This is a genomic window from Pseudoxanthomonas koreensis (assembly GCF_041890415.1).
Lineage (GTDB): Bacteria > Pseudomonadota > Gammaproteobacteria > Xanthomonadales > Xanthomonadaceae > Pseudoxanthomonas > Pseudoxanthomonas koreensis_A.
Genome location: NZ_CP169056.1, coordinates 2,529,780 through 2,586,765 on the forward strand (window position 1 = coordinate 2,529,780; position 56,986 = coordinate 2,586,765).

47 protein-coding genes and 2 pseudogenes (2 of these 49 only partly in view) are annotated in these 56,986 nt (G+C 69.3%); 15 read left to right on the top strand and 34 right to left on the bottom strand.

All coding sequences use genetic code 11. The annotated features are described in order from the left end of the window. From ACEJ41_RS11550 to ACEJ41_RS11565, 4 genes and pseudogenes are all read right to left on the bottom strand, one after another. Positions 1-358, bottom strand: the 5' end (the start) of a protein-coding gene (locus ACEJ41_RS11550) for an S-(hydroxymethyl)glutathione dehydrogenase/class III alcohol dehydrogenase (RefSeq protein ID WP_374012415.1). Its footprint begins 752 nt before the window's first position; only the first 358 of its 1,110 coding nucleotides appear in the window; its start codon is at positions 356-358; the stop codon falls past the left edge of the window. A 60-nt stretch (positions 359-418) separates the two neighbouring features. Continuing rightward, a complete protein-coding gene (gene frmR, locus ACEJ41_RS11555) occupies positions 419-694 on the bottom strand; it encodes a formaldehyde-responsive transcriptional repressor FrmR (protein ID WP_374012416.1) in 276 nt (91 codons plus the stop codon). Between the two features lie 300 nt (positions 695-994). Next, positions 995-4,159 carry a type ISP restriction/modification enzyme gene (locus ACEJ41_RS11560; RefSeq protein WP_374012417.1) on the bottom strand — a complete coding sequence of 1,055 codons (3,165 nt, stop codon included), beginning with the start codon at positions 4,157-4,159 and terminating at the stop codon, positions 995-997. 59 nt (positions 4,160-4,218) lie between these two features. Then, positions 4,219-4,559, bottom strand: a pseudogene (locus ACEJ41_RS11565) (transposase); the annotation flags it as partial. A 314-nt stretch (positions 4,560-4,873) separates the two neighbouring features. Here ACEJ41_RS11565 and ACEJ41_RS11570 point away from each other — a divergent pair. The 5 genes from ACEJ41_RS11570 to ACEJ41_RS11590 all read left to right on the top strand — a co-directional run bounded on the left by ACEJ41_RS11570 (position 4,874) and on the right by ACEJ41_RS11590 (position 9,270). Next, positions 4,874-5,542: a hypothetical protein gene (locus ACEJ41_RS11570; protein WP_374012418.1), complete on the top strand. Its 669-nt coding sequence runs from the start codon at positions 4,874-4,876 to the stop codon at positions 5,540-5,542. Next, on the top strand, positions 5,539-6,852 hold the full coding sequence (locus ACEJ41_RS11575; protein WP_374012419.1) for a hypothetical protein: 1,314 nt from the start codon (positions 5,539-5,541) through the stop codon (positions 6,850-6,852). The genes ACEJ41_RS11570 and ACEJ41_RS11575 overlap by 4 nt, the downstream gene beginning before the upstream one ends. Before the next feature lie 23 nt (positions 6,853-6,875). After that, entirely contained in the window at positions 6,876-7,361 is a 486-nt protein-coding gene (locus ACEJ41_RS11580) for a hypothetical protein (RefSeq protein WP_374012420.1), read from the top strand. Positions 7,362-7,501: 140 nt separating this feature from the next. After that, entirely contained in the window at positions 7,502-8,725 is a 1,224-nt protein-coding gene (locus ACEJ41_RS11585) for an HD-GYP domain-containing protein (RefSeq protein ID WP_374012421.1), read from the top strand. 77 nt (positions 8,726-8,802) lie between these two features. Further along, positions 8,803-9,270: a hypothetical protein gene (locus tag ACEJ41_RS11590; RefSeq protein WP_374012422.1), complete on the top strand. Its 468-nt coding sequence runs from the start codon at positions 8,803-8,805 to the stop codon at positions 9,268-9,270. A 114-nt stretch (positions 9,271-9,384) separates the two neighbouring features. Here ACEJ41_RS11590 and ACEJ41_RS11595 read toward each other — a convergent pair whose 3' ends face one another. From ACEJ41_RS11595 to yihA, 3 genes are all read right to left on the bottom strand, one after another. Next, positions 9,385-10,776: a glutamate--cysteine ligase gene (locus ACEJ41_RS11595; protein ID WP_374012423.1), complete on the bottom strand. Its 1,392-nt coding sequence runs from the start codon at positions 10,774-10,776 to the stop codon at positions 9,385-9,387. A gap of 180 nt (positions 10,777-10,956) precedes the next feature. Then, positions 10,957-13,446, bottom strand: coding sequence for a cation-translocating P-type ATPase (locus tag ACEJ41_RS11600; RefSeq protein WP_374012424.1), 2,490 nt, complete (start codon positions 13,444-13,446; stop codon positions 10,957-10,959). A 130-nt stretch (positions 13,447-13,576) separates the two neighbouring features. Further along, positions 13,577-14,206: a ribosome biogenesis GTP-binding protein YihA/YsxC gene (gene yihA, locus ACEJ41_RS11605; protein WP_374012425.1), complete on the bottom strand. Its 630-nt coding sequence runs from the start codon at positions 14,204-14,206 to the stop codon at positions 13,577-13,579. 159 nt (positions 14,207-14,365) lie between these two features. On the opposite strand from yihA, the gene ACEJ41_RS11610 reads away from it, so the two are divergent. The 4 genes from ACEJ41_RS11610 (at position 14,366) to ACEJ41_RS11625 (ending at position 17,667) form a co-directional block, all read left to right on the top strand. Next, positions 14,366-15,154: a cytochrome c gene (locus ACEJ41_RS11610; RefSeq protein ID WP_374012426.1), complete on the top strand. Its 789-nt coding sequence runs from the start codon at positions 14,366-14,368 to the stop codon at positions 15,152-15,154. A 137-nt stretch (positions 15,155-15,291) separates the two neighbouring features. Beyond that, a complete protein-coding gene (locus ACEJ41_RS11615; RefSeq protein ID WP_374014134.1) occupies positions 15,292-15,933 on the top strand; it encodes a thiol:disulfide interchange protein DsbA/DsbL in 642 nt (213 codons plus the stop codon). A gap of 43 nt (positions 15,934-15,976) precedes the next feature. Beyond that, positions 15,977-16,819 carry a thiol:disulfide interchange protein DsbA/DsbL gene (locus ACEJ41_RS11620; protein WP_374012427.1) on the top strand — a complete coding sequence of 281 codons (843 nt, stop codon included), beginning with the start codon at positions 15,977-15,979 and terminating at the stop codon, positions 16,817-16,819. A gap of 92 nt (positions 16,820-16,911) precedes the next feature. Beyond that, positions 16,912-17,667, top strand: a complete 756-nt coding sequence (locus tag ACEJ41_RS11625) for an endonuclease/exonuclease/phosphatase family protein (protein WP_374014135.1) — start codon at positions 16,912-16,914, stop codon at positions 17,665-17,667. A 359-nt stretch (positions 17,668-18,026) separates the two neighbouring features. Here ACEJ41_RS11625 and ACEJ41_RS11630 read toward each other — a convergent pair whose 3' ends face one another. Then, the gene (locus ACEJ41_RS11630; RefSeq protein WP_374012428.1) at positions 18,027-18,803 is read right to left on the bottom strand and encodes an SDR family oxidoreductase; all 777 of its coding nucleotides are present in this window, start codon (positions 18,801-18,803) and stop codon (positions 18,027-18,029) included. Positions 18,804-18,845: 42 nt separating this feature from the next. On the opposite strand from ACEJ41_RS11630, the gene ACEJ41_RS11635 reads away from it, so the two are divergent. Next, entirely contained in the window at positions 18,846-19,076 is a 231-nt protein-coding gene (locus ACEJ41_RS11635) for a hypothetical protein (RefSeq protein WP_374012429.1), read from the top strand. A gap of 95 nt (positions 19,077-19,171) precedes the next feature. Here the strand turns inward: ACEJ41_RS11635 and sppA are convergent, their stop codons facing one another. From sppA to ACEJ41_RS11650, 3 genes are all read right to left on the bottom strand, one after another. Continuing rightward, a complete protein-coding gene (gene sppA, locus ACEJ41_RS11640) occupies positions 19,172-21,076 on the bottom strand; it encodes a signal peptide peptidase SppA (RefSeq protein WP_374012430.1) in 1,905 nt (634 codons plus the stop codon). A gap of 67 nt (positions 21,077-21,143) precedes the next feature. Next, the gene (locus ACEJ41_RS11645; RefSeq protein WP_374012431.1) at positions 21,144-22,541 is read right to left on the bottom strand and encodes an MATE family efflux transporter; all 1,398 of its coding nucleotides are present in this window, start codon (positions 22,539-22,541) and stop codon (positions 21,144-21,146) included. A 107-nt stretch (positions 22,542-22,648) separates the two neighbouring features. Then, on the bottom strand, positions 22,649-24,034 hold the full coding sequence (locus ACEJ41_RS11650) for a hypothetical protein (protein ID WP_374012432.1): 1,386 nt from the start codon (positions 24,032-24,034) through the stop codon (positions 22,649-22,651). A 456-nt stretch (positions 24,035-24,490) separates the two neighbouring features. On the opposite strand from ACEJ41_RS11650, the gene ACEJ41_RS11655 reads away from it, so the two are divergent. Then, positions 24,491-26,713, top strand: a complete 2,223-nt coding sequence (locus ACEJ41_RS11655; RefSeq protein WP_374012433.1) for a primosomal protein N' — start codon at positions 24,491-24,493, stop codon at positions 26,711-26,713. Positions 26,714-26,777: 64 nt separating this feature from the next. On the opposite strand, the gene ACEJ41_RS11660 is transcribed toward ACEJ41_RS11655, so the two are convergent. Further along, on the bottom strand, positions 26,778-27,530 hold the full coding sequence (locus tag ACEJ41_RS11660; RefSeq protein WP_374012434.1) for an NYN domain-containing protein: 753 nt from the start codon (positions 27,528-27,530) through the stop codon (positions 26,778-26,780). Between the two features lie 90 nt (positions 27,531-27,620). On the opposite strand from ACEJ41_RS11660, the gene ACEJ41_RS11665 reads away from it, so the two are divergent. Both ACEJ41_RS11665 and ACEJ41_RS11670 read left to right on the top strand, forming a co-directional pair. After that, the gene (locus ACEJ41_RS11665; RefSeq protein ID WP_374012435.1) at positions 27,621-28,901 is read left to right on the top strand and encodes an NAD(P)/FAD-dependent oxidoreductase; all 1,281 of its coding nucleotides are present in this window, start codon (positions 27,621-27,623) and stop codon (positions 28,899-28,901) included. Between the two features lie 178 nt (positions 28,902-29,079). Continuing rightward, a complete protein-coding gene (locus ACEJ41_RS11670) occupies positions 29,080-29,703 on the top strand; it encodes a trimeric intracellular cation channel family protein (protein ID WP_374012436.1) in 624 nt (207 codons plus the stop codon). Between the two features lie 336 nt (positions 29,704-30,039). On the opposite strand, the gene alr is transcribed toward ACEJ41_RS11670, so the two are convergent. From alr to ACEJ41_RS11730, 12 genes are all read right to left on the bottom strand, one after another. Continuing rightward, positions 30,040-31,110 carry an alanine racemase gene (gene alr, locus ACEJ41_RS11675; RefSeq protein WP_374012437.1) on the bottom strand — a complete coding sequence of 357 codons (1,071 nt, stop codon included), beginning with the start codon at positions 31,108-31,110 and terminating at the stop codon, positions 30,040-30,042. A 91-nt stretch (positions 31,111-31,201) separates the two neighbouring features. After that, positions 31,202-32,524, bottom strand: a complete 1,323-nt coding sequence (locus ACEJ41_RS11680; protein WP_374012438.1) for a D-amino acid dehydrogenase — start codon at positions 32,522-32,524, stop codon at positions 31,202-31,204. Between the two features lie 103 nt (positions 32,525-32,627). Then, positions 32,628-34,808, bottom strand: coding sequence for a carboxy terminal-processing peptidase (locus ACEJ41_RS11685; RefSeq protein ID WP_374012439.1), 2,181 nt, complete (start codon positions 34,806-34,808; stop codon positions 32,628-32,630). Positions 34,809-34,973: 165 nt separating this feature from the next. Then, a complete protein-coding gene (locus ACEJ41_RS11690) occupies positions 34,974-35,585 on the bottom strand; it encodes a hypothetical protein (RefSeq protein ID WP_374012440.1) in 612 nt (203 codons plus the stop codon). Positions 35,586-35,599: 14 nt separating this feature from the next. Beyond that, entirely contained in the window at positions 35,600-38,104 is a 2,505-nt protein-coding gene (locus ACEJ41_RS11695; RefSeq protein WP_374012441.1) for a hypothetical protein, read from the bottom strand. 53 nt (positions 38,105-38,157) lie between these two features. Then, entirely contained in the window at positions 38,158-38,811 is a 654-nt protein-coding gene (locus ACEJ41_RS11700) for a DUF1629 domain-containing protein (RefSeq protein ID WP_374012442.1), read from the bottom strand. 105 nt (positions 38,812-38,916) lie between these two features. Continuing rightward, positions 38,917-39,561, bottom strand: a complete 645-nt coding sequence (locus ACEJ41_RS11705; RefSeq protein ID WP_374012443.1) for an imm11 family protein — start codon at positions 39,559-39,561, stop codon at positions 38,917-38,919. 94 nt (positions 39,562-39,655) lie between these two features. Then, positions 39,656-40,297, bottom strand: a complete 642-nt coding sequence (locus ACEJ41_RS11710) for an imm11 family protein (protein ID WP_374012444.1) — start codon at positions 40,295-40,297, stop codon at positions 39,656-39,658. Positions 40,298-40,405: 108 nt separating this feature from the next. Beyond that, entirely contained in the window at positions 40,406-41,044 is a 639-nt protein-coding gene (locus ACEJ41_RS11715) for an imm11 family protein (protein ID WP_374012445.1), read from the bottom strand. Positions 41,045-41,102: 58 nt separating this feature from the next. Continuing rightward, entirely contained in the window at positions 41,103-42,113 is a 1,011-nt protein-coding gene (gene lipA, locus ACEJ41_RS11720) for a lipoyl synthase (RefSeq protein WP_374012446.1), read from the bottom strand. Positions 42,114-42,192: 79 nt separating this feature from the next. Next, positions 42,193-42,861 (bottom strand): lipoyl(octanoyl) transferase LipB, encoded by a 669-nt coding sequence (gene lipB / locus ACEJ41_RS11725; RefSeq protein ID WP_374012447.1) that lies wholly within the window; start codon positions 42,859-42,861, stop codon positions 42,193-42,195. Beyond that, entirely contained in the window at positions 42,849-43,127 is a 279-nt protein-coding gene (locus ACEJ41_RS11730) for a DUF493 family protein (RefSeq protein WP_374012448.1), read from the bottom strand. The genes lipB and ACEJ41_RS11730 overlap by 13 nt, the downstream gene beginning before the upstream one ends. A gap of 108 nt (positions 43,128-43,235) precedes the next feature. Between ACEJ41_RS11730 and ACEJ41_RS11735 the strand changes: the two genes are divergently transcribed. Continuing rightward, positions 43,236-44,294, top strand: coding sequence for a lipid A deacylase LpxR family protein (locus ACEJ41_RS11735; RefSeq protein ID WP_374012449.1), 1,059 nt, complete (start codon positions 43,236-43,238; stop codon positions 44,292-44,294). A gap of 70 nt (positions 44,295-44,364) precedes the next feature. Here the strand turns inward: ACEJ41_RS11735 and ACEJ41_RS11740 are convergent, their stop codons facing one another. The 9 genes and pseudogenes from ACEJ41_RS11740 to ACEJ41_RS11780 all read right to left on the bottom strand — a co-directional run bounded on the left by ACEJ41_RS11740 (position 44,365) and on the right by ACEJ41_RS11780 (position 54,873). Further along, on the bottom strand, positions 44,365-45,285 hold the full coding sequence (locus tag ACEJ41_RS11740; protein ID WP_374012450.1) for a CsgG/HfaB family protein: 921 nt from the start codon (positions 45,283-45,285) through the stop codon (positions 44,365-44,367). Between the two features lie 207 nt (positions 45,286-45,492). Then, entirely contained in the window at positions 45,493-46,713 is a 1,221-nt protein-coding gene (locus ACEJ41_RS11745) for a D-alanyl-D-alanine carboxypeptidase family protein (protein WP_374012451.1), read from the bottom strand. A gap of 108 nt (positions 46,714-46,821) precedes the next feature. Next, the gene (locus ACEJ41_RS11750) at positions 46,822-47,961 is read right to left on the bottom strand and encodes a septal ring lytic transglycosylase RlpA family protein (protein ID WP_374012452.1); all 1,140 of its coding nucleotides are present in this window, start codon (positions 47,959-47,961) and stop codon (positions 46,822-46,824) included. Beyond that, entirely contained in the window at positions 47,958-49,082 is a 1,125-nt protein-coding gene (gene mltB, locus ACEJ41_RS11755) for a lytic murein transglycosylase B (protein ID WP_374012453.1), read from the bottom strand. Before mltB ends, ACEJ41_RS11750 begins: the two co-directional genes overlap by 4 nt. A gap of 70 nt (positions 49,083-49,152) precedes the next feature. After that, a complete protein-coding gene (rodA, locus tag ACEJ41_RS11760) occupies positions 49,153-50,274 on the bottom strand; it encodes a rod shape-determining protein RodA (RefSeq protein WP_374012454.1) in 1,122 nt (373 codons plus the stop codon). Beyond that, entirely contained in the window at positions 50,271-52,238 is a 1,968-nt protein-coding gene (gene mrdA, locus ACEJ41_RS11765; protein ID WP_374012455.1) for a penicillin-binding protein 2, read from the bottom strand. Before mrdA ends, rodA begins: the two co-directional genes overlap by 4 nt. 13 nt (positions 52,239-52,251) lie before the next feature. Next, positions 52,252-52,734, bottom strand: coding sequence for a rod shape-determining protein MreD (gene mreD, locus ACEJ41_RS11770; protein ID WP_374012456.1), 483 nt, complete (start codon positions 52,732-52,734; stop codon positions 52,252-52,254). A 2-nt stretch (positions 52,735-52,736) separates the two neighbouring features. Beyond that, positions 52,737-53,675 (bottom strand): annotated as a pseudogene (gene mreC, locus ACEJ41_RS11775) (rod shape-determining protein MreC); the annotation flags it as partial. Positions 53,676-53,826: 151 nt separating this feature from the next. Continuing rightward, positions 53,827-54,873, bottom strand: coding sequence for a rod shape-determining protein (locus ACEJ41_RS11780; RefSeq protein WP_374012458.1), 1,047 nt, complete (start codon positions 54,871-54,873; stop codon positions 53,827-53,829). A 289-nt stretch (positions 54,874-55,162) separates the two neighbouring features. Here ACEJ41_RS11780 and ACEJ41_RS11785 point away from each other — a divergent pair, with 289 nt between their 5' ends. Further along, positions 55,163-56,098 (top strand): carbohydrate kinase family protein, encoded by a 936-nt coding sequence (locus ACEJ41_RS11785; RefSeq protein ID WP_374012459.1) that lies wholly within the window; start codon positions 55,163-55,165, stop codon positions 56,096-56,098. A 249-nt stretch (positions 56,099-56,347) separates the two neighbouring features. On the opposite strand, the gene ACEJ41_RS11790 is transcribed toward ACEJ41_RS11785, so the two are convergent. Then, positions 56,348-56,986 carry the 3' portion of a hypothetical protein gene (locus tag ACEJ41_RS11790; RefSeq protein ID WP_374012460.1) on the bottom strand. The gene runs 96 nt beyond the window's last position, so only the last 639 of its 735 coding nucleotides appear in the window; the start codon falls outside the window, past its right edge; it ends in the stop codon at positions 56,348-56,350.

Here is a 56,986-nt window from a genome sequence, read left to right on the forward strand (position 1 = left end):
CGGGCATCACGCCCTTGCCCTGGGTGGCGCGCACGGCCACGCACAGGTTGGTCTTGCCGCTCTTGCAGAACAGGCACTGCCCGCACTCGGCGGTGTACAGCGGAATCACGTGGTCGCCCGGCTTCACGCTGGTCACGCCCTCGCCCACTTCCATCACGATGCCGGCGCCCTCATGGCCCAGCACCGCCGGGAACACGCCTTCGGGATCCTCGCCCGACAGGGTGAACGCATCGGTATGGCACAGCGCGGTGTGGGTGATCTTCACCAGCACCTCGCCGCGCTTCGGGCCTTCGAGGTCGAGCTCGACGATCTGCAGCGGCTTTCCGGCTTCGAACGCGACGGCAGCACGGGTCTTCATGGTGTGGCTCCTGCAATGCGGTGGGGCCCGCGCCGGATGCACGGGCAGGTCAGGGTGCGGCTATTTCAGGTACGAGCGGATCAGCCCGGTCATCTCGGCCACGCGCTCGGCGCGTTCGGCATCGCTGTGCGCGGCATGCCCGAACTCCTCGCGCAGGTGCGATTCCAGCACCTCGCTCATCAGCCCGTTGACCGCACCGCGGATGGCAGCGATCTGCTGCAGCACGGGGCCGCAATCGGCGCCGGATTCGAGCGCGCGTTCAAGGCCCTCGCACTGGCCGCGGATGCGTCGGATGCGGGCCAGGACCTTCTTTTTCTCTTCAGGCGAATGGGGCATGGCCGCCGCATCGTCCCATAGTGGGGGGGAGTATAGCAGGGCGGCCCGGAACGGACCACGTGGCCGCCCACGGGGCGCAACGGCAAAGTTTGTGTCCGATGTACAAACTTTGGTCAACTAAGCCGGTACAGACTTTGGTGACGGCCGAAATGGGTCTCAATGCGAGCCAATGCCTTGGGCAAGGCGCCTTAACCCCACTTGGGTTATGTGGGGCAGATGCCCGGACTCAGGGATTCCCGACATCCGCTTCGACGGGCTCCGGCCAGAAGCGGTAATTGCGCTTGCGACCATACAGCCCTGTTAGTTGACTTCGCGCAATGGCCAACCTCCGTGCTTGTCTACCAGGGCATCGAGTTCCGCCTGAAGCTCTAGCGTGCGAGCAAGGGCAGCAACAACCTCGTGGTAGTGCATGACGTCCTCGAAACTTAGCCGGCGACCTTTGCGGTCCTTCAGCCACTTCTCGGCCACGCGGTAGCCGCCGATGTGGGTATCCCACACGCACTGCGGCACGCCGTCGAAGTGCTGAGCTTCGTTGATGTATACGCGACCCCGGCCGTCATTGCCGGGAGCCCAGCGCACCTTGACGACCTCGTTGCTGCCGGTGACGTCGAAGCGGCTGACGCGTGTCTGCTTCTGTTCCATGGTGTGCAGCGCCATCAGCTCGTGACCGATGGTGACGAATCGGTCGAACAGGTCGCGCCCTGTAGGGAGCGGGATACGCGGGAAGTCGCGGCGCAGAAAGTCGGCGTATCGGCTGCGGTACGAGGGGGCGTAGAGGACCGCGTAGATCCAGGCGAACGTGTCTTCGGGGATCGGCGTACCACCGACGACGATAGAAAGTTCATCAATGAACTTCCCCGCCAGATTAGGCCTCTTTCCGTCGGAAGTCTGATCCAGAAGATCGGTTGATGCGTTCGCATAGAGCCACAGGGGGCTGGCGGCCATGATTCCGCGATTGCTGTACTGGGCACGGTTATCAGCAATTGCGTCAATAGCTAGAATATGTGTATAGCCTTGATCGACAGATGCTTGCCGCATCATCGCTAGACCTATGTTCTTTCGGCCAATGAAATGATCGAACGCACGTTCCCGTCGATGAACGGAAACGTTGCGGTCATACACCGTCCAGCGGACATCAAACGGCCGATACAGGATCGGCACGACCCTGTCGCGCCACTCCCCGCCTGCGAGTTCTTGCTTCGCACGTGCGTATCGCCACTGATCTTGGGAGCACAGCGTGAACAACTCACGCGCCTCGGCTTCCGTCATCGTTGCCAACAGGCGTTCCACCTTATCCACGGCTTCCTCGGCGGTCCACGAGATCGCGAAGTCGTCATGCGTGGTGACGATGCCGGGCGCCGGATCACCGTTTGGCGCGAACACATCGCGCAGGGACCAGCCCGTTTGGTACTCCGCCAGCAGTTGGGCATCCTGCGGCACGAACAGATAGGCGGGGGCGGCCGGCTTCAGTTCCTTCCACGTGCTTGAACGCAGGTCCGTCGCATCCAAGGAGTCGTACTTAGACGAACGAAGGCCGAACAAGTCCGCTCGGAACACCCTACCAAGGTGTTCCGAATCCCGCTGTATGCTCTCCCGGCGCACAAAAATTCCGATCGCCACCCCCTGCTGAATGTCAAACACATTCTCGTCCTTGCTCCCGTCCAGCGCCTTCTCCTTCTTCTTGCTGTTGCCGTGCAGGTCAAGTAGATAGAGTTCGTCAAAGCTGCGCAGCAAGCTACGCCGCATGTCCATGAAGGTTGGGTTATCGAGGTAGCCATGATTCGTGACGAACGCCAGAATGCCGTGTCCGGTCTGCTCGATGCGCCACTGGGCAAAGCGGATGAACTTCACGTAGTCATCGGAAAGCCACTTGGCCTGGGCCGGCTTCTTCAATTCTGGGCTTTGCTTGTATCCGGTCATCAGTTCTTCGATCCACTCGCCCTTGTTGATCGAATGCCCTGAATACGGTGGATTGCCCAGCACCACCATCACCGGCGCGTCGCGCTTGACGTTTGCCGCGGCACGCGATTCCTCGGCCAGCCACTGGGTAAACAGCGGCAAGCCGGTCAGTTCGTGCGCCTCCTCTAGTGAGTTGGTCAGAAACACGCCCAGGCGCTGGTCGCTGGAGAAGTCGTATCCGGACTGCTCCAGTTCCAGTCCCAGCTTCATATGCGCCACGGCGTAGGGCGCCATCAGCAGTTCGAAACCGAACAGGCGCGGCAGCAAGTGTTCGGCCACGTAGCCCGGCCACGCTCCCGCATTCCCGTCGAAGTGCTCGCGAATCTTCGCGATCACTGCGTACAGGAAGGTGCCCGTACCGGTGGCCGGGTCGAGGATCTGCAACCGATGCGTGTCATAGGTTTCCTCGCCCTTACCCTGCACTTTCGGACGCTTGAGCTTTATCTTCTTAGCATGGGCCAAGCCTTCTTTCATGCCGAAGTCGCGCTTTAGCAAGGCATCGACGCTGCGCACGATGTAGCCAACCACGGGCTCAGGCGTGTAGTAAACGCCGCGTGCCTCGCGCATTTTTGGGTCGTAGGCAGCTAGGAACGTCTCATAGAAGTGCACTACCGGGTCTTCCTGGCGGGTGCGCTTTCCGAAGTCGGCCAGGATCGCGGCCATGTCGGCGCGCGCCAGTAGCTCGGCCAGCTGATCTACCGCCCAAGCGATGCGCTCGTCCAAGTCTGGCCCGGCGATGGAGTTGAACAGCTTGCGCAGAAACGGATTAGTTCTTGGCAGTGCGCTGGCGGCGATCTGGCGGGTGAACCCTTTGGCGGGTGCATTGCAGCGCGCCGCGAACAGGCCGTAGCACAGCGTCTGCGCGTACATATCGGCGAACTGCTCGATGGTCAGCGAATCGATCAGCACTTTTCGGAAGGCCTGCAACTGTCCGTGCAGCTCACCTTGCTCACCCTCGGCCTTGAAGGTCTGCTCGATCAGGCTGCGGATCAGCTTGGCTAAACCCGCCATGCGGGTAGCAAGGTCCTGCGGCGTGGACTTGAGCGGGATGTCAGCCAACAAGAACTGGTCCAGCAACTGCATGGTGGCGGACGCCGCGTCGTCGCTCCAGCGGATTCGGCCATTGGCGGCAGGGCGCGGCAGGTCGGCCGTCAGGCGTAGTTCGCCGTCCAAGTACCAGCGGAAGGAAAGGTAATCTGTAAGGACCAGGTTGCTGAGCGATTCGCGATAGCGGGTTAGCTGCTCGCCGCGCTCAAGTTTGGCTAGATCCAGCCCAACGTCCTTGGCTTCTACGTGGCCCAGCGGCACCGTGCCGCGGACGATGATGAAGTCTGGAGCACCGCACTTGATCTGGCGCGGCTCGTTGATGGCGTCCACTGCCGGCCCGCCGAGGGCTTCAAGCAGCGCTTCGAGCGCCGGGCGGTGGGTGTGTTCGCTGGCCTGGCCGGTCTTAAGGGCCTGCTCCATCGAGGCCAAGTAGGTGCGCATCGCTTCGAGCTTGGTCATCCGTCATCCCTTCAGCCGATGCCAATAGAGTACGTGAAGACTACGAACTCCCGGCAGGGGCACATCACGACCAGCCTGAACTCGCCGATATGCGCGCGCATGAACGCGTACTTCGCCCTTACCCCCTGGCAAAGTACGCGGCGGCTTTTTTTAGAATGTCGCGCTCCTCGGTCACGCGCCGAAGCTCGGCCCTGAGGCGGCGCACCTCCGCCGAGTCGGTCCCCGACGGCACGGAGCCGGCGGCCGGCTTGCCGGCCCTCTTCGCCTTCTGCACCCAGCCGTAGAGCGTGTGCTTGGGGATCCCGATGCGCGCGGCCACGTCCACCACCGTGAAGCCGCGCTCGAGCACCTGCTTGACCGCCTCGGCCCTGAACTCATCCGTGTACTGCTTGCTGCTCATGAACACCTCTGCTGTAACCATGAATTATGGCCTGCGGGTGTCTACGAAAGGCTGGGCGGTCCAGAATTAACAATCGCGCCCACCTCAACCCATCGGCGCACAAACTACACCGGTGGCGGCGCACTTACTTTGGGCTTGGGTCCACCACGGCAAACAGGCAGCGCAACAGCGGCGGCCCGGACTGCTCACCAGTGATTCGGCGCGCGTGGCGCAATGAACGCATGATATTGACCCTGCGTTAGGCTACGACAAACAGTGATCGGCGCCAGGACGAGATACACGCGGCCCCGGCCGCCAAGGAAGGGAAATCGGACATGCACCTGAACACGATCGCGTTGCTGCTGGCCGGATGCCTGCTGCTGGCCGGATGCAACGCACCCTCCGTGGCGCCCGCCACGGCAGAGCCTTCCGCACGCCAACCCGAGGAGCCTGCCGTGGAGCCGACAGCTTCCGAACCGGAGCCGCCCCTGCCCAAGGGCCCGGTGCTGACGCCTGAACAGGTGTGGGACAAGCTGCTGGCCATGATCGATGCGATCGGCCAGCGCGAAGACCTCAACCAGCAGCACATCGAACAGGCGATCGGGCTGACGCTCCACCAGCCCCCCGGCGAGCCGCACGCCAAGCGTGCCCATGGTGATACCACCGCAGGCTGGGGCTATCTGTTCAGCCTGAGCCAGTTCACGGAAGAGGACATACGCATGTCGTTCCTTCCTTACCACCCGGACGCGGATGGGCAGGGCAACTCCCCCACCTGCACCTGGCGGACCGAGGAACTGCGGGCCGCGCTGCGTGAACGCGGATTTGACGAACAGGACATGACGGTCCAGGGGGCACTCTATTTCAACTGGCAGTATGTCCGCGGCCCCATGGTGGTGGGCGTGCGCTACTACTTCAATGAGCAGAGGTTCGACTTCAGCAATACCTGTGTCCACCATGTCCGGGTCTCCTTCGTGATCCCGGAGTTCTACCGGGGGGCGGAGTGAGCGACCGGGACTCGCCCTTCCAGGGCTTCGCACGAGCCGGCGGGAGCAAGCAACAGCTGGAGATGCTGGCCGCGGCGCTTCGGCAGTCGCCGAAGTTGAACGCCATGGCGTCACGCGCAATGGCCGGGGGTGATTTCCAGAGGCTTTCGCAGTTCGAATCGGAAACGCGGCTGGGCCAGTATTCGACTCGTTATCGCGAGATCGCGATTGAATCCGGCTTGCTCAAGGGGCCGATGAATCGGGAGAACCTTGATCGACTCACCAACACCTTTGCGCACGAGCTCTCGCATGCGGCCAATCGCCAGGAGATGTTTGAGTTCAGCATCCGGGTCGAGCACGACGCCTTTGGCCTTGCGGAACAACCTGGTCCTCGCGACGGCACGGACCTGGTGCGGGAGTACATCGACAAGGGACGCGAGCAGGAGACGCTGGCCGAGCTCGCCGGCATCAATGCCCTGGCCGACCGGATGCGCAACGAGGGGCGTGGGGATGTGACCGAGGCGGAACTGGCAGAGCGGCTGCATGCGGCCGGTGGCCACGACCTCGTTGATCAATCCGGGTCCGAGTTTCGCTTCAAACCGGGCATCACCTTCGACCCCGTCAGCCAGAGCGTGCCGGCCACGCCGGAGAACATCGAGACAGTGGCACAGCTCTTCTTCGACGTGGACCGGGGAGACCGGGGCTACCGTGAGTTCTATGCCGCTGCCGCGATCAGCGCGCTGGCGCGTGGCGAGGCGGCTTATCGGTACCACAATCCCTGGGCCAGGGTGGGACAAACCCGGATCGACCTGGCCGCACTGGGCGTGGATCCGGATGTGCTGCGCAAGCAGGAGTTCGACTTCGGCGAGCCTCCGGTCGGGCCGTACCACTTCGTCGACAGCAGTCACGGCGGCAGCCGCTACGTGGACGTGGCACATACCGGCCCCAGACGATCAGGGGCCCCATCGGCTGCGCCCGAGCCGGGCACCCGGATGCACGCTGATCATCCGCCGCCGAGGCAGGAAGAGACTGCGGCGACCGCCCGTCCTGGAGCGGCGGTTGCCCAGCCGGATGTGGAGCGCTTCTTTCGCGCACTGGAGGCCGGGGATGAAGCGACGGCGCGAGAGGCAGCGATGGCGTTTGCAAACTCCGCCGCCGGGCGGACGTTGGCCGAGGAGGTGGAAGGCCAGGTGCTCGCCGGATACAGGAGGCAGGCCCGCTCACATCCGCTTGAACACAGCCTGGACCAGTTGGCGGCAGACGCCCGCCTGCAGGAGGCGGCGACAGCCGCGCGTGAGCAGCAGGCGCCAGCCATGGCCCTGGACCGGTAACCGACCATCAGGAAGGGGGCACGATGCAGGACCCGGACGCGATCCTCAACAGGATGGTGCTGGCGGCAGGCCGGATTGATGCGTTGCTTGAACTGCTGCACAGGCAGGCGCGGGAAAGCCAGTCCGCGATCGAGGCGACGCGGGAGGCACAGGAAGCCCGGTTCCAGCACACCCTGGCCCGGGCGCTGGAACAGCACCAAGCGCAGATTGACGCGGCGCTCCAGCCGAAGGTCGCCTGGGCCTGGAAGGTGCTGATCACCACGACCGTCGGCATCGCCCTGCTGTTGGGCGCAGGTGCGATGCTGCTCCGGCACTCGCACCAGCGGCTGCAGGCCGCAGAGGCCAGGGCGGCGGCGGCCGAGGTCGATGCCGAGGTGATGCAGGCACTGGGCCGTGTCCGGATCACGTCATGCGGTGGCCGACCCTGCGTGTTGATGGACCGCAACCTGCCCACGTGGAAGGCGGCGCAGGGTGAGTTCGTATTGCTCGGCGACAACCCCGCACCCTGAGCCACTGCCCGCGACATGCACTGCGGCGAGCCAGCGCGCCAGCAGATTGAACGCTGGCGCCGGCTAAAGTCGCACCCCCACCAGCCGATACCGTCGCGCCGGCCCCGCGCATCCGGGTGCCAGACGGATGCTCGTGAAACATGCGCAAGACGATTCGGGTGGGCCAGCTTCGACCGGGAATGTACGTGCAGCGCGTGCACGGACCATGGCTGCAACATCCGTACTGGCGTGCGTCGTTCACCGCCAGCGAGCGCGACGTGGAACGCCTGCTTGGCAGCGATGTGGAGGCGTTGGATATCGACACCAGCCGCGGCGCCGACGTGGATGCCGCGCCGGTACGCGGTATCGACCCGGCCGTGGACGCTGCGCCGGACGTCGCCACCGGAGGCGTGGAGCCCGCGAGCGCCGGCCCGCGCGCTCCCACCCCGGCGCCGGACCTGGCAACCGAACTGAGCCGCGCCCGGCGCATCTGCCAGGCCGGCCGCGAGGCGGTGGAGGCGATGTTCCGCGAGGTCCGCCTGGGCCGCACCATCGATCCGGAAGCGGCCATGCCGCTGGCCCGGGAGATCGCCGCCTCGGTCGACCGCCACCCGGGTGCCCTGATCGGGATCGCCCGGCTCAAGACGGCCGATGATTACACCTACCTGCACTCGGTCGCGGTCAGCGCGCTGATGGGCTCGCTGGCGCGACAGATGGGCCTGCCCGACGAGGAGTGCCAGCAGGCCGCGCTGGGCGGATTGCTGCACGACATGGGCAAGGCGCGGATGCCGCAGGACATCCTCAACAAGCCCTCCAGCCTGACCGACGCCGAGTTCGCGGTGATGCGCACCCACCCCGAGGAGGGCGAGCGCCTGCTGCGCGACAGCGGCGTGGAGAACGGCGCGGTGCTGCACATGGTGCGCCACCACCATGAACGCTTCGACGGCGCGGGCTATCCGCTGCGCCTGCCCGGCGGCGAGATTCCGCTGCTGACCCGGATGAGCACGGTATGCGACGTGTACGACGCGGTCACCTCCAACCGCCCGTACAAGGAGGGCTGGGACCCGGGCGAGGCGCTGCGGCGCATGGCCACCTGGAAGGGCCAGTTCGACCCGGCGGTGCTCAAGGCCTTCATCGCCACGGTGGGCATCTACCCGATCGGGACCCTGGTGCGGCTGTCCAGCGACCGGTTGGCGGTGGTGATCGAGCAGAACCCGGCGCTGTCGACGCCGAAAGTGCGCGTCTTCCACTCCGCGCGCACGCGCAGCCACTTGCTGGTGCACGACCTGGACCTGGCCGCAGCCGACTGCGCCGACCACATCACCGGGCTTGAATCGCCGCGCCAATGGGGCTTTCGCGACCTGGACAAGCTGTGGGCACCCTGACGCCCGTCGACGGATGCTGGACACCGGCAGCCTCCGGCCCGGACAATCGCGGACCCATCCAAGCCAGGGACCGGTCCATGAACCGCCTTCGTTGCGTCCACATCCCCTTCCTCCTGAGCCTGATCGTGGCCACTGCGCTGGCCGCCGGCTGCACCGCCAGCGAGGGCCCGGCCGGGTCCGCGCCGGCAGCCGAGCAGGCTACCCGCACGCTCGCCACCGCCGCCCTGGATCCGCTGCTGGCGCAGCCCAAGGTCGGCGACCTGTGGGCTTCGGAACTGTCGCATTTCTCGGTTGGCGAGTTCTCCGACAGCGGCCGCGAGCACGACACCGTGTTCGGCCTGATGAAGGTGGTCGACACGTCCGACGAGAACATCGTGCTGATCACCGAGACCGGCGCCTGGCCGAAGAAGCAGGGCGCCATCAACGACCTGCGCGGCGACCTGGCCGACATCGAGTGGGACGAGAAGGAGCGCATCACGGTGCGCCGCTCGGAGCTCGCCGAGCTGGTCGGTGCCGGCCGCATCATCGAGACGCGTCGCCTCTGACCTGGCCGCCGCCGGCCCACGCGGCCGCGCGCAACCACCAGGCGTAATCCCCAGCAGCCGCGGCCATGCGCCGCGGCGTACCGTTGCGGCGTGTCGTTGCGGCGGGCCAGTGCGTCAGTACGCGAAGTCGGCGAACACCCGGTCGATATCGCCCTGCCACGGGCCGTGGAACAGCTCCAGCTTGCGCTCGGCCGCGGTCTGCCCGGCTTCGACCATTTCGATCAGCGGATCCAGGAAGCCGCACTCGTCCACGCCATCGGCATTGAGTGCGGCGCGGCGGCGCAGCCCGGCGCTGGAAATCTTCAGCGCCTCGGCCGCCAGCTCGCGCACCGTGGCCGTGCCCCGGCCCATGCGCACCGGCAACTTCATTGCCTGCCGGGGCACGCCGTCGCGCAGTGCATGGCGCTCGGCGGCGGTGTAATCGCGCACCAGCTCCCATGCCGCGTCCAGCGCCGCATCGTCGTACAGCAGCCCCACCCAGAACGCGGACAGCGCGCACAGCCGGTTCCACGAGCCGGCGTCGGCGCCGCGCATCTCCAGGAATTTCTTCAGCCGCACCTCGGGGAAGGCGGTGGTCATGTGGTCGGACCAGTCGCGCAGGGTCGGCAGCTGGCCGGGCAGCACGTCCAGGCGGCCGGCCAGGAAGTCGCGGAACGACTTGCCCGAGGCATCGACGTAGGCGCCATCGCGGTAGCTGAAATACATCGGCACATCGAGCACGTAATCGATGTAGCGCTCGTAGCCGAAGCCGTCCTCGAACACGAAGTCGAGCATGCCGGTGCGGTCGCGGTCGGTATCGGTCCAGATGTGCGAGCGGTAACTGAGGAAGCCGTTGGGCCGCCCTTCGGTGAACGGCGAATCGGCGAACAGCGCGGTGGCCACAGGCTGCAGCGCCAGCGAGGTGCGGAACTTCTTCACCATGTCCGCTTCGCTGGCGTAGTCCAGGTTGACCTGCACCGTGCAGGTGCGGGTCATCATGTCCAGGCCCAGGGTGCCGACCTTGGGCATGTAGTCGCGCATGATCCGGTAGCGGCCCTTGGGCATCCATGGCATGTCCTGGCGCCGCCACTTGGGCTGGAAGCCCATGCCCAGGAAGCCGATGCCGAGCGGGTCGGCCACCTGCCGCACCTCGTCCAGGTGGGTGCCCACCTCCACGCAGGTCTGGTGGATGGACTCCAGTGGCGCACCTGACAGTTCCAGCTGGCCGGCCGGCTCCAGGCTGACCGAGGCGGCGTCGCGCAGCAACGCGATGGTGCGCGGCGGCTGCCCGTCCACGCTCTCGCGCACCGGCTCCCAGCCGAATCGGGTCATGCCCTCCAGCAGGGCCTGGATGCCGCGTTCGCCCTCGAACGCCGGCGGCCGCAGGTCATCGAGGCGGAAACCGAACTTCTCGTGCTCGGTGCCGATGCGCCAGTCGGCCCTGGGCTTTTCGCCGGAAGCGACGTACTCCAGCAACTGCATGCGTTCGGTGATCGGGGTATCGGCGGTGTGGCTGGGGCTCGACATGCGGATCGCTCTGGCTGGGGACGCGCGCCCGACCTGGCCGGCGCGCGCGAACGGCATTATGGATCGCCACGCACCGGCATGGCATTCCGGCGCTGGAACACTGGCGCGACGCCGGTGGGCACGGTGGGCGGGTGCATGCGGTGGCTGGCGTGGCGGGCCGGCGACTGAAATGCACCACGCTCACACAGACCGCGGTACCGACTGGTTGCGGCGCCTGCCGCGCCCCGCCCGCGCAGTGAACAGCAGTGCCACGCAGCCGGTGGCGATGCCGGCGGCCGACACCAGCATCCAGTCGCGCAGGCCCAGCGGCCGCAGGTGCACCCAGTCGGCCAGCGCCGGCACCTGCACCAGCAGCACCAGCGAGGCCAGCGACCCCAGCGCGACCACCCACGCCGTGCGCGAGGCCAGGCGCGACAGGACCGCGGTGATCGTGACGCTGGCCAACACCAGCGTGGCCATCGTCAGGGTGCGTGCATGCGTCGCATCTCCTGCCGCCATGCCGCTGCGATAGACCAGCAGCATCGCAGCGGTCACCGCCAGGCCGGTGAGCACGATCGCGGCCCAGGCCCGGCGCCCGAAGAAGGAGGCGCGCCCGCCGCGATCGGCCGGGGCCATGCGCCCGGGGGGCGGCGGGTCCTGGAACACCAGCAGCGCGGTGGGATGGATCAGCAACTCCACCCAGACGATATGGATCGGCAGGTATAGCAGCGGCTGGCCCGCCAGCGGCACGAGCGCGGCGGTGAGCACCAGCGGCAGGTGGACCATCAGCAGGTAGGCGAAGCTCGACTGCAGGTTGCGGAACAGCTGCCGGCCCTCGGCGATCGCGCCGACGATGGTGCGGAAGTTGTCGTCGAGCAGCACGATCGACGCGACCTCGCGGCTGCTCTGCGAACCCGAGCCGCCCATCGCGATGCCGATGTCGGCCGCCTGCAGGGCCGGCGCGTCGTTCACGCCGTCGCCAGTGACCGCGACGATCTCGCCCCGCCGCTGCAGGCGCTGCACCAGTTCGAGCTTTTGCGCCGGCACCGCGCGCGCCACCACGTCGACCGCGGCCAGCGCATCGTCGGCCTGGCCGAGCTCGTCCATGGTCGACACCCGCGGATCGCCATCGCCCAATCCCGCTTCCCGCGCGATTGCCCGCGCGGTGCCGGGGTGGTCGCCGGTGACCATGATCACGCGGATACCCGCCTGCGCGCAGGCGCGTACCGCCTCGCGCACGCCCGGGCGCAGCGGATCTGCGAACACCAGCAGGCCGCCGAAGGTGAACCCGTCGCCCGGCTCGTCGGCGCCTGCATCGAAGGCCTCCAGCGCGCGCGAGGCGATGGCGATGACCTTGTGGCCGACGTCGGCGTGGCCGGCGACCTCGGCGCGCCATGACGCGCGTTCGGACTCCGGCATCGCGCACAGGTCGAGCACCGTCTCCGGCGCGCCCTTGGTGACCGCAAGCACCCCGCCTGCGTCGTCGACGTGGAGCGCGGTCTCGCGACGGCGCCCCTCGGTAAACGGATACACGTGGACAGGGTCCGCCGTCTGGTCCGTCGCTCCCTCCGCACCCGGTGCGGCAAGCGCCAGGATCGCGATGTCGAGCGGATCGCCGCTGTCGGCGCGACAGGCCAGCGCCGACAGCCGCGCCAGCGCCTCGCCATCCATCCCGGCAGCCGGCTGCCGGTGGACCAGCGCAAGCCGGCCTTCGGTCATGGTGCCGGTCTTGTCCGAACAGACGCACGTGACCCGGCCGATGTTCTCCACCGCCACCGCGCGCCGCACCAGCGCCTGGCGCCGCGCCAGCCGGTAGACGCCGGCGCCGAGGAAGAAGGTGAACACCACCGGGAATTCTTCCGGCAGGGCCGCGACCGCCAGCGTCACCGCGCTGAGCAGCGCATCGACCACGCCATGGCCCTGGTACAGGCGGATCGCCGCCAGCAGCACGCACAGCACCAGCGCGGCCACCAGCAGCTTGCTGACCAGGCGCGTGATCGCCTGCTGCAGCGGCGTGCGTGCCTGGGTGCCCTGCACGGTCAGGCGCACGATCTCGCCGTAGAGGGTCTGGGCGCCGGTGTAGGCGATGCGGATGCGGGCCGTGCCGGTGAGCAGGCGCGTGCCGGCGGCGACCCAGTGCGACGGGTCCTCGGCCTGCGCACCGGCTTCGTATGAGCGTTTGGAGACCGGCAGCGATTCCCCGCTCAGCATCGATTCGTCCACCTGCAGGTGTTCGCCCGAATGCACCAGCGCATCGGCCGGAATCGCCTCGCCCGCGACTATCTCGACCAGATCGCCCGGGACCAGCTCGCCGGCGGGCAGGGACGTCCATGCGCCATCGCGCAACACCCGGGCCGAACTGGCCAGTCGGCTGGCCAGTCCCTGGGTCGAGGCCTGGGTGCGCCGGTGCAGGTAGAGGTCCATTCCCACCAGCGGCACCACGGCCGCCAGCAGGATGATCGCTTCGACGCGGTCGCCCAGCCAGGCGAACAGGCATGCGGTGCCGAGCAGGAACCACAGCATCGGATCGCGCAGGGTGTCGCGCGCGAGCATCCACCAGGTCGGCGGCGCCGCCTCGACGATGTCGTTGCGCCCGTGGCGCGCGCGGCGGCCAGCCGCGTCGGCCTCGGTCAACCCGGCATCGGTGCCGAGCAGCCCTTCCAGCCGCCCGGACGGAATCTTCGCGTGCATATCCCCTTACCCTGGTGACGGGAGGACCAGGACCGCGCAATCCGGTGGACGGCGGCTGGCCTCGCAAGCCCATCATCCACGGCCAGCGCTTCCCCGGGTAGCGGCCGGGTTCGGCCCGCCCCGGGCCGGGTCAGGCCTGGGCCGGCGGCGCCCCGGTCGGCCCCAGGCCCAGCCAGCCGGCCACGACCGCACGGGCCTCGTCCACCCCTTGCTTGGATTCGCCGGAGAACGTCTGCACGCTGACCGTGTCGCCGAAGGCACTGGACAGCTCGCGGCGCACGGCGGCCAGTGCCTGCATCTGCTGGCCACGGCCAAGCTTGTCGGCCTTGGTCAGCAAGGCATGCGCCGGCAGGCCGCGGGACACGGCGTAGCCAAGCATCTGGCGGTCGTATTCCTTGAGCGGATGGCGGATGTCCATCACCACCACCAGGCCCTTCAATGCCTCGCGGGTGCGGAAATAGCGGTCGAGGAAGGCCTGCCAGTGCGCCTGCAGGTCCTGCGGCACCTTGGCGTAGCCGTAGCCGGGCAGGTCCACCAGGCAGTGCTGCGGCTCCACCTCGAAGAACACCAGCTGCTGGGTGCGGCCAGGCGTCTTGGATACCCGCGCCAGCGCGTTCTGCCGGGTCAGCGCATTGAGCGCGCTGGACTTGCCGGCGTTGGAGCGGCCGGCGAATGCGACCTCGTAGCCGCCATCGGGCGGCAGTTGCGCAGGCGTGTGCGCCGCGCCCAGGTAATGGGCTTTTTCGAGCGGACTGGACATGCGCATAGGATCGCACGCCACGCGCGCTGGTGGCGGCCGCGTCGGTGCGGGCCGGCGCCGCGAAGCGGGCTTCATTGACCGTGCAGCCCCGGCTTGGGGATAATCCGGGTGTTTCGCGGCCGTTCAAGGTCGCGCCATCGGTTCCCCCGGAGCTCCAGCATGCGCCACGCTCGCGTTATCGCCCTTGCCGGTCTGGCCATCGCGGCCACCGCCGCCGTCGCCTATGCCGCCCAGACCACGGTGGTACCGGTGCCGGACAATGCACCGGTTGAATCGGCGCCGCTGGAAGTGGACCTGAGCAAGACCCACTGGGGGGACGCCGAGGCTGGTGCCACCAAGGCCACGGCCTGCGCCGCCTGCCACGGTGCCGATGGCAACTCGGAAAACCCGATGTACCCGCGCATCGCCGGCCAGAGCGAGCGCTACATGGCGCGCCAGCTTGCCCTGTTCGCCAGCGGCGAGCGCCACAGCGGCCTGGCCGCGGTGATGGCCCCGTTCGCGCAGATGCTCAGCCCGCAGGACATGCGCGACGTGGCCGCGTTCTACGCGACCCAGAAGGCCGGCGCCGGCGTGGCCGACGATGCGCTGATCACCGAGGGCCGCTACGAGGGCCTGAAGTTCTACGAAGTGGGCGAGAAGCTCTACCGCGGCGGCGACCCGGAGCGCGGGATCCCGGCCTGCCTGGCCTGCCACGGCCCGGCCGGCACCGGCAACCCGGGCCCGGCCTACCCGCACGTGGGCGGGCAGATGGCCGACTACACCGCGCGCCGCCTGCAGGAGTACCAGGCCGGGGTGACCAGCGAGAAGGACCCGGCCCTGTTCAACATCATGGCCGAGGTCGCCAACGGCTTGACCGAACAGGAAATCGGCGCCCTGGCCAGTTACCTGCAGGGCCTGCACGACCGCGCCGACGACGTGGTCCAGGCCGGCACGCCGCCGCGCCCGTGAACTTTCGCGGCCCGGCCGCGGTCACACCCATGCAGTCTCTCCTCTTTAGCACTTTTGCGCCGGCCCCTGGCCGGCGCGGTTTTTTCCGCCGTGCCGCGCCGCCGCCCACCGGATCGCCGCTCCATGCGCCTGCCATGATGAAACCGCTGATCACCGGATTGCTGTTCGCCGCGCTGGCCTGGTTGCCGGGCGCACACGCCGCCGATGCACCGCAGGCCGGCCGCGACTATGTCGAACTCGATGCCGGCCCCTGGGCCCCGCGGGCCGGGCGGATCGAGGTGGTCGAGGTGTTCGGCTACACCTGCCCGCATTGCGCGCGCTTCGAGCCGGTGGTCCGGCAGTGGCAGGCCCGGCTGCCCGATGACGTGGACGTGGTGCGCGTTCCGGCCGCCTTCGGTGGCAGCTGGGACACGTGGGCGCGGGTGTATTTCGCCGCCGAGCACCTGGGCGTGGCCGCGCGCACCCATCGGGCGGTATTCGACGCCATCCACCGCGACGGCCTCCTGCCGCGCAATGCCACCGCGCAGGAACTGGCCACCTTCTACGCCGGGCACGGCGTCGATCCGGCGCAGTTCCGCGCCGCACTGGCCGACCCGGCAGTGGCAGCGCAGGTGAGCCGTGCAGCCAGTTTCGTCCGCGGCGCCGGGCTCGAGGGCACGCCGGCGCTGGTCGTGAACGGCCGTTACCGCGTGCTGGGCGACACTTACGACGCGGTCCTGGGCACGGCCGGATGGCTGATCGCCCGTGAACGCGCTGCAAGCGCTTCCACTTCACCCTGACGGCCATCTGGCCGATCCTGTCCCCATGCTGGAGATCCCGTCGATGAAAACGCGCCTGTGCCTGATCCTGCCGATGCTGCTGCTGGGCCTGGTGGCCTGCTCCGGTGCCGAGGCACCTCCCTCCGCGCAGGCACCGGCAACGGCTGCTGCCGAGACCCCGGCCGCCGTTGCCGACGATGCAGCCACCGCTGCGCCGACCGGCGCGGATGCGGCGGACGGCAGTGGTGCCACCACGGATGCCGCGGCTGCAGCCGCCGACGCCGCAGCGGAAGCGGCGGCTGCGCCGGCCCCGCAGCCGCCCAGCGGCCCGCGTCCGGTCGCCGGGGTGGACTATGTGGAGATCGCCAACGGCCAGCCGTTCCAGCCCGCTACCGGCAAGATCGAGGTGGCCGAGGTGTTCGGCTACACCTGCCCGCACTGCGCCCAGTTCGACCCACTGCTCAACGCGTGGAAGAAGCGCCAGCCGGCCGATGTGCAGGTGACCCTGGTGCCTGCTGCATTCGGCGGCTACTGGACGCCCTATGCCCGCGCGTTCTACACAGCCGAGGCCCTGGGCGTGCTGGAGCGCAGCCACGAGGCGATGTTCGCCGCCATCCACCTGCAGCGCAGCCTGCCGGTGAGCGCCAAGGTCGGCGCCGAGGAGCTGGCGCCGTTCTATGCCCAGTACGGAGTGGACGCCAAGCGCCTGGCCGATACCTTCAACAGCTTCGGCGTGGATGCCAAGCTCAACCGCGCGCGCCAGTTCGCCAGCCGCTCGCGGATCGAGGGCACGCCGTCGCTGGTGGTGGCCGGCAAGTACGCCATCACCGTGGACCAGCACGGCTTCGAGAAGATGCTCAACACGGCCGAATGGCTGATCGCGCAGGAGCGCGGCGGCACGCCCTGAGGATCATGAACCAGGCACGCATGGAACCCCCCGCATCACTTGCCGCCGAACTGCCCGCCGCATTGCCCCAGGGCGATGCGGCAGCGGCGCGCATGCGGACCCTGCGCCTGCTCAGTGCCAACATCCAGGCCGGCTCCAGCACCCGTCGCTACAGCGACTACGTGACCCGCAGCTGGTCGCACGCATTGCCGGCCGGGAGCAAGCGCAGCAGCCTGGACACGATTGCCCAGCTTGCCAGCGGGCACGACATCGTCGGCCTGCAGGAAAGCGACCCGGGCAGCCTGCGTTCGGGCTTCACCAACCAGACCCGCTACCTGGCCCAGCGCGCCGGCTTCCGCTTCTGGACCCACCAGCCCAACCGCAGCGTCGGCGGCGTGGCCTCCAGCGCCAACGGCCTGCTCAGCCAGATCGAGCCGGTGAGGACGGTCGAGCATGCCTTGCCGGGCCGGATCAAGGGCCGCGGGGTATTGCTGGCGCACTTCGGTTACGGCGACCACGGCCTGGCGGTGGCCGTGGCGCACCTGTCGCTGGGCGCCCGCTCGCGCATGGCGCAGTTGGCCTTCATCGCAGAACTGCTGCAGGACCATCCCAATGCAGTGCTGATGGGTGACTTCAACTGCCTGGCCGACCAGCCTGAAATGCAGGTGCTGTACCGCGCCACCGGCCTGCGTCCGCCCGAATGCGCGGTGCCCACCTTCCCGAGCTGGAAGCCGCAGCGGGCGATCGACCACATCCTGATCAGCGGCCAGTTGCGCTGTGCCGGCGCACGCGCGGTGCCCGCCGCGTTCTCGGACCACCTGGCGCTGGCGATGGCGATCGACGTGCCGGAGAGCGCCCTGCGCGCCTGAGTGCCGGCTGCGGTCGCCCGCAAGACGGGCTCCTACAAAAGGGCGGCGTGGCCGGCGATCACTCAACGGAGCGTTGCAGGCCAGGTGTAGGAGCCGGTCTTGCCGGCGACCGCGGATGGGTAACTGCCCGTGCGCGACCCAACCGTCAGGGGTCGCCCGCAAGACGGGCTCCTACAAAAGGGCGGCGTGGCCGGCGATCGCCCAACGGAGTGTCGCAGGGCCGGCGTGGCTGGCGATCGCCCAACGGAGCGTTGCAGGCCAAGTGTAGGAGCCGGTCTTGCCGGCGACCGCGAATTTGCCAGCGATCTCCGTATTGCCTGCGACCACGGCATGGGCGGGGCCAGCCATGAGCCGATGGCTCAGAAACCGTAGCGCAGGAATCCGCCATCCACTGCGATGCATTCGCCGGTGACGTAGGCCGCCGCCGGCATGCACAGGAACGCCACCGCACTGGCCACTTCCTCCGGCTCGCCGATCCGGCGCATCGGTGTGCGCTCGAGCACTTCCTCGTAGTAGTCCGGGTCGGCAAGCGGGCCGGAGGTGCGGCGGGTGCGGATGTACCACGGCGCCACCGCGTTGACCCGGATCCCGTCGGCCGCCCAATCGCAGGCCAGGTTGCGGGTCATCTGGTGCAGCGCGGCCTTGGTCATGCCGTACACCACGCCGCTGCGCACATGGGTCAGGCCGGAGACGCTGCCGACATTGACGATGCATGAGGCCGCGTGCCGCGCCAGCAACGGGTGCGCGTAGCGGGACAGCTCGAAGGCAGAAAACAGGTTGGCTTCGAATATCCCGCGCCACTCGTCCTCGGTGTAGTCGACCGCGGCCCGGGTCCGGTTGCCACCGGCGTTGTTGACCAGGATGTGCAGGCCCTCGCCACGGTCTTCCACCCAGTCCAGGATCGCCTGGCGGTCCTCATCGTCGGCAACGTCGGCGGCCATGGCCTGCACGTCCTGCGCCGGATGGCGGTCGGCCAGTTCGTCGCGCGCCTGCTGCAAGGCATCCTCGCCGCGCGCGACCAGCATCAGGTCCGCGCCCAGCGCGGCCAGCTCGTGGGCGATCGCAAGGCCGATCCCGGCACTGGCGCCGGTCACCAGTGCCACCCGCCCGTCCAGTCGCCAACGGTTGCTGTCCATGAGGCGTAGGATACCTGCCAGTCCCTTCGACGGAGCCATCCGATGCCGCTGTCCATCCGTGCAGGTTCCATCGCGGCCGCGTGCTGCGCGCTGGCCATGGCCGGGTGCCGCGCCGAGCCGCCGCCGACCGAGCAACCGCCCGAGCCACAGGCACAGACCGAACTGCGCGATGCGATCCAGGCGCCGCAGCAGAAGGCGGCCGCGGTCGAACAACTGCTGCAGGAAGGCGACGCCCGCCAGCGCGCGGCGATCGACGCGGCCGAAGGCGGCTGAGGCGCGACGCCGACGCGCGATGCCGCGATGGACCGTGCCCCTGAAATGAACGGCCCCGCCGCAGCGGGGCCATCACTTCCAGCGCGCGTGCGCGGTTACAGCCCGCAGAAGCAGTAGGCCAGCGACTTCACCGGCGTGCCGTTGCGGTCGGCCAGGGCGCGCTCGACGAAGCGCAGCTGCGCCTCGGTCTCGGGCATGGCCCTGGCCAGCGCGACGCGGGCCAGGCCCGAGTCCTGCAGCAATGCGCTGCCCACCCGGCTGGCGGCCATGCCGGACATGAACTGCGCGAACGGGGTAGCCGCCTTCTCGATGTAGCGCACGCGGTACTTGCCCTCCTCGCCCAGGGTGGCGCGCTGCGCCGCGTCGGCCACCGCATCGTCCAGGCCGCCCAGTGCGTCCACCAGGCCACGCTCGCTGGCCTGCGCGCCGCTCCATACCCGGCCACGGGCAACCTCGTCGATCGCTTCCACCGGCTTGCCGCGCGCCGCAGCCACCTTGCCGATGAAATCGGCATACCCCTTGTTGATGACCGACTGCACGATCTCGCCCACCTCCGGGTCAAGCGGCCGGGTGACGTCGAACGCGCCGGCAAAGCGGGTGGTGCCCACGCCGTCGGTGTGCACGCCGATCTTGTCCAGGCTGCGGGTGAAGTTGGGGATCAGGCCGAAGATGCCGATCGAGCCGGTGATCGTCGAAGGATCGGCATAGATCCGGTCGGCGTTCATGCTGATCCAGTACCCGCCCGACGCGGCCAGGTCGCCCATCGACACCACCACCGGCTTGCCGGCCTCCTTCAGCAGCGCCACTTCGCGCCGGATCTGCTCGGAGGCGAACACCTCGCCACCGGGCGAATCCACGCGCAGTACCACGGCCTTGACGTCGTCGTCGTCGCGCGCCTGGCGCAGCAGCGCCGAGGTCGACTCGCCGCCGATGCTCCCGGCCGGCTGGTCGCCACCGGTGATCTCGCCCGCGGCCACGATCACCGCCACCTGCGGACGCTTGTCCAGCGGCATGCGCTTGGCGTCGAGCTGCTGCAGGTAGCCGGCCAGGCCGATGCTGCGCACGCCCAGGTCGGAATCCTCGTCGGCCACGCCGCGCTCGGCCAGCAGCTCCAGCACCTGCTCGCGGGTCATCAGCCCGTCCACCAGCTTCTGCTCCAGCGCGTACTTGGCCAGGTCGCCGCCGGCGGCGGCAAGGCCGGCCGGCAACTGGTCGATGCCGGCGGCCAGCTGCGCCGGGTCGAGTCCGCGCGCGGCGGCCACGTCGGCCAGGTAGCGCTGCCACAGGTCGTTCATCCAGTACAGGTCCGCTTCCTTGGACTCGGGCGAGGCCGCATCAAGGACGAACGGCTCGGCCGCCGACTTGTATTCGCCAACCTTGAACAGGTGCACGTCCACGCCCAGCTTTTCCTGCAGGCCCTGGCGGTAGTACTGGCGGTAGCGGCCAAGGCCTTCCAGCAACAATCCGCCCATCGGATCCAGGTACACCTCGTCGGCCTGCGCCAGCAGCAGATATTGCGCCTGTCCGACGCCTTCGCCGAAGCCCACTACCTGCTTGCCGGCCGCGCGCAACCCGGCCAGCGCGCGCGCCAGCTCGCGCAGCGAGGCGTGGCCGGCGGGCTGCAGCTTGTCCAGTTGCAGCAGCACCCGCTCGATGTGCTTGTCTTCGCTGGCCGCCTCGATCGCGCGCACCAGGTCGCGCAACTGCACTTCGTCGGCGGCGCTGTCGCCCATCGCCTTGGCCAGCGCGCGGGTCACCGGATCGGCGCTGAACTGCTCCACCAGCCGCCCTTCCGGGGCGATCACCAGGGTGGTGCGCTCCTGCAGCGGCTTGATCCCGCTGCCGCGGACGACCGCTGCGGCAAAGATGATCAGCAGCAGCAACAACAGCCCGAAGAACAGCAGGTTGAGGATCAACCGGCGGGTGAAGTTCATCACGTCCCACAGGCCGACGAAGAACGCGGCGATGGGATTGCGGCGGGGCAGCGAAGGGGGGTTCATCCAGCGGGACTCCTGCGGGCACGGCCCGCTCTCTTGCGACGCAGCATAACGACTGTGCAAGCGGGTTTCATGCCCCTGAAGTCACCGTGCCGGAAGACGCGGCGGCCACCGGCGGCGGCAGGCGGTGCAGGCGGGTGGCCAGGCGCGCGCCCATCAGCACCGCCGCCGCGACCAGGCCGACGATGAGTCCGGCCCACATGCCCGGCGCGCCACCGCCGCGGTACAGGCCCAGCCAGGCGCCCAGCGACATGCCCAGGCCCCAGTACGAGGCAGCGGCCAGGAACATCGGCACCCGGGTATCGCGCAGGCCGCGCAGGGCGCCGGCCGCCATCACCTGGATCCCGTCGGGAAACTGGAATGCCGCCGCGTACAACAGCAGCACCGAGGCCAGCGTGGCCACCGCCGCATCGCGGGTGTACACCGCCACGATGGCGTCGTGGCCCAGCAGCAGGACCAGGCCCGACAGCGCCTGGGTCGCCAGCACGATCACGTAGCCTGCGCGCACCGCGCGGCGCACGCCGTGCGGGTCGCCGGCACCCAGCGCGTGACCCACGCGCACGGTGGTCGCTTCGGCCAGGCCCATCGGCACCATGAAGCACAGCGCGGCCACGTTGATCGCGATCTGGTGGGCGGCGGCCGGCACTTCCCCCAGGCGCGCGATCAGCAACGCGGTGACGATGAACAGCCCGCCCTCCATCAGCACGGTGATGCCGATCGGCAACCCGGTGCCCAGCAGCCCGCCGATCACCTGCCAGCGCGGCCACTCCCAGCGTGCGAACAGCCCCAGTGGCGCGAACCGCCGCGCGCGCGCCAGGTAGGCGGCAAAGGCCAGCGCCTGCAACCACATCACCGTGGCCGACGCTGCGCCGAGCCCGGCCGCGCCCATCTCCGGCAATGGCCCGATGCCGAAGGTCAGGAGCCAGCCCAGCGGCCCCAGCACGAGCAGCCCGCCAAACCCCAGCAGCATGGTTGGCAGCGTCCAGTGCAGGCCTTCGCTGAGGTAGCGCATGCAGAAGAACAGGATCAGCGCCGGCACGCCCCAGCGCACCGCGTGGGTGAACGCGACCGCACCAGGCACGATGTCGGCGGCGATGCCGAAGGTGCCCAGCGCCAGTGGAACCGCACTGAGGAACGCGAACATCAGCAGGCCCAGCCCGGCGCCCAGCCACAGTGCCTGCCGGAACACCGGCGCGATCTGGCCACGGCGCCCGGCGCCATCGAGCTGCGAGACCGATGCGGTCAATGCGATCAGGGTGCCGATGGGCACCATCATCGGCAGCCACAGCAGCGCGGTGCCCACGGTCACCGAGGCCAGGGTACGGGTGCCGTGGTGGCCGGCAATGACGTTGTCGACGAAGCTGATCAGGCCGGTGGACACGTGCCCGAGCACCAGCGGCAGGGCCAGGGTGGCAGTCGCGCGCAATTCGCGGCCAAGGCGCGGCGCCGGCGGGGTGGAAGGGCTCATGGGATAGCGCGGAAGACCGGAAACGGGGGCGCTGCGGGGCCGGCGCGGCACGCAAGGTGCGCGATTCTACCTGCACGGCTACCTGTGCACGCCTGCGCCAGGCGAAATCAGCCCTGGCTGCGCCGTTCCAGCCAGGCGTCCAGTTGTGCCGGCGGCTGCGCCATCAGTTCGCGCCGCAGGCGGTCGCGCACGGCGGGGGCGGCGCGGCGCGCAAGTTCGGCCAGGCGCGCGCGCTGCTCCGGGGTCATCGCCCTGAGCGTGGCCAGCAGCGGCGCGCGCTCGTCAGCGGCCACGTAGCCCAGCAACGGATGCAAACCCGGGTAATCGGCACCCAGCACCGGCCCCAGCAGCCAGCCACGACGCTCGATGGCATCCAGCGCGGCGAAGCGCGCACGCAGCGTGTCGCGCTCGTCGGCGGGCAACGCGTCCAGGGCGGCGGCAACCTCGCGCAGTTGCGCCCGGGTGCCGGCATCCAGTTGCCGCCACGCTATCTGGCGGGCGTCGGCGTCGGCATCAGTGTCGGCATTGGCATCTGCATGAGCGTCGGTGTCGGTGCCCGCGGCTGCACCGGCCGTGGCGGTGTGCGTGGATGGCGGGGACAACGGGTCGGCCCGCTCAAAGCGCGATTCCGGCGCACCGGCCGCGTACCAGGACAGCAGGCCCAGCGCGTCGATCATTGGATCGGCAGGAGCCGGATCGGCCGGCGCGTCGATCCCGGCGTGGGACGCAGCGGCAGTTGCCGGCAGCGGTTCGACCACGATCGGGCCCGGATCGCGGATGCCGGGCGGTGCGTCGGGGACCGGCTGTGGCTGCGGCTGTGGCTGCTGCGGCTGCGCCTGTTCCTGGCTGCGCTCCCACCACCAGGTGCCCGCCAGGGCAGCGGCGCACGCCAGCGCCACCAGCAGCGCCCGCTGCCAACGCCGGTCGCTGCGTGGCGGGTCGGCGGGCAGCGTGATTCCGGGGATCGGCCCGCGCCCGGACAAGGCGACCTCGCGCAGGTCGGCGATGCGCAGCAGCCGGCGCGGCGGAAGGTCCCGCCCCGCCTGCTGCACGGCCTGGGCCAGCTGCTGCCAGGCCTGCGCATCCGCCGCGCCGGCCGGGTCACGGGGACACGCCTGCTCCAGCCACTGGCGGTAGGTGTCCACGTCCACGCCCAGTGCGTGGGCGGCCGGTTCCTCGTCCAGCCCGGCCGCCAGGCGCAGCAGCAGTGCCCGCCGCGGGGCCGGGTCCAGTACGGCCAGCGGCTCCAATGGTTCGGGCCATTGTCCGGTTCCTTCCAGCGGCGAGGCCGCGACCAGCCGCCAGAACCGATCCGGCCACTGCGCCATCGACTGCCGCGCCGCCTGGCTGGCGAAGGCGCGGATGGTCGCGGCCAGCGCCGCGCCGGCTGCCTCGGTGCGGCCACTCTGCAACCACAGGAACACCCAGGCACGGCGCTCGTTGCCACGCACGAATGCAGCCAGTGCAGCGGGGGGCAGCTGGTTCCGGTTCACGGCCATCGGGGGAGAAGGACCGGCGTCATGGCCGCGATGATACGGCCCGGACCTGTGCCCGCCCCGGCTTGACAAACCGGCCACATTCACCCCCGGACCGCCGCAATGACGGCCCGCAGCCGTTTCGGTTGTGCACAGCGTCATGGCCGATGACACCGATCCTGTCCATGCCCCGGGCCCGGCAAGGGCAGGCACCATGTTTCACGGACAAGTACATGATTTGCATGGATTTTATCGGATGGCGTTTTTTTGACCAACCTGAGGCACAGGCTGCTGGGCGTGTGCCTGCTGCGTGAAGCATCCGCGTGATGCACAAGCTTATCCACAGTTTGTGTGGATAAACCTGAATCCCCAGCGGGGACCGTGGCTTACGTCCCATTTATCAGCGCGGGGGCAGCATTGCGATGCAACCGCCCCCCGCTCCAGCACGCGCCGCCGGCACGTAGACTGCGCCCGATGCCTGCCGCTTCCAGCCCCTGCCTGCGCGTGGCCCTGCCGCTGCCGCTGCCGCGCCTGTTCGACTATGCGCCGCCGCCCGGTGCCGCTGCGGCCGCCGGCGATGTCGGCCGGCGTGTGCGGGTGCCGTTCGGCACGCGCGAACTGGCCGGGGTGGTGGTCGCGGTCGGCCCGCCGGAATCATCTGCCGAGCTGCGCCAGGCACTGGCCTTCGTCGATCCGGTGCCGCTGTTTGCCGGCGAACTGTTCGATTCGCTGGGCTGGCTGGCGCGCTACACCCATGCGCCGCTGGGCGAAGTGCTGGCCACGGCATTGCCGGCGCCCCTGCGCGCAGGCGAGCCACTGCCGGATACCCACGCCTGGGCGTGGGCGCTGACCGAGGCCGGCGCGACCGGCCTGGCCAGCCTGCGCGCAGGGGCGCGGCCGCGGCGCCTGGCCGAACTGCTGCAGGCCGGGCCGATGGACGAGGACCGGCTGGACCAGGCACTGGAAGGCTGGCGTCCTGCAGCGCGCGCGCTGGCACGCCGCCACTACGCCGACCGGGTCGCGGTTCCGGCCAGCGCCCATCCACCGGCACCGCAACCCGGGCCACTGCCCAACCCCGGCCAGCAAGCCGCGATCGAAGCGATCGCCGCCACGGCGGGCTTTGCCCCGATGCTGCTGGAGGGCGTCACCGGCAGCGGCAAGACCGAGGTCTACCTGCACGCCATCGCCGCGTGCCTGGCGCGCGGTCGCCAGGCGCTGGTGCTGGTGCCGGAGATCGGCCTGACCCCGCAGACCCTGGCCCGCTTCCGCGCCCGCCTCGGGGTCAGCGTGCACGCCCTGCACTCGGGCATGGCCGACGGCGAGCGTGCGCGGGTGTGGGCCGCGGCCTGGCGCGGCGAGGCACGGGTGGTGGTCGGCACCCGCTCGGCGGTATTCGCGCCGCTGCCCGAGGCCGGGCTGATCGTGGTCGACGAAGAGCACGACGCCAGCTACAAGCAGCAGGACGGCATCCGCTACCACGCGCGCGATTTCGCCCTGGTGCGCGGCAAGGCACTGGACGTGCCGGTGCTGCTGGGCAGCGCCACGCCCTCGCTGGAAACGCTGCACAACGCCCAGGCCGGCCGCTATGCGCACCTGCGCCTGCACCAGCGCGCCGGTGATGCGCAGCCGCCGACGGTGCGCATCCTCGACGTGCGCAAGCGCCCGCTGCAGGCCGGGCTTGCACCCGAAACGCTGCACGCGATCGAGGCCGCGCTTGGCGACGGCGGCCAGGTACTGGTGTTCAAGAACCGCCGCGGCTATGCACCGGTGCTGCTGTGCCACGACTGCGGCTGGAGCGCGCACTGCCCGCGCTGCAGCACTGCCACCCAGGGCACGCCAATGACCGTGCATGCCGGCGGCGGCAGGCTGGTCTGCCACCACTGCGGGCATCGCCAGGCGCGGCCACCAGCCTGCCCGGACTGCGCCAGCCTGGCGCTGCAGCCGCAGGGAATCGGTACCGAACGGCTGGAGGAACTGCTGGCCGAGCGGTTCTCCGATTGGCCGGTGCTGCGCATCGACCGCGGCACCACTGCACGCCGCGACGGCCTGGCCAGGCTGCTGGCCGAACTGGGCGAGCGGCCGGGGATCCTGGTCGGCACCCAGATCCTGGCCAAGGGCCACGACCTGCCCAACCTCACCCGGGTGGTGGTGGTGGGCGTGGATGAAGGCCTGTTCTCGTCGGACTTCCGTGCCGGCGAGAAGCTGGCGCAGTTGCTGATCCAGGTGGCGGGACGGGCCGGCCGGGCACAGCGCCCGGGCGAGGTCTGGTGGCAGACCCACCATCCCGAGCATCCGCTGCTGCACGCCCTCATCCAGGGCGGCTACGGGTCATTCGCCCGCGCCGAACTGCCGCAGCGCGAAGCAGCCGGCTTCCCTCCGTTCGCACACCTGGCGCTGCTGCGCGCCGAAGCACAGCAGGCCGACGCCGCGGCCGCCTTCCTGCATGCCGCCCGGGACATCCTGCACGCGGCGCTGCCCGCGGGCCGGGCACCGGAAGCGGCAATCGCGCTGCATGGCCCGCTCACCGCACCGATGGCGCGCCGTGCCGGCATGTACCGGATGCAACTGCTGCTGTCGTGCGGCCACCGCCCTGCCCTGCACGCCTGCCTGGACGCCGTGCTGCCGGCCATCCACGCGCTGCCGCAGGCGCGCCGCGCCCGCTGGTCGCTGGATGTGGATCCGGTGGACCTGTACTGAGGCCGCGCGATGCGGCACGCCTGCGCGCGTCGTCGTCGCCGCACGTGGATCGCTTGCCCTGCGCTCAGTCGATCTTCTTCTTGGCCGGCGCGCGGCGGCGCGGCTTGTCGCGCACCCAGATCACCTTGCCATCCTGCTTGAGCTCGAACAGCCCGGCAGCCTTGACCAGGTCACTGAGCTTGCGATAGCCGTAATTGCGCGGGTCGAACGAGGCCTGGTTGCCGATCTGGCTGCCGACCACGTCCAGGCGGGTCCAGCCGTCGTCGCCACTGCCGGCGTCCACCGCGCTGCGCAGCATCTGCACCAGGCGTGCGTCGCCGCGCAGCTCCTGCGCGTCCTTGGGGCTGGTGGCGGCCGTGTGGCCGTTGTCCGGGCTCACCGCGCCAAGGGCTTCGACATAGGTGAACTTGGAGCACGCATTGACGAACGGCGCGGGCGTCTTCTTCTCGCCGAAACCGTAGACCTTCATGCCGTCGGTGAGCAGGCGCATCACCAGCGGGGTGAAGTCCGCATCGCTGGAGACGATGGCAAAAGCGTCCAGGTTGCGCGCGTACAGCAGGTCCATGGCATCGATCACCATCGCCATGTCCGAGGCGTTCTTGCCGCTGGAATAGGCGAACTGCTGGATCGGACGGATCGCATACTCGTGCAATACCGCTTCCCAGCCCTTGAGGTTGGAGCTTTTCCAGTTGCCGTAGGCGCGGCGCACGTTGGCCACGCCGTGGCGCGCGACCTCGTTCAGGACCAGGTCGATCTTCGCGGCCGGCGCGTTGTCGGCGTCGATCAGCAGGGCGATGCGGGTGTCGGTGTCGGCCATGTCGGTCCTTCGCCTGTGACGGATGGGTGCGATGTGGAGAAGTGTTGCACAGCGCCGGCATCGACGAGGCGGGCGTGCCAGAATCGGGGCATGCACGCGGCACACGCCAGTGTCCCCCACCTGCTCGTGATCGGCGGCGGCTTCGCCGGCCTGTGGGCCACCCGCGCACTGGCCAGGGCGCCGTTGCGCATCACCCTGCTCGACCGCAGCAACCACCACCTGTTCCAGCCGCTGCTGTACCAGGTGGCCACCGCCGGGCTGTCGGCACCGGATATCGCCGCGCCGCTGCGGCACATCCTGCGCGGGCAAGGCAACGTGCAGGTCAGGCTGGGCGAGGCGGCCGCCATCGATGCGCAGGCGCGTACCGTCACCCTGGCCGATGGCAGCGTGCTGGACTTCGACTACCTGCTGCTGGCGACCGGCGCCACCCACGCCTACTTCGGCAACGATGCCTGGGCCGCGCACGCACCCGGGCTGAAATCACTGGACGACGCGCTGCACCTGCGCCGGCGCCTGCTGCTGGCGTTCGAGCGCGCCGAAAGCTGCGACGACCCGGCCGAACGCGCAGCCTGGCTGAGCTTTGCCATCGTCGGCGGCGGCCCGACCGGGGTGGAACTGGCCGGCACCCTGGCCGAAATCGCCCGGCACACGCTGAAAAACGAGTTCCGCAACATCGACCCGGCCGCCGCGCGCGTGCGCCTGGTGGAGGCCGGGCCGCGGGTGCTGGCCACGTTTCCGGCAACGCTTTCGGACAAGGCCCGGCGCCAGCTCGAACGCCTGGGGGTTGAGGTATCGGTCGGCGTGCCGGTCACAGGCATCGATGCAGGCGGCTACCGGCTGGGAGAAGAGTACGTGGCGGCGCGCACCGTGGTCTGGGCCGCGGGCGTGGCGGCCTCGCCACTGGCGCGTGCACTGGGCGTGCCGCTGGACCGGGCCGGACGTGTGCCGGTGGAGGCGGACCTGAGCGTGCCCGGGTACCCGCACGTGTTCGTCGCCGGCGACCTTGCCGCCGTCAGCCGTACCGACGGCAGCGCGGTGCCGGGCGTGGCCCCGGCCGCCAAGCAGATGGGCCGGCATGTGGCCGCTGCGATGCGCGCACGGTTGCGCGGCCGCCAGGCGGGAGCGTTCGCCTACCGGGACTTTGGCAACCTGGCCACCATCGGGCGCATGGCCGCGGTGGTGGACCTGCACGGCTTCAGGATTTCCGGACTGCTGGCGTGGTGGTTCTGGCTGGCCGCGCACGTGTTCTTCCTGATCGGCTTCCGCAACCGGCTGGTGGTGCTGCTCAACTGGGCCTGGGCCTACTGGAGCTACCAGCGCGCGGCGCGGATCATCCTGGGCCGGGATCACGACCAGGCGCCGCCCTTGTAGGAGCCGGTCTCGCCGGCGACCGTGGGGCGGACGGATCATTGCCGCCCGCTTTCACGCAGACGCATCCGCCATGGCGGAGCGCCTGGCCGGCAACGCCAACGGCGCGTGCAAGGCACGCGCATGACAATCCCGCGGTGGGCTGCGATCCTGTGCGGCAATTCCTGCCGCCGATGCAGCCGTGTCCACGCTCGTCCTGCTGTTCGACCTTCTCGGCACCTTCGTATTCGCGCTCAGCGGCGGCACCCTGGCGGTGCGCCATCGCCTGGATTTCTTCGGCGTGCTGGTGCTGTCGTGTGCGGCGGCCGTGTCCGGCGGCATCGCCCGCGACGTACTGATCGGCGCGCAACCGCCGACCGCGCTGGCCGACTGGCGCTACCTGGCCACCGCCATGCTTGCCGGCGTACTCACCTTCTACCGGCACCAGTCGATCGAACACATGCGCAACCCGGTGCAGGTGTTCGACGCGGCCGGGCTGGCGCTGTTCGCGGTGCTGGGCACCGGCAAGGCGCTGGCGTTCGGGCTGTCGCCGTTCGCCGCCACCCTGCTGGGAATGATCACCGGCATCGGCGGCGGCATCGCCCGCGACCTGCTGGTGGCGCGCACGCCGGTGGTGCTGCAGGCCGAGCTGTACGCGGTGGCGGCCCTGGTGGGGGGCAGCGTGGTGGCAACCGCGCACGTGGCCGGGCTGCCGCAGAGCCCGGCCATGGTGATCGGCGCGCTGGTCTGCTTCGGCCTGCGCTTCATGGCCATCCGCCATGGTTGGCACCTGCCGGCGGCCACACCGCCGGACGACCAGCGCTGACCGCCACCCGCCCGCAAGAGCCGGCCCTGCCGGCGATGCCTTGCCATCGATCGGCCGCATCCAATGCGGAACGCGCGCTGCGTTACCTGTAGGAGCCGGTCTTGCCGGCGATGCTTTGCCTTTGCCGGCGATCGACCGCATCGAATGGCCAACGTGCGCCGCGGTCGCCCGCAAGACGGGCTCCTACAACGGCAGGATCATGCCGGGACCCATGCGGGACCATGCGGGGGCCATGCGGGACCATGCGGGGACCATGCGGGGACCATGCGGGGACCATGCGGGGTCATGCCGGGCCATGCGGGGACGATGCCGGGACCATGCCGGGACGATGCCGGGTCAGCCGTGGTATTGCAGCGGTACCCGCTTGACCCCGCACAGCAGCCGGTAGCTGCTGGTCTGGCTGCAGGTGACCACGTCGGCGGCGGCTACCTGGCGGCCCCACAGTTCCACGGTGCTGCCCACGCCTGCATCCGGGTGCCCGGTCAGGTCCACGGTCAGCATGTCCATCGACACCCGGCCGATGAGCTCGCCGGGACGGCCGTCGATGGCCACCGGGGTTCCGTTGGCCGCCGACTGCGGATAGCCATCGGCGTAGCCCAGGGCGACCACGCCCACGCGGGTGGGCCGTTGAGCCACGAAGCGCGCGCCGTAACCGACCGGTTCGCCGGCCGCCAGGTCGCGCACGGAGATCACCTTCGATTCCAGGGTCATCACCGGACGCAAGCCGGCGGTGGCGTCCCGTGCCGGGGGCACCGGCGCGACGCCATACAGCATCAGCCCGGGGCGTCCCCAGTCCGCACGTGCCTGCGGCCATGCCATCAGCGCTGCCGAATTGCACAGGCTGGCCTGGCCCGGAAGCCCGGCGGTGACGCGGGTAAAGGTGTCCAGTTGTTCCAGGGTCCTGGTGCAGCCAGGTTCGTCGGCGCGGGCGAAGTGGCTGGTCTTGATGATGTCCGACACCTGCGGCAGCGCCTGCAGCCGGTGCCATGCCTGCACATAGCCCTCCGGGTCGATGCCAACCCGATGCATGCCCGAATCCAGCTTGAGCCAGACCTGGATCGGCCGCTGCAGCGTGCAGCGCTCGAGCATGGCGACCTGCCACGGTGCATGGATCACGCACCACAGCCCATGCTCGGCGATCAGCGGCAACTCGCTGGCTTCGAAGAAGCCTTCCAGCAACAGGATCGGCGCGCCGATGCCGGCCTGGCGCAGCGCCAGCGCCTCTTCCAGGCAGGCCACGGCGAATCCGTCGGCTTCGGGCTCCAGCGCCGCGGCACAGCGCAGTGCGCCGTGCCCGTAGGCGTCGGCCTTGACCACCGCCAGGGCCCGGCCACCGGCCAGCCCACGCGCCAGCCGGTAGTTGTGGCGCAATGCATCGAGGTCGATCAGGGCACGGGCGGGTCGCATTCGGACGGATCTGGCGGACGGGTGGAAGACGCTTGCCGGCGAGGGCGTGCGCGGGCGGAAAGGAGGCGGCCGCCATCGCGACCGCCGTGGATCAGGACGCCATTGTCGCCGGAGTCGACCCGTTCGGTTCACCCCTACCCGGCGTCGCGGCATTGCGGCGACGATAGCGCGAGATGTCCAGCCCCTGGCGGCTGATGCCGGTGGGCTGGCGTGCGATGACGTCGGCCAGGTAGCGGCCCGAACCGCACGCCATGGTCCAGCCCAGGGTGCCGTGGCCGGTGTTGAGGTACAGGTTGCGCAGCGCGGTGGCGCCCACCACCGGCGTGCTGTCGGGCGTTGACGGGCGCAGGCCGGCCCAGAAATCGGCGCGCGCCATATCGCCGCCATGCGGAAACAGCTCGGCCACCACTTTCTCCAGGGTGGCCCGGCGGCGCGGATCCAGGCGCAGGTCGTAGCCGGCCACCTCGGCCATGCCGCCCACGCGGATGCGCCTGTCGAAGCGGGTGATGGCGATCTTGTAGGTTTCGTCCAGCACGGTGGAGGTGGGTGCCATCGCTGCATCGACGATCGGGATGGTGAGCGAATAGCCCTTGAGCGGATACACCGGCAGGTCGATCCCCAGCGGCCGCAGCAATGCCGGCGACCAGCACCCCAGGGCCATCACGTAGCGATCGGCGGTTTCGAGCCGGCCATCGATGCGCACCCCGGTCACGCGCGCGCCATCGGCGTCGATCGCCTCCACGGTTGCGCCATAGCGGAATTCCACGCCCAGGCCTGCGGCCAGGGCCGCCAGCCGCTCGGTGAACAGCCGGCAGTCGCCGGTCTGGTCGTCGGGCAGGCGCAAGGCGCCGACCAGCAGGTCGCCGGCCGCGGCCAGCGCCGGCTCGACCCTGGCGATGCCGGCGCGGTCCAGCAGTTCATACGGCACTCCGGCCCTGCGCAGCACCGCGATGTCGCGTGCGGCCGCATCGAGCTGGGCGCTGGTGCGGAACAGCTGGGTGGTGCCGAGGCGGCGCCCTTCGTATTCCAGCCCGGTCTGGACGCGCAGCTCGTCCAGGCAGTCGCGGCTGTATTCGGCCAGGCGGACCATGCGCTCCTTGTTCACCGCATAGCGCGCGGCGGTGCAGTTGCGCAGCATCCGCGCCAGCCACAGGTATTGCCGCGGATCGGAGGTCAGCCGGATCGCCAGCGGCGCATGCTTCTGGAACAGCCACCTGATCGCCTTCAACGGCACGCCCGGCGCCGCCCATGGCGAGGCGTAGCCAGGCGATATCTGCCCGGCATTGGCATGGCTGGCGGCCAGCGCCGGCCCGGGCTCGCGCTCGACCACGCTCACCTCGAACCCGGCACGCGCCAGGTACCAGGCGCAGGTCACGCCGATCACCCCACCACCCATGACCAGGACCCGCTGCATTGCACCACCTCCGCAGGGCGCTTTTACCGGCATGACGGCAGATGCCCGCGCTGCACGTCACCGGCCTGGAACCGGCCGCGGCCACGGCGCCGCGATCGACCCGCTACTCGGCCCAGCGCATCGCCGAGGACGTCACCGGCAGGACCTGCGCCGACAGCGGGCTGTCCTGTTCCAGCAGGCCGATGGCGTCGGCCAGGATCGCGGCCGACTCGCGCTGCAGCGGGTCGGGCCGCTTCTCGGCCGCCTTCTCGCGCGCGGCATCCTTGACCACGTCGCGCTCGTTGGCGGTCAGGCCATCATCGGTTTCCTCGGCCAGCGGATCCAGGTCCAGGCCCTTCTCCTTGCGGATGGCCTGGCGCTCCTTGCGCTGGGCTTCCTGGCGCTCGCGCTCGGCACGGCGCTCGGCCTCGTTGAGCGACAGCGACTTGCGCGCGGCCTCCTCGCGGTAGCGGGCCACGTCCTCGCTCCACCAGCGGAACTCCAGGTCGTCGGCGATGCGCCGCGCGTGCAGGGTCTGCAACTGCGGCAGCAGCGGCGCGAAATTGCCGTAGCGGGTATGCGGCACCGCTGCGATCCGGGTCCAGGGCAAGGCGTTGTCGTAGGTGCTCTCGCCGAACTCGTTGGCGTCCACGCTCAGCGGATAGGCGATGTCGGGCACCACGCCCTTGTGCTGGGTGCTGCCACCCTCGATGCGGAAGAACTGGGCGATGGTCAGCTTGACCTGGCCGAAGCGCGGGCCCTCGCTGGCCGGCCAGCGGTCCAGGTCCACCAGGTTCTGCACGGTGCCCTTGCCGAAGGTGGTTTCGCCGATGATCAGCGCGCGGCCGTAGTCCTGCATCGCACCGGCGAAGATCTCCGAAGCCGACGCCGAGGCGCGGTTGACTAGCACCGCCAGCGGGCCGTCCCAGGCCACGCCGGGGCTGCGGTCGCCGTTGACGCTGACCCGGCCGCCGGATTCGCGCACCTGCACCACCGGGCCCTGGTCCACGAACAGGCCGGTCAGCTGCACCGCCTCGTCCAGCGAGCCGCCGCCGTTGTTGCGCAGGTCCAGGACCACGCCATCCACGCCTTCGGCCTTGAACTGCTCCAGCAGGTCGGCCACGTCGCGGGTGGCCGAGGTGTAGTCCTGGCCATTGCGCCGGCGGCCCTCGAAATCCTGGTAGAAGGTGGGCAGCTCGATCACCCCGACCAGCCGCTGCGGCAGGCCCTCGTGCGCCGGGATGGTGTAGGTCTTGCGCTTGGCGGCCTGCTCGGCCAGCTGCACCCGGGCGCGGGTGAGCATGACGAACTGGTGCTCGCCATCGATGCCGTTCTCGGCCGGGATGTATTCCAGGTTCACCCGGGTGCCCTTGGCGCCGCGGATCTTGGCGACGACGTCGTCGATCCGCCAGCCGACCACGTCCTCGACCGTGCCCGACCCCTGGCCCACGCCGACGATGCGGTCGCCGGCCTTGAGCGTGCCGTCCATCGCCGCCGGCCCGCCGGGGATGATCTCGCGGATCACCACCACGTCGTCCTGGCGCTGCAGCTGCGCGCCGATGCCTTCCAGCGACAGCGACATGGCCTGGTTGAAATTTTCGGCCGTGCGCGGGGTGAGGTAGTTGGTGTGCGGGTCGATGGAGGCGGTGTAGGCGTTGAGGAACAGCGAGAACACGTCCTCGCTCTTGAGCTCGGCCGCCGACCGGCCCATCTGCGCGTAGCGCTTGTCCAGGGTCTTGCGGATGTCCTCGGGCGCCTTGCCGGCCAGCTTCAGGCGCAGCCAGTCGTTCATTACCGACTTGCGCCAGATCTCGTCCAGCGCGGCGTCATCGGCGGCCCATGGCGCCTCTTCGCGGTCGTACTCCCAACGCTCCTGGCCGGAGAACGTGAACTCCTGCGCCAGCAATGCGCGGGCGTGCGCGGCACGCTGCTCCACCCGCTGGCGGTAGGTGACGAAGATGGCGAAGGCCGGCTCCGGGTCGCCACTGCGCACCGCATCGACCATGCGCCCGCGCCATGGCGCAAAGCGCTCCACGTCTGCGGCGGTGAAGTACAGGCGGTTGCCGTCCAGCGCTTCCAGGTAGCGGCGGAAGATGTCCGCCGACATCGCCGCGTCCGCCGGCCGCGGGCGGTAGGCGTAGCGGCTGTCCGACAGCAGGCCGAACACCAGCTTGGAGGTGGTGGCCTGGTCGGCCGTAGGGGCCAGGGCGAGCTGCTCGACGGGCGCGTCCGTGCGTGCCGGCAGCGCAACCGGCAGGGCCAGCAGGAAGGCGAGGCTGAGCAGGGCGGGGAATCTGGGGTTCATGCGCGATCTCGGGCCGTTCCTGGCCGGTTGCGTACAGGTTGAATGACGTCTGTGACCAGCCACAGTGCCGGAAGTTGCCGTTCCGCGTGCACCGGACACCTGCACAGGCTAGCCGCTGGCGGAGGAAAAAAGGTGAATGTCACGTGGCACGACGTGGCCAGCCGGCTACTCGGGGGCGCGCGGCTTGATCCGGTAGTAGGTCCTGCCTGCGTGCTCGGTGCTGTCATCCAGGTCGACGCTGGCGCAGTACCCGTCGCCGCAACGTGCCGTCTCCAGCTCCGACAGTGCCCGCAAGTGCCCCAGCGTGCGCTCGGCCTGCGCCGCTTCCTTCAGCCTGGCCCAGCTGTAGGCACCCGAACCGATCGCCGCCAGCACCGACCCGGTTGCCAGGCACGCCAGCCCGATCCAGGTGAACCTGCGCCGGTCCTGCGCCAGCTGCTGCCTTTCGCGGGCCAGCCCGGCGGTGGCGGATTTCAGTTCGGAGATGACCGGTTCGGCCTCGGCGCGGATCCGGCCAAAGCCCTCGCCCGCTCCCTGCGCGATCGCATCCCGGGTCTGCTCGCGGATGCCCCGGGATGCATCGTCGACGATCCGGCCCGCACTTGCCGAGAGCGCCTGCGCCGACTGGGTCAGGTCCCTGACCTGCTGGTCCTGCCTCTGCGACTGCGCCTCGAAGTGCTTCTTCTGGTGTTCCTGCAGGGTCAGGATGTGGCCCATGGCCCGCTGCAGGTACTCGGCGAGGCTGCGCAGTTCGGCGCCGGGATCGTTGGTCTGCATGTCCTCGTCCGTGCTCAACAGCGTGCCAAGCCTGGCGCTTCCTGCACCGGCGCCGCCTGCTGCCGTTGCTGTTCGAGTTCGCGCTGCTGCTGGTTGTCCTTGCCCCACGCCTCCCACTCCCTGAACTGCGGGGCCTGCGCGTGGTTTTCGGCCAGCCGGCGCATCTGCGCCTGGTCGCCCCGTTCCAGGGCCGCCATGTAGTCCTCGACGTAGCGGCCGGCGGCCGTGTCGTGCCACGGATTGGACGCCGCGGCAGGGGCCGCCCCGGATCCGCCGCCGGTGGCCGTTGCGCGGGCGTCGTCGTGGCTGCCGTCCATGCCGGCCGACGGCTGCAGCCGATGTGGATGGTCCGGCGCCCGGGATGGCTCCTGCCCGGAGTCGTGCGACCGTGCTCCTTGCGCTTCCGGCGCGTCGTCGCCGGCCGCCGGGGCGCCGGACGGCTGCGCCTGCGTCACTCCCTGCTGCAGGCTGCGTTCCCGGGCGATGTCGGCGGCGGTGACGACACTGGTGACTTCCATGCGCTTGTCGTCCTGGCCACTCACGGTGGCGATGGACCCGTCATCCTGGAGCTGGAGGAAGTAAGGCCCCTGCGAGCGGAAGCCATCATCGCCCGCATGCGCGCGCTCCACCGCCGCGGTCGCCGCGTCGATGTCCGCATCGCCCGGGGCTTCCCCGGCGCGGGCATAGGCGCCCGCGACCTGGCTGCGCAGGTCCCGCTGCGTCGGCGTCGGGTTCGCGCGCGCCTCCTCGGCCAGCGCGGACAGTTCCTGCAGGCCGACCTTCTGGCTTTGCCAGGTGCGCTCCAACTCCTCGCGGATGTTTCCCTCGGCAAACCAGTCGCCGAAGACGAAACCGGGCTTGGTCCATTGGCCGTCGCTGCCGCGCGTGTAGGTGTTGCCGTCGGAGGCCTGCAGCTCCTGCGTGCGCGCGCGCGCATTGGCGATCACCGGCGGCACCGGCTCGCGCCCGGTGAATTCATCCCAGCCGAACTGGTTGAAGGCGATCTGGTAACGCGCGGCGATCGCGGCCGGGGTGTTGGACGCGTTCTGGGCAATGATGGCCTGCGATTGCCACTCCAGCGCAGTGGCACGGTCCGGGCCGACCGGCTGGTGGCGGGTGATCGCCATGCGCGCGTCGACGATCTCCCGGGTTTCGAGTTGCCACTGCCCCGTCCCCGCGTCGCGCACGTACTCGCGGCTGACTTCGAACGGTGCACGCAGCGGCTCGCGTTCGGCGTGGGCGTCCAGGCGGTACGGGTCCCTGGGGCGGGGCGGATTGGCCAGTCCCAGCGAATAGGAGTCGTTGGCGGCGCGGTAATTCAGTTCGTCGACCAGGCGCCCGCCGGCAAGCACGCGCATCTCCTGGTAGGTTCCGTCGGCGCCCGGGGCGCGCGCCATGCGTGTCCAGGCGCCCTGCCGATCGCCCGGATCGCGCTTCCATTCATTGCCCGCGCGGTCGGCCTGGGTATAGACCCGGTCGATATCCCGCTGCTCGGCCCAGCGATCACCGAGGTAGGCGCCGCCCACGCCGCCGACGATGCCGGTGGCAATTGCACCCGGGCCCGTCCACGAACCGGACACCGCGCCATAGCCGGCACCGAGCAGGAAGCCGCCAAGAATCCCGCCGGCATTGCGGCCCACGAAATGGGCCTGCGCCGATGCCGCACCGGCTGCATTGCCGTCCGCGCGCAGTTCCACCACGCGGTGGCCGGTGTCGACCAGGTCGTAGGCCATCAACGCCACGCCGGCGCCGCCGGCGACGCGCCACCCGCGTGCGCCGCGCACCGAATCCGGCACGCCCCCGCCGGGCACCGGGACCGGTCCGCGCAGCGTGGGCGGCATCTCCTGCGGGAACGCCGTGCGCAGCCGCGTCTCCATATCGGGCGACACCGGGAGCCGGCCGGCCTGGTTGGCGTCGGCGATGGCGGTGCCCAGGGATTGGCGGCCACCCCATCGCTCACTGAGCGTGGAACTGCCCGGCTGGTCCGCCGCATCCAGCGCAGCCTGGACACGGGTTTCCGACTTCGTCACGCCGGCCCAGCGCGCCTCGGGCGCCGACATCCTGCCCAGATCGGCGATCTGGCTGGCATGGCGTTGCCGATAACCGTCCAGATCACCGAAGAACGCCTGGATCCGTGCATTCGCCTGCGCCGGCGTCATCCCCTGCGGGGTGTTGGTCAGCAGGTCGCCATTGACCAAGCCCGCCTTGAGCGTGTCGGTCAGGTCGTGGACGCGGGCGGCGATGCGCTTGGCGGCGGCCTGGTCGCCGCGCAGGGTAGCCTGGCCGTCGGGGGATATTTCCAGATCTCTAAGCGTCGCCGCCAACTCGTCCGTGTATGCACTTAGTGGTCCGCCCGTGTGGGGGGAAAGTCCCATCCTCGCCGCCAGCGTCTGATCGGCAGGCAGGACAACAAGATTGCGTAAGCCATGGAGATCGAATAGCTCTTCTTGAGACAGCTTCTTGACGAGGTCGCTTGCCTTGAACGTCTTCTGCTCGACTACGTGGTGGCCTTGGAACACAGGCTTATCAGTCATTGGCAACTCCCCGATAAATCTCCAGCCTCATTGACACATCACAAATTAGCGGCATCGCGTAGCCGGACCCCTTTAACCCCTGCCATACCTATCGCCTCGCATAGGGCGTCATCACAAATCGGGTCCGCTCCAAGGTTGCGCTGGCGGAAAATATGGGCTGTACCGACAACAGCTGGGTCAAAGGTTAGGCTGGCTCCACCACGGATGCTGTACATCCGAACATCCTCTCCCGTTCGATGGTCGGTCTCGTAATTAATCCTTACCCGCGATTTCGGTTCATCGAGAGCACTCAAGGTACGGACCACATCGCAGAGGTAGTGGCGGGGACCGCAAGTCCCATCAGCGAGTGTGAAATTACAGGAGACGAAAGCAAAAGCTTCCGGATCAACGGATTCAAATACCTGCTTGAGTCGAGCAGAAACCAACCAATATCCGCTCAGTCCGCCCTCAAGATCCCGCGGCATGTGGCCCTCTCTTGGTTCATGCACAAGATGAGGCGTTTCGCGCAGCATTGGGAAACCGCCTTCCTCGGGGCGTATAATTAAACGCGGTGGAGTACGCAGCTTTTCTTCATTGGCAATAATTACCCCATGTCCGGGACCGCCACCCCTGAGGTCGGGCCCGATAATGAAAAACCTGCCCTTCTGTGGGACGCTCGGGTAGGTGACGGGAATTGCAGCCTGGTCGGTCATATCAGTTCCTTCGCGGGATCCGCTTCACCGGGCATGGCGAGGCGCCCTTGGCATGTCGATTCTATTGCACCTGTTCTCTGCATGGGCATTTGGGTTGGCGCTGGCTCAGCAATCAGCCGCGTCGGTCAACCACACCCCGGTCAGTCCCACATCCCTTATCGCGTCGTGCAGGGCGCGATCGCAAAACGCATCTTCCGAGAAGGGCGTTCGGAAAACATGTCCGGTACCGACGACATCGGCCTTGAATACGAGATTCGCGCCACCAACATGGTTCCGGCTGTAGACCTTGCCGCTGAGATAATCGTCACCGACGATGATCTTCAGCTTCGACGCCTCTTCGTCGAGCGCATCCAGCGTGCGCAGGACACCGCAAAGGTAGTACTGCGGCCCAGACGAGCCATCGGCCAGAGTGAAGTCGCAGGCCGCGAACGCGAACCCTTCCGGATCGACCGACTCGAACACCTGCCTGGCCCGTTCGGACACGATCCAGGTGCCTCCAAGGCCTTCCAGATCCCGGGGCATGCCACCCAGGTTCGGCACATGGACCAGGTGCGGTGTTTCGGGATACTGCCCGGGAGTCCCGTCGGGCGGCAGCATCACGACCCACCCCGGGGCCCACAACCGCTCCTCGTTGGCGATCTCCTGGCCATGGCCTTTCCCGCCGCCGCGGATGTCGGGCTGGATGAGGTAGAACTTGCCCTTCTGCGAGACGTTGGAATCGCTGGCAGAAATTGCGGCCTCGTCGGTCATGGCATCTTCCTTCGCGCGCTCCGTAGCGGTGCTTCCTTCGACATGTCGATTCTATTTCCCTGACCGACGTCCGACACTCCGGCGGGAGGACCGGTCAGCATGCGGCTGCGTCGGTCAGCCCGACACCCGTCAGGCCAGCGCTTTTCAAGGCATCACGCAACATGCGCGTGCAGAACACTTCGTCACCGGAGTAAGGCGTCATGAAGATCTTGGCGGAACCGACCACCTCTTCCCTGAAGACCAGGCTGGCGCCACCAGCAAGGCTGTAGAACTTGCCGTTGACGTAATCATCCCCGGTCTTGACCCTGAGCTTCGACGTCTCCTCATCAAGCGCATCCAGCGTGCGCACGACACCGCAGAGGTAGTACTGCGGCCCGGAAGAACCATCGGCCAAGGTGAAGTCACAGGCCGCGAACGCGAACCCTTCCGGATCGACCGACTCGAACACCTGCTTGGCCCGTTCGGACACGATCCAGATGCCCGCCAGTTCTTCCAAGTCCCGCGGCATGCCGCCTTTCTCCGGAACCTGGACCAGGTGCGGCGTCTCGGGATACTGGTTCGGGTCGCCATCAGGCGGCAGCATCACCGCCCATCCAGGTGCCCAGAGCCGGTCCCTGTTTGCGATTTCAATGCCTGGCACCTTCCCGCCACCATGGAAGCTGGACTCGATCACGTAGAACTTCCCGGCGTGCGGCACTGCCGGGGACGTGGCGGATGTCGCGGGCTGATCTGTCATGGCGTTTCCTTCGCGAGCGCTGTAGCGCCTTCCTCGACATGGCAATTCTATTGGACTTGCATGCTTTCCCGGAGAGCTGCACCGGCCATGCGGGCTGGACAGTTGCCATCAGTAATCGGCCGCGTCGATCAACCAGATCCCGGACAGTCCCGCCTCCTTTATTGCATCGTGCAGCGGGCGATCGCAGAACACATTGCTTGAAAACGGCGTCCGGAACACATGTGCCGAGCCAAGGGCATGCTCCTTGAATACGAGGTTCGCCCCACCAACCAGGCTGTAGTGTTTGCCCTTGGGATAGTCGTCACTCAGGATGATCCTGAGCCGCGAGGCCTCTTCATCGAGCGCATCAAGCGTGCGCACGACACCGCAGAGGTAGTACTGCGGCCCGGACGAGCCATCGGCCAAGGTGAAGTCGCAGGCCGCGAACGCGAACCCTTCCGGATCGACCGACTCGAACACCTGCCTGGCCCGTTCGGACACGATCCAGATGCCCGCCAGTTCTTCCAAGTCCCGCGGCATGCCGCCTTTCTCCGGAACCTGGACCAGGTGCGGCGTCTCGGGATACTGGTTCGGGTCGCCATCAGGCGGCAGCATCACCGCCCATCCAGGTGCCCAGAGCCGGTCCCTGTTTGCGATTTCAATGCCTGGCACCTTCCCGCCGCCATGGAAGCTGGACTCGATCACGTAGAACTTCCCGGCGTGCGGCACTGCCGGGGACGTGGCGGATGTCGCGGGCTGGTCTGTCATGGCGTTTCCTTCGCGGGTCCCACCAGACCGCACACCTGGCAGTGGCGTCCTTGGTGGCTCAGCCCACTCCGGCGCCGGCAGCCTGGCGGTCGGCGTGGTAGGACGAGCGCACCATCGGCCCGGAGGCGACGTGGCTGAAGCCCAGCTCGTAGCCGAAGACTTCCAGTGCCTTGTACTCGTCGGGCGTCCAGTAACGCATCACCGGGTGGTGGTGGGCGGTGGGCTGCAGGTACTGGCCGATGGTCACCATTTCCACGTCGTGCGCGCGCAGGTCGCGCAGGGTGGCGTGCACCTGCTCCAGGGTCTCGCCCAGGCCGAGCATGATCCCGGACTTGGTCGGGATCGACGGGTGCTGGGCCTTGAACTTCTGCAGCAGGGTCAGCGACCACTGGTAGTCCGCGCCCGGGCGCACGTTCGGGTACAGGTCCGGGACGGTCTCGATGTTGTGGTTGAACACATCCGGCGGGTTGGCCGCCAGGATCTCCAGGGCGCGGTCCATGCGGCCCTTGCCGCGGAAGTCGGGGGTCAGGATCTCGATCCGGGTGCCCGGGCTGAACTCGCGGATGGCGGTGATGCAGTCGACGAAGTGGGTCGCGCCGCCGTCGCGCAGGTCGTCGCGGTCCACGCTGGTGACCACCACGTAGCGCAGGCCCATGTCCTTGACCGTCTGCGCCAGGTGCAGCGGCTCGGCCGGATCCGGCGGCTTGGGCCGGCCGTGGGCCACGTCGCAGAACGAGCAGCGCCGGGTGCACACCTCGCCCAGGATCATGAAGGTTGCGGTGCCGTGGCCGAAGCACTCGTGGATGTTGGGGCAGCTGGCCTCCTCGCACACGGTGACCAGGCGGTTCTGGCGCAGCTTGGCCTTGAGGTTGGCCACCGCGTTGCCCGAGGGGATGCGCACCCGGATCCACGAGGGCTTGCGCAGCACCGGCGCGTCGGCAAACTGCACCGGCGAACGGCCGATCTTGTCTCCGCCCAGCTGCTTGGCGCCGACCTGCAGGGATTCCTGCGGTGCGGCGGACTCGGGCAGGACCTGGAGCGGGATGGCACGGGGGGCGGAGGTGTTCATGCGGCCATTGTAAAGCGCAGCCCGGCGCGTTGCCCGGAGAGCCGGCGGTCATCGATGGCGGCGCCGGCAAGGCCGGCTCCTACAGGGGCTCCGGCAGGCCGGGCTGCGGCTGCAGCACCACCCCGAACTGGCTGGCCACCTGTTCCAGCAGCACCGCCTTGGCGGCCTGCATGCCCGCGGGGCCGCCCAGGTCGCACACCGACACCACCTGCAGGCCCTGGTAGCCGCAGGGATTGATCCGGTGGAACGGCTCCAGGTCCATGTCGATGTTGAACGCCAGGCCGTGGAAACTGCAGCCACGGCGCACCCGGATGCCCAGCGCGGCGACCTTGGCCCCGCCCACGTAGACCCCGGGCGCACCCTCGCGCCGCTGCCCGCCGATGTTCCATTCCCCGAGTGCATCGATCACCGCCTGCTCGATCCGGTGCACGTAGTCGCGCACGCCAAGGCCCAGGCGGCGCAGGTCCAGCAGCGGGTACAGCACGATCTGGCCCGGCCCGTGGTAGGTCACCTGGCCACCGCGGTCCACGTGCAGCACCGGGATGTCGCCGGGGGCCAGCACGTGTTCGGGCTTGCCGGCCTGGCCCAGGGTGAATACCGGCTCGTGCTCGACCAGCCACAGCTCGTCGGTGGTGTCGGCGGTGCGGGCATCGGTGAAACGCTGCATTGCACGCCACACCGGCTCGTAGGGCTGGCGGCCCAGGTCGAACACCCGGGCGGTGCGGGCACTGGCCGCTACAGGGTCCACTTCACGTCCGGGTGGTCGCGCAGGGCCTGGTGGGCCGCGTCGTACTGCGCACGATTCTCGGCACGGAAGCCGATCCGCACCGAAACGTACTTGCCGTTGGACGAAAGCCGGCTGCGCACGCTGTCCTCCAGCACCTGCACGCCGGCCTGCGCCAGTTGCAGCGGCAACGCGGACTCCAGCCCCTTGTCCGCAGCACCCATCGCGCTGAGCTCGAAGGTGCCGGGGAACTGGAACCCGTGTTCGGGATTGTCTGACCTGATTTCCATGCCACCATTATCGGGCCGCGCCGCACCCAACCCAAGCCTCGCCCGACATCTTCACCCCGCGTCGCAGCGGAGGGGTTCTAATTGCCGCGTCCCTGCATGGAGCGCCCGATGACCACCCGCCACCTGCCTGCCATCGCCGCCCTGGGTGCTGCGTTGCTTGCTTCCCCTGCCCTGGCCGATGACCGCTGCGAAGGCAGCCGCATGGACGGGACCCCACCGGCGGTCAACTTCCGCGTCGACAACGACCTGTTCGGCGGCGAGAGCCAGGACCAGGGCTACACCAATGGCGCGGTGATCACCCTGGTCTCGCCCAACCTCAACGACTACACCGACGACCCGTGCCTGCCGCGGGTGGCGCGCTGGATCAACCGCCGCCTGGAGCGGATCCAGCCCGGGCGCTTCGACCAGCAGAACATGGTGTTTTCACTGAGCCAGTCGCTGTACACGCCCAGCGACTACACCCGCCGCGACCTCATCGCCGGCGATCGCCCGTACGCGGCGGTGCTGCTGGCCAGCTTCGGCTTCAACGCGCGCAACCAGTCGGACCTGCGCACCACCCAGTTGCAGGTGGGCGTCGTGGGTCCGGCTGCACTGGGCCGGCAGGTGCAACACGCCGTGCACAAGGTCACCGGCAGCGAAGAGTTCCGCGGCTGGGAGCACCAGTTGCGCAACGAGCCGGTGGTGCGCCTGGTGCATGAGCGCATGCACCGCTGGCCCGGCGACCAGTCCTTCAACGCCGACGGCTGGGCGTGGGACGCCATCGGCCACTGGGGCGGCGCGGTGGGCAACCTGAGCACCCATGCCAACGCCGGCATGGAGCTGCGGCTGGGCTGGAAGATCCCGGACGATTTCGGCAGCACGCCGCTGCGCCCGGCCGGCGAGAACACCGCGCCACGCACCACCAGCCGCGGCCACGGCTGGTCGGCGCACGTGTTCCTGACCTCGGACGTGCGCTGGGTCCTGCGCGACATCACCCTGGATGGCAACACCTTCCGCGACAGCCACAGCGTGGACAAGCGTGCGCTGGTGGGCGAGGTGGGCTACGGGCTGGCGGTGACCCGCGGACGCTGGAAGTTCGCCCTGGCCCGTTATCACGGCGCGCGCGAATTCGAAGGGCAGCAGGAGCGGCCGGTGTTCGGCAGCTTCACCATCAGCCGGATGCTGTAGCCGCGCGCGGCGCCACGGATGGGCCGCGTCGGCCAACCGGCCCGGCATTGCGCCGGGCCGGCTCACACGCTTACTTGGCCAGTTCGGTCATGGTCGAGTTGACCCAGCCGGCATTGCCCAGCTCGTCCTCGACTTCCCACATCAGGCCGTCCTTCTGGCCGGTGGGGTACAGCAGCATGCCCGGGTCCAGGTCGCGCACGGCCTTGCCGCTGCCCTTGGAATTGGCCAGCAGGCGCGCCGGCCGCACCACGCGCAGGGCCTGGGTCACGTTGGCGGCCGAGGCGTTGTCGGGCAGTCCGCCCAGCTGGGCGATGATGTTGTTGAACGCCTGCAGGTAGGCCAGGGTGATGACCTGGCCGATCTCGGTGTTGGCGTAGCCGCCCACGCCCGCGCTGCCCAGGCCGCTGCTGCCCCAGAGGGTGGCGCCGGCGCTGAAGCCGATGTCGGTCTTCTTGGCCGAGCCTTCGGCCACGGCAACCTGCTCGGAGGAGCGCACGTCGGTCACGGTCAGGACCACGTCGGCGGTCTTGCGCTTGAAGTTCAGGCCACCGATCACGCGGCCGGCGTTGCCGCCCACCAGGCCGCCAAGCAGGCCGCTGACGGCATTGCCGCCGGCATTGCTGTTGGCGCCGATCAGGTCCGGCACCAGCACGTAGTCGGCCGCCTTGATCTGGCCCTTGCCGATGTTGGAGCCGCGCCGCAGGTCGCCGTCGGCGCCCAGCGCACGCTCGGCCTGGGCGGCGGCCATGCCGGCACCGCGATCAACCAGGGTGAAGCAGCGCGACTTGCTGACGAAGACCTTGATCAGGCGCGAGGGAGCCGGCAACTGCTGCCCGGTCCACCAATGGGTGCCATCCTCCGGCTCGATCACCGAGATCGTGCCCAGCGGCGAGGCACACTGCGGGATCTGCGCCATCTGGTCCTGGCGCTGCTGCTGTGCACTGGCCCGCTGGGCCTGGGCAGGTACCGCCACGGCGGCAAAAACAAGCATGCCCACGGCCCACGCCGCCGGCCGACCAATCGAATTCAACATTCAGGTATCCCCTCTACGTGTCCATACGATGCCGTCAGGCACCCGCTCCCCGGCCGGGAACGCAGGCGATACTAGGGCATGGGCCGTGCATGCGCCAATGCTGCAGGCCGGGCGGGTGGCCCAGCCGGCCGCGAGCTGGCCCGGCCAAGCCAGGCCAGGCTTGGTTCACTCCGATTCCCACCACATCCAGAACGCATCCCACAGGCGCTTGAAGAAGCCGGCCTCCTCGACCGCGGCCACCGCCACCAGCGGCGCGTGCGCCACCACCTCGCCATCCAGCGAAATCTTGACCATGCCCACCTGCTGCCCGGCGGCCACCGGCGCCACCAGCGAACGCGGCACCTCCATGGTCGGCTTGAGGTCGGCATAGCGGCCACGCGGCACGCTCACCAGCAGCGGCTCGGCCACGCCCAGCTGGACCTGGTCGGCCTTGCCCTTCCATACCTTCAGCGGCGCCACCAGCTTGCCCGGCTCGTACAGCCGGTGGGTCTCGTAGAAGCGGAAGCCCCAGTTGAGCAGGGCCATGCTGTCATCGGCGCGCTGGCGCTCGGAGGCGCCGCCCATCACCACCGCGACCAGGCGCTGCTCGCCGCGCTGGGCCGAACTCATCAGGCAGTAGCCGGCCTTGGAGTGGTGCCCGGTCTTGATGCCGTCGACGCTGGCGTCGCGCCACAACAGCAGGTTGCGGTTGGGCTGGGTGATGCCGTTGACCGTGAATTCCTTGATCTTGTTGTAGCCGTAGGCCTGCGGATAATCGCGGATGAAGGCACGGCCCAGCAGCGCCAGGTCGTGGGCGGTGCTGTAGTGCTCCGGCGCGGACAGCCCGTGGGCATTGACGAAGTGGCTGTTCTTCATCCCGATCCGCGCCGCGTAGCTGTTCATCAGCTCGGCAAAGGCTTCCTGGCTGCCGGCCACGTGCTCGGCCAGGGCGATGGCCGCGTCGTTGCCCGACTGCACGGCCATGCCCACTTCCATGTCATGCAGCGGCGCGCGCTGGTTGACCGGAAAGCCGCTGAAGCTGCCGTCGGTGCGCGCCCCGCCCTCGCGCCAGGCGCGCTCGCTCATCAGGACCTGGTCGTCGGCCTTGACCCGGCCGTTGGCGATCTCGGCGGCGATCACATATGAAGTCATGACCTTGGTGATGCTGGCCGGCTCCACCCGCTCATCGATGTTTTCACCGGCCAGCACCTGGCCGCTGGCGTAGTCCATCACCAGCCAGGCGCTGGACGTGGAAGGCTTGGGCGCCTGCGGCACCGCCACCGGGGCGGCCGGGCCGGCTACCGGCGCGGGCGTTGGCATTGGCGCCTGGGCGGACACCAGCCCGGCGGCAAGCACGGCGGCCAGCGCGACGGCACCTGCGCCCAGGGAGGACGAGCGGAAATTCATGCGGATACGGACTCCTGCGTGGACCGGCCAATGGCCGGGCGATGGATGCGTGGAACGGAAGACACGATTGTATCGACGCCGCTCACCACGGCGGCGGCACGGCGGCGTTCATTCACGCACGGTTTGCGGCATGCCGAATCCCAGACCCGCGATTCGCCCGGCGAGTTCCGCAGCATCGGTGCCGGCGGGCGCCACCCGCAGCCGCCACAGGGTGCGGCCGCCGCTGACGACATCGTCCAGGCGCGCGTTGGAAATACCGGCGGCAAGCAGCCGCTCCAGCGCACGGCGCGCATTGTCCAGGCTGGAAAAACTGGCCACCTGCAACATCGGCGCAGCCGCGACGGCCTGGTCCGTTGCCCCGTCCGTGGCAAGCAGCGGCGCAGCCGATGCGGTGGTGTCCGGCTCCCGGTGCGTGGCCGCCGCCGGGACGGCAGGCAGGGCCTGCACCCACTGGTCCAGCGCGGTGGCGGCCGCATCGGCACCCACCCGGGCGGTTGCCGATGCGGGTGCCGGCGATGGCGACGCCGGGACGTGCGTGGCCGCTGCCGGCACCGGCGCGGCCATGTCTTCGGGACTCAGCGCGCGCACCTCCACCCGCCCGGTGCCGCGGGTGACGATATCCAGCTTCACCGCCGCCGCGTAACTGAGGTCGATCACCCGGCCGTCGTGGAACGGGCCGCGGTCGTTGACCCGCACCACCACCGAGCGGCCGTTGTCCAGATTGGTGACCCTGGCAAAGCTGGGCAGCGGCAGGGTCTTGTGCGCGGCGGTGAAGGCGTACATGTCGTACACCTCCTGGTTGGAGGTGCGCCGGCCATGGAACTTGTTGCCGTAATACGAGGCCAGGCCCTGCTCCAGGTAACCCTGGGGCTTGTCCATCACCCGGTACTGCTTGCCCAGCACCGTGTAGGGCGAACGGTTGCCCACCGGCGAGCGCGGTACCGCCGTCACCACCGGTTCGGGGATGCATTCCACGCGCGGCACGTAGTCCGGCGTGCTGTCGCGTACGCCGGGCTTGTACAGGCCGCCGGCGACATAGTCGCCGCGGGTGGAGGGATCTTCCTGTGCCGCCGCATAGGGCGAGGTGTCCGGGCAGTCGGCCGCCAGCGCGGCGCCCTTGCCGGCCACGGCGGTGCCCGGCCCCGCCGTGGCGGGCTTTTTCGGTGCGCTGCCGCAGGCGGCCAGGGCAAGCGCGGCGAGCAGCACCAGCGCCCGGACCGCCACCGTCCCGCAGCGCGCCGCGCTCATGCCGGCGGGATCCCGCGCCCGGCGATGGCCTCTGACAGCTGGAACACGGCCATCGCGTACATCTTGGAGATGTTGTAACGGGTGATCGCGTAGTAGTTGCGGAAGCCCAGCCAGTACTGCGGCCCGGCGCTGCCGGCCAGCGAGACCGGAGTGGCGGTGGCACCGGCGGGCACCGGCACGTCCGCGCTGTAACCGCGCCCGGCCAGATCGGCCTGGGTGTGCACCGGAGCCCAGTCGACGGGATCGAACGGCGCGTGCCCGGCGGCCAGGGTGGCCGGCACCGCGACCAGGCCACCGCGCTCCCAGCCACCCTTCTTCACGAAGTAATTGGCGATCGAGGCGAACACGTCATCGAGGCTGCCGAACAGGTCGCGGCGGCCGTCACCATCGCCATCCACGGCAAAATCGCGGTAGCTGGACGGCATGAACTGGCCCATGCCCATCGCGCCGGCATAGCTGCCCTTGAGCGTGGTGATGTCCAGGTGTTCCTCGCGCGAGAGGGCAAACAGCTGCGCCAGTTCGTCGCGGAAGAACAGCTCGCGGCGCACTTCGCGTTCGAGCTTGGCCGGGTCGCCGCTGCGCGGGTAGCGGAAGGCCAGGGTGTAGAGCGCGTCCAGTACCGAGTAGCGGCCGGTGTTGCCGCCGTAGCTGGTTTCCACCCCGATGATGGCCACGATCAGTTCGGCCGGCACGCCGGTGTCGGCCTGGACCTTGTCCAGCGCGACGCGGTGCCTGGCCAGGAACGCGCGGCCACCGTCGATGCGGGCCTGGCTGATGAACAGGGGCCGGTATTCGGACCACGACTTGACCCGCTCGGCCGGGCGCGCCATCGCGTTGACCACGCTGTCCAGGAATTTCGCGCGGCCCAGGGCCGCCTCGATGTCCGCCGCGGGAATGGCGTAGCGCGCGCTGGTATCGCGCACGAAGTTGGCGCGTGCCACCTCGAACGGCACCGGGGTCAGGTCCAGTGGCGGTGCCGGCGGTGCCTCGGGCACGGCCTCGGCGGGCGCGGCGGCCTGTGCTGCGGGAGGAACGGGCGGCCCCTCGGGCGCCACCGCTTCCTTCGGGACGCAGCCCAGGAGGCCGAAAACAAGCAGGCTGGAGAACACGGGTCTGATCATCGAACGCAGGTTAGCATCGCGCGCCAACCCGCGGAACCGCCGGGGGTTTTGGCTTCTTCACGCGCGCACTTCAGCGGTATCCGTGTACCGGCCGGTGGCTGCGCACCGCCATCACCAGGCCCAGCCCGGCCAGCAGCGATACCGCCGAGGTGCCGCCGTAGCTGAGCAGCGGCATCGGCACGCCCACCACCGGCAGCACCCCGGACACCATGCCGCCGTTGACCAGGACATAGACGAAGAACGCCAGCCCCAGCGAGCCGGCCAGCAGCCGCGAATAGCCGTCGCGCGCATCCACCGCGATCCACAGGCAGCGCCCGACCACGAACAGGTACAGCATCAGCACGGTGGCCACGCCGACCCAGCCGAACTCCTCGCTCAGCACCGCGAACACGAAGTCGGTGGTCTGCTCGGGAATGAAGTTCAGGTGCGACTGGCTGCCCTCGCCCCAGCCCTTGCCTGTAAGCCCGCCGGAACCGATCGCGATCTTGGACTGGATGATGTTCCAGCCATCGCCCAGTGGATCGCTCTCCGGATCCAGGAAGGTCATCACCCGCGCCTTCTGGTACGGGCGCAGCAGCCAGATCCACGCCACCGGGGCGGCCGCGGCAACCCCGCCCAGGGCCACGCCCACCCACCACCACGGCAGGCCCGACAGCAGCAGTGCGAACACGCCGCTGGCGGCGATCAGCATGGCCGTGCCGAAATCCGGTTGCAGCAGCACCAGCGCGGTGGGCACGCCGATCAGGACGGCGGTGACCAGCACGGTGCCGGGCTGCGGCGGCAGCGGGCGATGGTTGAGATACCAGGCCACCATCATCGGCAGGGCGATCTTCAGCAACTCCGAGGGCTGCAGGAAGAACACCCCAAGGTCCAGCCAGTGCCGGCCGTGCTTGCCGGTGCCCACCAGCAGCACCGCCACCAGCGGCAGCAGGACCAGCAGGTACACGCCCGGCGACCAGGCCCGCAGGCGGATCACCGACACCCGCGACAGCGCCCACATCGCCGCCAGGCCCACGGCAAAGCGCGCGCCCTGGGCCTTGAGCAGGGCCGGCCCGCCGCTTGCGCCGCCGGCGCTGTACAGCACCGCCAGGCCGAACCCCATCAGCGCGGCCACGGCCAGGCACAGCGGCCAGTCCAGGGTGCGGGTTGCACGCCGGGCCAGGTCCAGCAGCCAGTACAGGAAATCCTTCATCGCCGGCTTTCCCCCGCCACAGCCGGTGCGGGCGCGGTGCCCTGCGCCGGTGCCGGCGCCCTGCAGTTCGTGGGATCGGGCGCGCAGTCCGGTACTGGAGCGTCGATCGATTCGAGCCCTTCGGGCAGCTTGCCCAGCAGCCAGGCATCGAAGATCGCGCGCGCGATCGGGGCCGCGGTGCTGCCGCCGTAGCCACCACCTTCCACCGCCACCGCCACCGCGATCTGCGGATCCTCGGCCGGCGCGTAGCCGATGAACAGCGCGCGGTGGCGCAGGTGCAGCGGCAGGCTGCGCGGATTGACCGCGGCGGTGCCGCGGCGGCTGACCACCTGCGCGGTGCCGGTCTTGCCGGCCATGCGGTAGGGCGCACCGACGCTCATCGCGCGCGCGGTGCCGCCCGGGCCATGCACGGTCATCTCCATGCCCTCGCGCACGACCTGCAGGTTGTCCGGGCGCTCGCTGATCAGTTCCGGATCGGGTTGCGGCAGCGGGATCCACGGCGCGTCGAAGCGGTCGCGTCGGGCCTGCACCAGGTGCGGCCGGTGCAGGCGCCCGTCATCGGCCAGCGCACCGGTGGCGCGCACCAGTTGCAGCGGCGTGACCTTCCAGTCGCCCTGGCCGATGCTGATGTTGACCGTATCGCCGGGGTACCAGCGCTCGTTGCGCTGCTTCAGCTTCCACTCCGGGCTGGGCAGGATCCCGCCGATCTCGCCGGCCAGGTCGATGCCGCTGGGCCGGCCGAAGCCATAGCGGCCCAGGTAGGCATCGATGCGGGTGATGCCCATGTCCAGGGCCAGTTGGTAGTAATAGGTGTTGACCGAATCGGCGATCGACCTGCGCGCATCGGTCCAGCCATGCCCGCCGCGGTGCGAGTCGCCCCAGCCGCGGCTGTTGCCGGGCAGGTAGAACATGCCGGTGGACAGGGTGCGGTCCTCCGGCTTGCGCACCCCGCTGTCCAGGCCGGCCAGGGCCAGGAACGGCTTGAGCGTGGAGCCCGGCGCCACGCCGCCCAGCACGGCGCGGTTAAACTGCGGGCGCGACGGGCTGTCCATCAGCGCCCGATAGTCGGCGTGGGAGATGCCGTTGACGAACAGGTTGGCGTCATACGAAGGCAGGCTGACCATGGCCAGGATCTCGCCGGTGCGCGGATCCATCGCCACCGCGGTGCCTTCCAGCTCGCCGAATGCGGCCACCGTGGCAGCCTGCAGTTGCGCGTCGATGGACAGGTGCAGGTCCGAACCGGGCACCGCCGGCACCCGCCCCAGGGTACGCAGGGCGCGGCCCTGCACATTGGTCTCCACCCGCTCGTAGCCGACCTTGCCGCGCAGCAGTTCCTCATAGGCGCGCTCCACCCCGGTCTTGCCGATGTGGGTGAGCGCATTGCCGCCCTGGCCAAGCTGCTCCAGGTCCTGCTCGTCGATCCGGCCGACATAGCCGATCACATGCGTAAACAGGTCGCCATGCGGATAGTGCCGGGTCAGGTAGGGCTCCATCTCCACCCCGGGGAAGCGCCAGCGGTTGACCGCGAAGGCGGCCATCTCCTCGTCGCTCAGGCGCATCTTCAAGGTGATCGGGTGGAAGCCACGGGCGCCGGCGCGCTGCTTGCGGAAATGCTCGATCTCGTCCTCGCCCAGCGGGATCAGTGCGCCCAGTTCCTCCAGCAGCCGGTCCAGGTCACCGGCCTTGTCCGGGGTCACTTCCAGGCGGAAGGCGGGCAGGTTCTCGGCCAGCAGCCGGCCGTGGCGGTCGTAGATCATGCCGCGCGCCGGCACCACCGGGCGCGGGCGGATGCGGTTGGCTTCCGACTGGGTGGCGTAGTCGGCGTGTTCGAGCACCTGCAGCTTGAAATACCACGCCGCCAGGCCGACCAGTGACAGCAGCACCACGGCAAAGCCCAACGCGGCGCGGCGGCGGAACTGTTCGGCCTCGGCGTGCGGATTCTTGATCGGGCGGCGGGCAGGCATGGCGTCAGTCGCGTCAGTCGCGCCGGCCCAGTCGCAGCGCGTCGAGCATCAGGAACAACGGCGGCCACAGCAACAGCCCCAGCAATGGCGCCCACCAGTAATCCCACGGCAGCACCGGCTCGCCCACGCCCAGGTGGATGGCGGCATCGACGATGCGGTCGTTGACCAGCAATGCGCCGATTGCCAGCGCCTGCTGCGACAGCGGGAAGAAGCGCAGGCGCGCGCGGAAGCGCTGCAGGATGAAGGCCATGATCACCAGGCGCGCGGCCTGCTCGCCGAGCAGGCCACCGTAGGCCAGGTCGGCCACCACCCCGCAGGCAAACGCCAGCCCCAGCCCGGCGCGCGTAGGCGCCTCGATCACCCAGTAGGCCAGCACCAGCGCCAGCCAGTACGGGCGCAATGGCTGCAGCGCCTCGTGCAGTGGCACCAGGCCCAGCAGCAGGGCCAGGAACAGGCTGATCGGCAACAGCCAGGTGGTGGCACGCAACCGGCTCATGGTGCCGGCTCCGCTGCGGCCGCTGCCGGCTTGCCTGCTGGAGATGGCGGTGTGACCGGCGCGGCCGGCCCCGACTCGCCGGGCGCCGTTGCCGGCCTGGGTGACGGTGGCGACGGGCGCAGCAGCAGCACGTCGCGGCCGCGGTCCAGTTGCGCGGCCGGGGTCAGTTCGCCGATCAGGAACGCCTGGCCGTCGTCCGGGTGCAGGCCGGCGATGCGCGCCACCGGAAACCCGGGCGGGAAGCGGCCGCCCAGGCCGGAGGTGACCAGGTCGTCACCGACCCGCACGTCCTGGCTCAGCGGCACGTCGCGCAGTTCCAGGCGGTCGCCGCGGCCGTACACGATCAGGCGCACGCCGTTGCGCGCCACCATCACCGGCACGGCGTGGTCGGGATCGGTGAGCAGCAGCACGGTGGCGGTGGACGGGGTGACCGCGATCACCTGGCCAAGCAGGCCGCCAGCATCGATCACCGCCTGCCCGCGGTGTACGCCCTGGCGGCTGCCGGTGGCCAGGACCAGGCGCTGCCGCGACGGCGCCAGGTCGATGTCCAGCACCGGCGCCAGTTGCACGTCCAGGTCGGTGCGCTCGGCCACGCCCAGCAGTTCGCGCAGTTGCGCGTTGTCCACCGCGGCATTGCGCAGCCGGGTCAGGCGCGCGTCGGCCACCAGCAATGCGTTGCGCAGGCGGCGGTTGTCCTCCTGCAATGCGCTGCGCGCGGCCAGGCCGTCCTTGAGCGCGGTGCCCATGCGCCCGGGCAGGCCCGCCAGCATCCACACCGGCTGCACCAGCACCGTGGCCTGGGCGCGTACCCGCTCCAGCCAGCCGCCGCGGTGGTCCAGGACCAGCAGCACCACCGCCAGCGCCAGGTAGGCCAGCAGCCGCAGGGTGCCGGAGATTTCACCGGGGCGCGCGGCGTGAGGAAAACCGGCGTAGGACGACATGCGTGGTGATCGGCTTGTGGTTCGTGACGGGTGATGGGTCGGAACGATCCGGGCCGCCCCCCCGTGCGGCAAGGATCGCGGCCCGGCGGTGGCCGATCACCCGTCCCGAAGGTGTCGGCACAGCCGGAAGCGGGTCGTCCCGAGCATGGCCTCAGTCCGGGGTAAAAAACTCGTTGCCGTGCATGTCCACCAGCTCCAGCGCGCGTCCACCACCCCGGGCAACGCAGGTCAGCGGGTCGTCGGCCACCTGCACGTGCAGGCCGGTCTCCTCGGAGATCAGCTTGTCCAGGTCGCTGAGCAAGGCGCCGCCACCGGTGAGGACGATGCCGCGCTCGGCCACGTCCGCGCCCAGCTCCGGCGGGGTCTGCTCCAGCGCCAGCTTGATCGCCGTGACGATGCCCGACAGCGGCTCGTGCAGCGCCTCGAGCACCTCGTTGGAGGTGATCTTGATCATCTTGGGCACGCCCTCGGCGAGGTTGCGGCCGGTGATTTCCAGCTCCCGGTTTTCCGGCTGCGGGTAGGCACAACCCAGTTCGACCTTGATCCGCTCGGCGGTCACCTCGCCGATCAGCATGCCGTGGTTGCGGCGCACATAACTGGTGATGGATTCGTCGAAACGGTCGCCGCCGATGCGCACCGATGCCGAATAGACAATGCCGTTGAGCGAAATCACGGCCACCTCGGTGGTGCCGCCGCCGATGTCGATCACCATCGAGCCGCGCGCCTCCGACACCGGCATGCCGGCGCCGATCGCCGCGGCCATCGGCTCCTCGATCAGGTAGACGTCGCGGGCGCCGGCCTCTTCGGCCGATTCCTTGATCGCGCGGCGCTCCACCTGGGTGGAGCCGGCCGGCACGCACACCAGCACGCGCGGGCTGGGGCGCAGGAAGCGCGACTTGTGCACCTTCTTGATGAAGTGCTTGAGCATCGCCTCGGTGTAGGTGAAGTCGGCAATGACGCCATCCTTCATCGGGCGGATGGTGGTGATGTTGCCGGGGGTGCGGCCCAGCATCTGCTTGGCCTCCGCGCCCACCGCCGCGACCGTACGGGTCCCGCCGATGGTGCGGTCCTGGCGCACCGCCACCACCGATGGCTCGTTCAGCACGATGCCCTGGCCGCGCACGTAGATCAGGGTATTGGCCGTGCCCAGGTCGATGGACAGGTCGTTGGAGAACATGCCGCGAAGCTTCTTGAACATCGTGGAAGGCGGTCCTGGGGGAACGGAAGTGCGGGGAGGCGGAGCGACCGCCCGACGAGGCTTGCAAGGTGGCCGGAGGAAGCGGAAATCCCGGCGTAAACAGACCGGTTAGCCTAGCAATGGGGAGTGGCGTGGGCAAGGAACAATCCCCGCCATGGCGGGCATTTGCGTGCGTGTGCCGGCGCGGCCGGGCTGGCCGCACCCGGATGCAGCCGTTACCCTTGCGCCGCGGCACCGCCCGCCCCGCCGACGACCATCGCCCGCCCCGGGCCTGCCGAGCAGCCAGCCGATGTCCACCCTGATCTGTGGTTCCCTCGCCTACGACACCATCATGGTGTTTCCGGACCAGTTCAAGAACCACATCCTGCCGGACAAGGTCCACATCCTGAACGTGTCGTTCCTGGTGCCGCGGATGCGCCGCGAATTCGGCGGCTGTGCCGGCAACATCGCCTACAACCTGCACCTGCTGGGTGGCGCGCCGATCCCGATGGGCACGGTGGGCGGCGATTTCGGCCCCTACCGCGAGCACTTCCAGGCCCTGGGCATCGAGCTGTCGCGGATCAAGGTGATCGAGGACCTGTTCACCCCGCAGGCGTTCATCACCACCGACCACGACAACAACCAGATCACCGCCTTCCACCCCGGGGCGATGATGCGCAGCCACGAGAACCACGTGCGCGACGTGCCCGGGGTGAGCCTGGGCCTGGTCGGCCCGGACGGGCGCGATGGCATGATCCAGAACGCGGACGAGTTCCAGGAGATGGGCGTGCCCTTCATCTTCGACCCGGGCCAGGCCATGCCGCTGTTCAACGGCCAGGAACTGCGCCGCTTCATCGAGCAGGCCCAGTACGTGGTGGTCAACGACTACGAGTCCAACCTGCTGCAGGAACGCACCGGCTGGAGCGACCGCGACATCGTGGCCCGGGTGCAGGCCTACATCGTCACCCAGGGTCCGCGCGGCGCGCTGGTGCACACACCGGGAGAGACCCTGGAGGTGCCGCCGGCGCACGAACGCCGGGTGGTGGACCCCACCGGCTGCGGCGACGCCTTCCGCGCCGGCCTGATCTTCGGCATCCGCCGCGGCTGCGACTGGCTGACCATCGGCCGCATGGGCAACCTGATGGGTGCGCTGAAGGTCGAGCACCCGGGCACCCAGAACCAGCGCTTCGACTTCACCGAATTCAACGACCAGTTCAAGCAGCAGTTCGGCTACTCGCTGGACTGAGCGCAGTCGCACCGGCTGCACATGCGGGCCGTCATGCGGGCCGTCGTGCGGGGACGTTGCGCGGGACGTTGTGCGGGACGTTGTACGGGGCCGTCGTGCGCGGCCGTCATGCGGGACGTCATGCGGGGCCGTTGTAGGAGCCGGTCTTGCCGGCGACCGCGGGGCCGGATCGCCCCCCCGCATCCTGCATACGGTCGCCGGCAAGACCGGCTCCTACACATGCATACGGGCGCAGTCCGGGTACCGTCCCTAGTCCCAGCCGGGCATCTGTTGCGGGTCCAGGCCGCCGACCTCGAAGGCCGCGCTGCGGGTGCCGCCGGCCTTCACCGGGAACTCGATCTGCAGCCGCTGCGCCTTGCGCACCTGCCGCCACAGGCCGCGGTAATCGTCGATGAACATCGCGATGGCCTCGTCGGTGTCCGGCCGCCACGCGGACATCGCCTTCGGCGCCGTGTCGTCGAACCGCACCTTGACCCGGCAGCCACCGTAGCAGGCGAAATCGCCGCCCTGCAGCACCAGGTAGGTGCTGCGCTTCCATTCGGGGTGGTCGCGGACCACCAGTTGCACCCTGGCCGGGGCACTGCCGCCGGTGTCGACGGTGTCCTGGCTGAGGATGGCCGCGGTGCGCTGTTCGCCGCCCCCGGCACTGGCCCGCGCGTAGGTCCACAGCGCTTCCAGGCGCCGCTGCTCGCGCGCAGCCTCCGCGCGGGCGGTCACGTCGGCCAGCGCCGGCTCCACCTGCGCGGCGGCCGGCGTGTCCGGATACTGGGCAAGCAGCGCGGCGCCGTGCACCCGGGCCAGTTCCCATTTGTGGGCCGCCACCGCCGCGTCGTATTCGCGCTGCAGTTGCGCGGCCGCCCGTTGCGTTTGCTGCGCCTCGGCCTGGGC

What these genes read in the sequence shown, in the direction of transcription:
- frmR (WP_374012416.1), bottom strand. Translation starts at nt 694, where the DNA reads ATGCCCCATTCGCCTGAAGAGAAAAAGAAGGTCCTGGCCCGCATCCGA.
- ACEJ41_RS11560 (WP_374012417.1), bottom strand. Translation starts at nt 4,159, where the DNA reads ATGACCAAGCTCGAAGCGATGCGCACCTACTTGGCCTCGATGGAGCAG.
- ACEJ41_RS11570 (WP_374012418.1), top strand. Translation starts at nt 4,874, where the DNA reads ATGCACCTGAACACGATCGCGTTGCTGCTGGCCGGATGCCTGCTGCTG.
- ACEJ41_RS11580 (WP_374012420.1), top strand. Translation starts at nt 6,876, where the DNA reads ATGCAGGACCCGGACGCGATCCTCAACAGGATGGTGCTGGCGGCAGGC.
- ACEJ41_RS11585 (WP_374012421.1), top strand. Translation starts at nt 7,502, where the DNA reads ATGCGCAAGACGATTCGGGTGGGCCAGCTTCGACCGGGAATGTACGTG.
- ACEJ41_RS11590 (WP_374012422.1), top strand. Translation starts at nt 8,803, where the DNA reads ATGAACCGCCTTCGTTGCGTCCACATCCCCTTCCTCCTGAGCCTGATC.
- ACEJ41_RS11595 (WP_374012423.1), bottom strand. Translation starts at nt 10,776, where the DNA reads ATGTCGAGCCCCAGCCACACCGCCGATACCCCGATCACCGAACGCATG.
- ACEJ41_RS11600 (WP_374012424.1), bottom strand. Translation starts at nt 13,446, where the DNA reads ATGCACGCGAAGATTCCGTCCGGGCGGCTGGAAGGGCTGCTCGGCACC.
- yihA (WP_374012425.1), bottom strand. Translation starts at nt 14,206, where the DNA reads ATGTCCAGTCCGCTCGAAAAAGCCCATTACCTGGGCGCGGCGCACACG.
- ACEJ41_RS11610 (WP_374012426.1), top strand. Translation starts at nt 14,366, where the DNA reads ATGCGCCACGCTCGCGTTATCGCCCTTGCCGGTCTGGCCATCGCGGCC.
- ACEJ41_RS11615 (WP_374014134.1), top strand. Translation starts at nt 15,292, where the DNA reads ATGAAACCGCTGATCACCGGATTGCTGTTCGCCGCGCTGGCCTGGTTG.
- ACEJ41_RS11620 (WP_374012427.1), top strand. Translation starts at nt 15,977, where the DNA reads ATGAAAACGCGCCTGTGCCTGATCCTGCCGATGCTGCTGCTGGGCCTG.
- ACEJ41_RS11625 (WP_374014135.1), top strand. Translation starts at nt 16,912, where the DNA reads ATGCGGACCCTGCGCCTGCTCAGTGCCAACATCCAGGCCGGCTCCAGC.
- ACEJ41_RS11630 (WP_374012428.1), bottom strand. Translation starts at nt 18,803, where the DNA reads ATGGACAGCAACCGTTGGCGACTGGACGGGCGGGTGGCACTGGTGACC.
- ACEJ41_RS11635 (WP_374012429.1), top strand. Translation starts at nt 18,846, where the DNA reads ATGCCGCTGTCCATCCGTGCAGGTTCCATCGCGGCCGCGTGCTGCGCG.
- sppA (WP_374012430.1), bottom strand. Translation starts at nt 21,076, where the DNA reads ATGAACCCCCCTTCGCTGCCCCGCCGCAATCCCATCGCCGCGTTCTTC.
- ACEJ41_RS11645 (WP_374012431.1), bottom strand. Translation starts at nt 22,541, where the DNA reads ATGAGCCCTTCCACCCCGCCGGCGCCGCGCCTTGGCCGCGAATTGCGC.
- ACEJ41_RS11655 (WP_374012433.1), top strand. Translation starts at nt 24,491, where the DNA reads ATGCCTGCCGCTTCCAGCCCCTGCCTGCGCGTGGCCCTGCCGCTGCCG.
- ACEJ41_RS11660 (WP_374012434.1), bottom strand. Translation starts at nt 27,530, where the DNA reads ATGGCCGACACCGACACCCGCATCGCCCTGCTGATCGACGCCGACAAC.
- ACEJ41_RS11665 (WP_374012435.1), top strand. Translation starts at nt 27,621, where the DNA reads ATGCACGCGGCACACGCCAGTGTCCCCCACCTGCTCGTGATCGGCGGC.
- alr (WP_374012437.1), bottom strand. Translation starts at nt 31,110, where the DNA reads ATGCGACCCGCCCGTGCCCTGATCGACCTCGATGCATTGCGCCACAAC.
- ACEJ41_RS11680 (WP_374012438.1), bottom strand. Translation starts at nt 32,524, where the DNA reads ATGCAGCGGGTCCTGGTCATGGGTGGTGGGGTGATCGGCGTGACCTGC.
- ACEJ41_RS11685 (WP_374012439.1), bottom strand. Translation starts at nt 34,808, where the DNA reads ATGAACCCCAGATTCCCCGCCCTGCTCAGCCTCGCCTTCCTGCTGGCC.
- ACEJ41_RS11690 (WP_374012440.1), bottom strand. Translation starts at nt 35,585, where the DNA reads ATGCAGACCAACGATCCCGGCGCCGAACTGCGCAGCCTCGCCGAGTAC.
- ACEJ41_RS11700 (WP_374012442.1), bottom strand. Translation starts at nt 38,811, where the DNA reads ATGACCGACCAGGCTGCAATTCCCGTCACCTACCCGAGCGTCCCACAG.
- ACEJ41_RS11705 (WP_374012443.1), bottom strand. Translation starts at nt 39,561, where the DNA reads ATGACCGACGAGGCCGCAATTTCTGCCAGCGATTCCAACGTCTCGCAG.
- ACEJ41_RS11710 (WP_374012444.1), bottom strand. Translation starts at nt 40,297, where the DNA reads ATGACAGATCAGCCCGCGACATCCGCCACGTCCCCGGCAGTGCCGCAC.
- ACEJ41_RS11715 (WP_374012445.1), bottom strand. Translation starts at nt 41,044, where the DNA reads ATGACAGACCAGCCCGCGACATCCGCCACGTCCCCGGCAGTGCCGCAC.
- lipA (WP_374012446.1), bottom strand. Translation starts at nt 42,113, where the DNA reads ATGAACACCTCCGCCCCCCGTGCCATCCCGCTCCAGGTCCTGCCCGAG.
- ACEJ41_RS11730 (WP_374012448.1), bottom strand. Translation starts at nt 43,127, where the DNA reads ATGGAAATCAGGTCAGACAATCCCGAACACGGGTTCCAGTTCCCCGGC.
- ACEJ41_RS11735 (WP_374012449.1), top strand. Translation starts at nt 43,236, where the DNA reads ATGACCACCCGCCACCTGCCTGCCATCGCCGCCCTGGGTGCTGCGTTG.
- ACEJ41_RS11740 (WP_374012450.1), bottom strand. Translation starts at nt 45,285, where the DNA reads ATGCTTGTTTTTGCCGCCGTGGCGGTACCTGCCCAGGCCCAGCGGGCC.
- ACEJ41_RS11745 (WP_374012451.1), bottom strand. Translation starts at nt 46,713, where the DNA reads ATGAATTTCCGCTCGTCCTCCCTGGGCGCAGGTGCCGTCGCGCTGGCC.
- ACEJ41_RS11750 (WP_374012452.1), bottom strand. Translation starts at nt 47,961, where the DNA reads ATGAGCGCGGCGCGCTGCGGGACGGTGGCGGTCCGGGCGCTGGTGCTG.
- mltB (WP_374012453.1), bottom strand. Translation starts at nt 49,082, where the DNA reads ATGATCAGACCCGTGTTCTCCAGCCTGCTTGTTTTCGGCCTCCTGGGC.
- rodA (WP_374012454.1), bottom strand. Translation starts at nt 50,274, where the DNA reads ATGAAGGATTTCCTGTACTGGCTGCTGGACCTGGCCCGGCGTGCAACC.
- mrdA (WP_374012455.1), bottom strand. Translation starts at nt 52,238, where the DNA reads ATGCCTGCCCGCCGCCCGATCAAGAATCCGCACGCCGAGGCCGAACAG.
- mreD (WP_374012456.1), bottom strand. Translation starts at nt 52,734, where the DNA reads ATGAGCCGGTTGCGTGCCACCACCTGGCTGTTGCCGATCAGCCTGTTC.
- ACEJ41_RS11780 (WP_374012458.1), bottom strand. Translation starts at nt 54,873, where the DNA reads ATGTTCAAGAAGCTTCGCGGCATGTTCTCCAACGACCTGTCCATCGAC.
- ACEJ41_RS11785 (WP_374012459.1), top strand. Translation starts at nt 55,163, where the DNA reads ATGTCCACCCTGATCTGTGGTTCCCTCGCCTACGACACCATCATGGTG.